Below are 56125 nucleotides of genomic sequence, written 5' to 3'. Positions count from 1 at the left end.
ATGCGGTTAACGCCGTTCAGCTTAAGAGCGGATGCCGGGAATTGTTGAGGATTGATGCTGCCTTTGTCGCTGGTGACCAGCGCCTGCGGCATCAGGCCCAGGATGTTGCCCTCAAGCTCTCGCTCGAAACCATTCATCACAGACAGCACAGTAATCATTGCCAGCACGCCAAGCGTGATACCAATGGTGGAGAGCCAGGAGACAAAGCGACCGAAACGGTCTGCGGCTCTTCCGCGCATGTAGCGCAGACCGATAAATAGCGCGACAGGTTGATACATGGAATCCAATGTGCAGTTGCTGGAAAATAAGTAGAGAGGATGATAAAGGAGCGGCCCACTTTATGAAACCACTAACCCTCTGAGTCTGCTGCAAAGTTGTATCAGAATAGGTTAGGAAAGTGTTCGATGCACAGGATTAGGCTACAAAGAGGGGGTTAATCGTACGATTATTCAGCGCGCAAGCCGATATACTCCGTATCCTAAAGTGATGACGGCAATGAACGTCGCGCTGATGTACCCGTTTGACTTTCCTGCGGACCTTGTTCGCAAAAAAGATTTACACACAGCAACCCTTCAGCCACGCCTGCCTAAAGGCGAAGCGGTAGAAAAATTTACCGCAGAGGTGATCCCCATGGCGTATTATGGAATGATTACGCCCTGGTAAAAATGGAGCAACCTCGAGATCACATGTCCGAACCGACTCGCTATACCCTGCCCGTGAAATCTGGCGATCAACGCCAGCTCGGCCAGCTGACTGGCGCTGCGCACGCGGTTGAGTGTGCCAGCATTACCGAGCGTCATGCTGGTCCGGTGTTAATGATTACACCCGATACGCAAACCGCCCTGCGACTGCTGGACGAGATTCGTCAGTTTACCGATTTGCCTGTCACGCATCTCGCAGACTGGGAGACGCTGCCTTATGACAGTTTCTCACCGCATCAGGACATTATTTCGGCCCGTCTTTCCACCCTGTATCAACTGCCTACCTTGCAGCGCGGCATGCTGATTATGCCGGTCAACACGCTGATGCAGCGCGTTTGCCCGCACAGCTTCCTGCACGGCCATGCGCTGGTGATGCAGCAGGGTCAGAAACTGTCACGCGATCGCCTGCGCGATCAGCTTGAACAGGCGGGCTACCGCCATGTGGACCAGGTGATGGAGCACGGGGAATACGCGACCCGCGGCGCCCTGCTCGACCTGTTCCCGATGGGCAGCGAGCAACCTTACCGTATTGATTTTTTTGATGACGAGATCGACAGCCTGCGCCTGTTTGACGTCGACAGCCAGCGCACGCTGGAAGCCGTTCCCGCCATCAATCTGCTGCCGGCACACGAGTTTCCCAGCGATAAAGCCGCTATAGAGCTCTTCCGCAGCCGCTGGCGTGAAATTTTTGATGTTCGCCGTGAAGCCGAGCATGTTTATCAGCAGGTGAGCAAAGGCACCCTGCCCGCCGGTATTGAATACTGGCAACCCTTGTTCTTTGAACAGCCGTTACCCTCGCTGTTCAGCTATCTGCCTGATAATACGCTGATTGTTAACTGCGGCGATCTGGAAGGCGGCGCAGACCGATTCTGGAATGATGCCAACGCGCGTTACGAAAATCGCCGTGTTGACCCGATGCGTCCGCTGCTTGAGCCCGCCACGCTGTGGCTGAGGCCGGATGCGTTGATGAGCGAGCTGAAAGCCTGGCCGCGCATCCGTATGACCCATGACGTTTTGCCTGCCAAAGCGGCCAACACCAACCTGGGTTATGAATCTCTGCCGGACTTATCGGTTCAGGCCCAGGCGAAAGCCCCGCTGGATAACCTGCGTCAGTTTCTGGAGCAGTTCAGCGGCGGCGTCGTGTTCTCCGTGGAGAGCGAAGGCCGCCGTGAAAGCCTGCAAGAGCTGCTGGCGCGCATCAAAATTCGCCCTAAGGCCATTCATCATCTGCGCGAAGTCAGCGCCGGAGAGCATGCGCTGATGATCGGCGCCAGCGAGCGTGGCTTTGTGGATACGCAAGGCCATCGTGCGCTGATCTGTGAAAGCGATCTGCTGGGCGAGCGCATCAGCCGTCGCCGCCAGGATACGCGCCGTACCATTAATCCGGACATTCTCATCCGCAACCTGGCGGAATTGCATCCGGGGCAGCCGGTCGTGCATCTTGAACATGGTGTGGGCCGCTATATCGGCCTGACCACGCTTGAAGCCGGCGGCATCCAGGCCGAGTATCTGATGCTCTCTTATGCCAACGATGCCAAGCTGTACGTGCCGGTTTCCTCGCTTCATCTGATCAGCCGCTATGCGGGTGGCGCCGATGAAAACGCGCCGCTGCATAAGCTGGGCAGCGATGCCTGGTCACGCGCCCGTCAGAAAGCGGCCGAGAAAGTGCGCGACGTCGCCGCCGAGCTGCTGGATATCTATGCGCAGCGCGCGGCAAAAAGCGGCTATGCCTTTAAACACGACCGCGAGCAGTATCAGCTCTTCTGCGAAAGCTTCCCGTTTGAAACCACGCCCGATCAGGCTCAGGCTATCAATGCCGTGTTAAGCGATATGTGTCAGCCGCTGGCGATGGATCGTCTGGTCTGTGGCGATGTGGGCTTCGGTAAAACAGAAGTGGCGATGCGTGCCGCCTTCCTGGCGGTGGAAAACAATAAGCAGGTGGCGGTGCTGGTGCCGACCACGCTGCTGGCACAGCAGCACTATGATAACTTCCGCGATCGTTTCGCTAACTGGCCCGTGCGCATCGAAATGCTGTCCCGCTTCCGCAGCGCCAGGGAGCAAAACCAGATACTGCAGGAAGCCAGCGAAGGCAAAATCGACATTCTGATTGGTACGCATAAGCTGTTGATGAGCGATATCAAATGGCACGATCTGGGCTTGCTGATTGTGGATGAAGAGCACCGGTTTGGCGTGCGTCATAAAGAGCGCATCAAAGCGATGCGTGCCGATGTCGATATCCTGACGCTGACCGCTACGCCGATCCCCCGCACCCTGAATATGGCCATGAGCGGAATGCGCGATCTCTCCATCATCGCCACGCCACCAGCGCGTCGACTCGCGGTAAAAACCTTTGTTCGGGAATTTGACGATCTGGTGATCCGCGAAGCGATTCTGCGCGAAATCCTGCGTGGGGGTCAGGTTTATTACCTGTACAACGATGTTGAGAACATTGAGAAAGCCGCTCAGCGCCTGACGGAACTGGTGCCAGAGGCACGTGTCGCCATCGGCCACGGGCAAATGCGCGAGCGCGACCTTGAGCGGGTGATGAATGACTTCCATCATCAGCGTTTCAACGTTCTGGTCTGCACCACCATTATTGAAACCGGCATTGATATCCCAACGGCCAATACCATTATTATTGAGCGCGCCGACCACTTCGGGCTGGCGCAGCTGCACCAGCTGCGCGGACGCGTAGGCCGATCGCACCACCAGGCTTATGCCTGGCTGCTGACGCCACACCCGAAAGCCATGACGACCGACGCGCAAAAACGCCTGGAAGCGATCGCCTCGCTGGAAGATCTGGGCGCAGGCTTTGCCCTGGCGACGCACGATCTGGAGATTCGTGGCGCGGGCGAACTGCTGGGTGAAGAACAAAGTGGTCAGATGGAAACGCTGGGCTTTTCACTCTACATGGAACTGCTGGAAAATGCGGTCGATGCCCTGAAAGCCGGTCGGGAACCTTCCCTCGAAGATCTCACCAGCAATCAAACTGAAGTCGAGTTACGTATGCCCGCCCTGCTGCCTGAGGCGTTTATTCCGGACGTGAATACGCGCCTGTCGCTGTATAAACGCATCGCCAGTGCCGAAGCAGAAGACGAGTTGCAGGAGCTGAAGGTAGAAATGATCGACCGCTTCGGTCTGCTACCCGATCCGGCCCGTAACCTGCTGGACATTGCCCTGTTGCGGATGAAGGCCAGAGCACTTGGCGTGCGTAAAATCGAAGCCAGCGATAAAGGTGGCTATTTTGATTTCGCGCCGCAAAACAGTGTGGATCCTGCCTGGCTAATCGGCCTGCTGCAAAAAGATGCGAAGCAGTGGAAGCTTGAAGGCCCGACGCGCCTGCGCTTTACCCGTGAACTGGCGGAAAGGAAGGTGCGTATGGAATGGGTGCAGTCGTTTATGGCGCAGCTCATGGAAAACCGGGTCGCCTCTTAACCCGCTCACCACCAGCATCAAGCGAAGCCGCCCCGCTCAGGGCGGCTTTTTTTATGCCTGCCTTCCGACGGCCTCGTGAGCAAACAGGCTTATCCGGAACGGCGTGCCCTGTACTTATCTGGGTAGCGGCGGAGCAAACTGCAGCGCACCTGCAATTCGGTTCCAGGCGTTGATCGCCCCAATTGCCGAGGTCAGGAAAATCATCTCCTGCGACGTAAACAGGGTACTGACCTCATCATATAGCGCATCCGGAATCGGCTGCTGTGCCATCAGCGTAAGCGCCTCCGTCCATGCCAGAGCGGCCGCTTCACGCCCGGAATAAATGCCCGCGTCGCGCCAGGTCGCGACTAAATCGATTTTCGCTGAAGCCAGCCCGGCTTTACGCGCCACATTAAGATGAAACTGAAGGCAAAATGCGCAGCCATTCAACTGCGATGCCCGGAGTTTGATCAGTTCGGTCAATGTTTTATCCAGGCCTGCGTGGTCAACCGCCTTGCCCAGCATGCCCAGCGCTGCAACGACCTCGGGCGCAGCCTGTTCAAATGTAGACCAGTCGCTTCGGTGGTGAGAATACGATGCCATAATCAATCCTGCCTGTTAATATAAGAACACGAACAACAATATAAGAGTTCTTACATTATGCGCAAGTCAGGATCGCACAATCTGTCGCTGCCCGGCCCTGGAGAAGGCATGCGCGGCACAAAAGGCCACATTGGCTATCTGCTTCGTCAGGCGCATGCCGTTCATAAGATGCGGATGGAACATGCCCTGAAAGCCACGGGCCTGACTCTGCCCCAGTTTTCCGTGCTGACGATGCTGGCAGCCTACCCTGGTGCATCGGGTGCCGAACTGGCCCGGCTCTCCTTGCTGACGCCACAAACCATGAGCGTGATTGTCAGCAACCTTGAGCGGGCAAGCCTGATCCACCGTCGCCCTCACGAGGAGCATGGTCGAATTCAGATTATTGGCCTGACGGATGAAGGACAGCAGGTTCTGACCCTGAGCAAAGCGGCCGTTAAGGCGGCCGAAGCGGGTCTGCTTGCCGATCTGTCTTCTGAGGACGAAGGCGCTGTGCGGCGATGGCTGGTGAAGGTGGCGACCTTACCGACTGACCCGGTCTGAGGGCGATGTTGTCTGGCGCGCACCGCTTTACCGCTCAGCAGAATAAGGTTTATCGCTGTGTTCGGCTCGCCCGGCGGCTTCATCGGGTCACGCAGGTTGGTAAAGCCTTCATGGTGACCCATAAAAAAAGCGCATCCGGAGATGCGCTTTCGTGTTTCATGGTGTGCTGTGTGACCGCAATGCGGCAAGCTTTGCCCTGGATCTTATGCTTTATCGCCGTTCAGGATTAACTGTCCGTTACGGTCAACCGGGATACGGGTACCGGGATCGTTTTCCATGCGGATTTTACCCTGCTGGTCGCCGATCTTATAGGTGACGTCATAACCCAGCATTTTTTCCTGCTTGTCGTACACGGTTTTACAACGCTGTTCAGAGGTGGTGTAGGTATCGCGATCCTGCATACCGCCCTGAACCTGGTTGCCCGCATAACCGCCCGCCAGCGCACCGGCTACCGTTGCGACGTCGCGTCCACGACCGCCGCCAAACTGGTGGCCGAGAACACCACCGGCTACCGCACCCAGTACTGAACCGGCGATACGGTTTTCATCCTGAACCGGACGACGGTGCGTCAGCGTCACGTTACGACACTCCTGACGCGGTTGTTTAATCGATTCTTTAATTGGGGTTGCTGACAGCACCTGTGCATATTGTGGACCGCGATCAAACACGTTAATGCTTGCTACGGCGGCTACACCCAGTGCCGCTGCCACGCCAATACCGATACCCGCTAACATTGATTTATTCACAGGAAGTTCCTCCTGAAAGTGTTACCGCGCATTCCTGCCGCTGGGAAATCCCTTACAGCTCTGGCAGAACCGACGTGCGCGACTCGCCGTTTGGTTGAGATAAGTTTTACAGATGTAAAGCTTTTGCAATATCAGACAATGGGAAGAAAAGCGTGCCTGAAGCGTTAGTGCCACGTTTTCGGAGAGTTCTGAGCGACGATGAGGGGGCCGGATACCGCGCTGACTTCAAGGCATAACAGACAAGTTAGCAATGAAATCAGCGGGTTAAAACAAAATCAGATGATGCGATTAGTGAAGCTTCAGACGGGGGCGGATGACCCGGTTGAGACTGCCCACGATCATCATTAGCCCGGTCTTAACATAACCGTGCAACGCGACCTGATGCATACGATACAGTGATATATAGACAAATCGGGCAATGCGCCCTTCTATCATCATCGATCCGCGCATCAGATTGCCCATCAGGCTTCCTACGGTGCTGAAGCGTGACAGAGAAACCAGTGAACCGTGGTCTTTATAAACATAGGCTTTGAGCGGCTTGCCCTGGTAATGCAACAGGATGTTATCCAGCGCACAGGATGCCATCTGGTGTGCGGACTGCGCGCGCGGGGGCACAAATCCACCGCCGGGTAAGGCGCAGGACGCGCAATCACCGATGGCATAGATGTCGTCATCCAGCGTGGTCTGGAGTGTCTCTTTCACCACCAGTTGGTTGATGCGATTGGTTTCCAGCCCGCCGATCGCTTTCATAAAGTCAGGCGCTTTAATCCCTGCCGCCCAGACCATTAAGTCGGCTTCAATAAACTCGCCACTTTTGGTATGCAGGCCCAGCTTGTCTGCGCTGGTCACCATCGTTTGTGTCAGAACGCGTACGCCAAGCTTGCTAAGCTCCTGATGGGCCGCAGAGGAGATACGTGGTGGTAGCGCAGGCAGAATACGTTCGCCCGCCTCCACCAGCGTGACGTTGAGTGCCTCGCTGCCCAGTGCTTTATACCCGTAGCTGTGTAGCTGCTTAACTGCATTGTGCAGTTCTGCCGACAGCTCAACACCCGTTGCACCGCCGCCGACGATAGCAATGTTCACCTTCTCCACCGCCCCTTCGCTGGCAGAGAATTTCAGGAACAGATTCAGCATTTCATTATGGAAACGACGCGCCTGCTGCGGATTGTCGAGGAAAATACAGTGATCTTTAACGCCTGGCGTGCCGAAATCGTTTGAGGTACTGCCCAGCGCCATGACCAGCGTGTCATAAGCCAGCTCGCGCTCGGGAACCAATACCTCCCCCTGCGAATTCACGACTTCAGCCAGTTGGATGACTTTTTTCTCACGGTTGATGTTCGTCAACGAGCCCAGCTGGAACTGAAAACCGTGGTTGCGGGCATGCGCCAGATAGCTGAGAGCGTCAATGCCTTCATCCATGGAGCCGGTGGCCACTTCATGCAGCAACGGCTTCCACAGATGGCTGTGGTTGCGGTCAACCAGGATAATCTCGGCTTTCTTCTTGCGACCCAGCTTATGGCCTAACTGCGTTGCCATCTCCAGCCCACCGGCGCCACCGCCGACGATGACAATTTTCTTAACAGATGTAGTCAACAAAAACCCCCTCAAATTGTGAACCAAAAGTTAATCAATGGTTAAATTAAACCTTAATAAACATAGGGTTGGCGACATAATTTCGCTATCTGGGGGCAGAATAGCATGGCGGGAAGCGATGGGCCTCAGAAAATTGATGTACATCAAATTTAGCAGACAGTTCCTGGCAACGCCGACAACACAATCGGGCACCGCATGGGCGCCCGGTTGCGTCAATCTGCCGTTTTAAAGGCGTTCAGTCGGTGAAGATGGGGGGAAAGATTGCGGAACTTGTGGCTTTCGCTTTCGTCCCAGACGATCGGGTAGTAGGGATCCAGCAGTGCGGCGCTGCGCTGGCTGTCGAGAATCTCATCGTGGCGGGATAAAAGGGTCAGGCAGCGGCCGCGGTTACGTTCGCGAAAATCGCTGACGCACTTGGTGGCAATGTCCAGGTACTCTTCAGGTCGATCTATCTTGCCTTCCATATTTTCGTACGGAAACAGGTTGGGATTGAAAATCGCCTGGCGGATCGCGCACAAGAAACCAATACGTTCTGACCAGTACCCGCCCAGCCCTACGCCGCAGATCAGCGGATGCGGATCGTCGCTCAGACTGAGCATTTTATCGGTTTCTTTGAGCAGAAACTGCATGTCATGTTTGGGATGGCGCGTGCTATAGCTGATGAGCCTGACGTCAGGATCGATAAACTGCAGTTGCAGCACTTTTTCGTGGTTGCCCGGACTGGATGAATCGAAACCGTGAAGATAAATAATCATGTTTATCCTTGAAGATCATCACACCGGGCAACCCGTGATTACCACGTCGCTTTATGCGCCAGCCAGCGTTCCTGCAGCGCGCTTAACTGCTGCGCATTCTGTTTCCAGCGGCGACTGGCCTTCAGGCTGTCCCGGCTAAAGGTTCCCCGATGGTACAACTGCACCACCGGCTCTGCCTCGATCACGGTCAAATTATCGATCACGCTTACCGCGCCCTGACGGTCGTTACAGACCAGAATCATGTCGCATCCGGCAGACAGAGACTGTTGCGCACGCTCGGCATAGCTGCCCATCACCGCCGCGCCTTCCATTGAAAGATCGTCCGAGAAAATCACGCCCTTGAAACCCAGCTCCTGGCGTAACACCGTTTTCAGCCAGTAAGGCGAACCGCTGGCGGGGAGCGGATCGGCCTCCGTATAGATCACGTGTGCGGGCATAATAGCGTCGAGCGCCTGCTCGCCGATCAGCGTGCGAAATATCGCCATATCATGCTCGCGCAGTTCGGCTTCGCTGCGGCCATCACGCGGTGTCTCTTTGTGGGAATCAGCACTAACCGCGCCGTGACCGGGGAAATGCTTACCGGTGGTTTTCATTCCGGCCTCATGCATGCCGGCAATAAAACGCCGCGCCATCGCCAGGGCAATCGCAGGGTCCTCATGGAACGCGCGATCGCCAATGGCCGCACTGATATGGCCGATATCCAGCACCGGCGCAAAGCTGATATCGATATCCAGCGCGATCATTTCGGCCGCCATCTGCCAGCCAGCCTGCTGCGCCAGCTCGCCTGCCGTTGTCATATCGTTGAGCGCGGCAAAAGACTGCATAGCGGGCAAATTCGTAAAGCCATCACGAAAACGCTGTACTCGCCCGCCCTCCTGATCCACCGCCACCACCAGGCGCGTAGGCGAGGCGGCACGAATCTGACGCACCAGCTCGGCCAGTTGAGCGGGGTCATGATAGTTGCGGGCGAAAAGGATTAATCCACCCACCAGCGGATGGCGCAGTATCTCACGCTCTTCCGCATCCAGTTCGAAACCTTCGACGTCCAGCATCAAGGGGCCGGGAAAACCTGTTGTCATAGCCTGAATCCTGTTTCTCGGCACAAAGCCGTTAAATCTGCTGCCAGCTCTGTTGAGCCAGCTGTTGTAAATGCGCATCGCCGCTCTGTTCGGCGCGCAGTTGATACCAACTGGCGACTAACAGATGCAGCCAGGGCTGCCAGCGCGAAACCTGGTGTTGCAATGATGTCAGCGGGAGCTGCATGAGCGCGGCATAGTCACGTAGCCACTGCTCTTGCTGAGTGGGATCGGATAAACAGACGGCCGCCAGCTCAAGCGCCACGTCGCCGTCTGCGGCATATTCCCAGTCAATAAGGTGCAGCCCCTGTTCAGACTGAATCAGATTAGCGGGATGCACGTCCATATGCAGCGGCGCAAGGCGTAACGGCCGCGGCTCGCCCTGTCTGGTTAGTCGTTGTAGCTGCTGCAACCAGCGGTGCTGTCGCTGCTGGCAACGCTGCCAGTACTGCCACAGCAGGGGCAAAAGGGATAAACGGTAACCGGTGAGCGGCTGCTGGTGTAGCCGTTGCAATAGCGCAAGTACCTGAGGCCGTGCAGCACGGAATCCGGCATCGCTCATCACCTCACCGTCCTGCCAGGGCAGGATAATGCCGTGCCGGTTACCCGCCAGCGGGCGCTGCACCAGGCCGCTCAGCCGCAATTTACGCAGCACGCGCCCTTCGCGCTGGCGATTAACGAAAGGTATCGCTGACTGTGGCGCCGGGCGGAGGAGAAGCCGTTCGTTTTGTGTGACGATATGACAGCTCTGCCCGGTTAATCCTGCCAGCGGTGTTACCGTTACCCGATGCCCGCCCGTTGTTGCCGTGATCAGTTGCAGAAGCGCCGCATTAATTTTGGGCGACACCGTTTCCAGACCAGATAATTTCACCCGTCTGCACCAGCATCAGCTGCATTTGTAAGGTCGGTGATTTTACATCGCCTTTGGCCGTGCTGTAGAGCACGTACTGCGCGTTGAGATTACGCGCCAGGCCAATCGCCTTGCTGCGCGAGTTCAGGCTGTCGTCTGGCGAAAGGCCAAGTGTTTGTTTCGCCTGCGCCAGCTGTTCTGACGACACCAGAGTGAACTTACCGTTGTTATTCAACGCGTTCTGAATAGCACTGGTCGCCTTTTCACCCTGTAGTGCGCCGTTAGTGCTGTTTTTAATGCGATCGACCAGCAACACGCTTCCCGGCGTCACCGTGGCGGCACGCACCATTTGTGCGACCAAAGGTTCCACGCTGGCATCCCAGTTAATCGTCACCAGCTTAGGCGGTTGCGGAACAGGTTGAGGCTGGGGGATCGGTTGCTCTGGCTGAGGAACAGGCTGAACCGGCTCCACAGGCTGAGTCGGTTCGACCGGTGCTGGCTGCTGCTGTTTCATCACGCAGCCAGAAAGAATAAGCGCCATCATTAGCGCGCCAGTACGGTTAACACTGCGAATCACGTAACAGTCCTCAGAGATAGATATAGAGACGAACCTTGCTGGCCGTCAGATTACCCAGTTGCGACACCGCAGCGACGCTTCCGTTGGGGGGAACCGTGACAACCTGAGCCGGTTCACGCGGCGTTATTTCAAGCCCTTTGTCGTCGTACCAGTAGTAACGATAGTGCACAACCACCGGCGTTTCACGCTGATTGTAAAGTATGCTGCTGGCACGTTTCTGGCCGTCATGGTCATCCAGCGTTGGCTCGTCGGTAATAATACCCGCCGAGAGGACAGACGACTCCATGACCAGTGACTGCGATGTATTAATCATCGGTTTGTCGCTGCTGCAACCAGTAAGGCTCAGCAACGCCACGGGCAGACATATCAACCATGAACGCATAGCAAGGTTCCCTTCAGGGATCAGTGTGACAGCATCGGGCCAAGCGGCTTGCCGCCCACCAGATGCATATGGATATGATAAACTTCCTGACCGCCATGTTTATTGCAGTTAACAATCAGGCGATAGCCGTCTTCGTCAATGCCTTCTTCCCGCGCAATCTTTGCGGCGGCGGTGAACATCCGACCCAGCGCCTGCTCGTGCGCCGCCTCGACGTCATTGGCGGTTGGGATCAGGATATTGGGGATAATCAAAATATGCGTTGGCGCCTGGGGTGAAATATCGCGAAAAGCCGTTACCAGTTCGTCCTGATACACCACGTCGGCGGGGATCTCCCGACGGAGAATTTTACTGAAAATAGTTTCTTCAGCCATAAAGCAATTCCTTGAGCCTGAGGTAATACCTCAGTATGCGGGAGAAATTCGTTTTCTTTCAACCTCAGGCGACTTTTTCTTGTTATGACCGGCGGCGTTTAACGCATTTAACAGCGCCCGTATGCGAAAAACCGTCTCTCCTGTCTCTGCCCCCTTTGCACTCGTCGCCCCCTTTATGTTGCCTGCGGCCAGACCTGACACGCGCGCTTGCAGGGCTGTCCGACGGGAACCCCCGCTCCATTTGTTTCTACAGGAGACACCTGGACAAAAGTTGCAACAATTGATCAATAAACCACCAATGCTACCTGCCGAAACTATCAACAGCGTGTCGGGTTAACCTGCTTTCTGTGATGCGCGACGCCTGACAGTCAAGAAAACGATTACATCAACGATTAAACAGGATGTTGAATATGAGCATTTTACAACGTGTCAAATTGTCACATCGCCTGATTTTTCTCATCGCTTTTTTCCTTCTCGCCATGGTTGTTATCGCTGTGATCTCTCTTCACTCACTTCGGTCGCTGGCTGCGTCAGAACAGCAGCTCTACGCTTCCCGGCTGGAGCCTGTGCAGATAATGAACGTTGCCGCCCGGGAGATGGCCACGCATTTTCGCCGTTCCTATGCTTACGTCTTTCCGGTTAGCTCCGCCACGCCCGTTGAATCACGCCAAACCACCTCTAAATTTAACCAGAAGTCTCAGCAAGCTGTGCAAAATGCGATTGATTTTCTTAAGCAATCTCAGGATCCGGCGCTGGTTGCTATCACGCAGAAAGTGTTGCAGGCCTGGCCTGACTACCTGGCGTCCATGCAACGCGTCTACGCCCTTGCCAACGAAAACAATGTGGCAGGAGCGCTAAAGGAAATCGCAACGACGACAGATCGTTTACATGTCGCGGTCCGGGATCCCCTGTTAGAAGCCGTAAAGATCTACAATGCGTCCGTCAGCCAGATCATTGACGACAACGTTTCCCATATTGACCGAACCTCCTTGATGTTGATTCTGTTAATTAGCCTGACCTTTATCGCCGGCGGCGCACTGGGCACGCTGATATTTTTTTCCGTTATGAAGCAGCTGGGTGCCGAGCCTGACGTTGCCGTCAGAGTGGCGGGCCTGATCGCCGACGGTCATCTTTATGAGCACAACGCCATTAAAGCCGGGGATACCTCCAGCCTGATTTACCAGTTATCCGTGATGCGCCAGCACATCCGCGACCTGATCAGTGAGGTTCAGGAAGCGGCGGAACAGGTAGCCAAATCCTCGACGGAAATCGCCCAGGGTACCCGCGATCTGTCACAACGAACGGAATCACAGGCTTCAGCGCTGGAAGAAACCAGTGCTTCGATGGAGCAGCTGTCCTCAGCCGTACAAAGCAATGCAGACAACGCCAGGATCGCGAACGACGTGGTCAGCAACGCCTTTCAGAAGGTGGCCAGCGGCGGTCAGTCAGTGTCTGACGTTGAGCAGACGATGCGCGCCATTCAGGACAGCAGTAGCAAAATCGGCGAAATCATCAGCGTCATTGACAGCATTGCTTTTCAAACCAATATTCTGGCGCTTAACGCGGCGGTGGAAGCGGCACGTGCCGGGGATGAAGGTCGGGGGTTTGCTGTGGTCGCGGGCGAAGTCAGAAACCTGGCGCAGCGCAGCGCCGTGGCAGCCCAGGAAATTAAAACGCTGATTACAGAAAGTCATTCACGTGTCGAAACCGGCGTGACCAATGTCAGCGTGGCAGGCGAAACCATGAAGGCGGTCATTAAAGAGATTCATCGCGTCAACGACCTGGTGGCTGAGATCAGCACGGGAAGTCATGAGCAAAGCACCGGTGTGAAACAGATCGGTATTGCCGTGGCGCAAATGGATACCGACACGCAGCAGAATGCGGCGCTGGTAGAAGAAACGGCGACCGCAACGGCACAGTTGCAACGGTTATCCGATCGACTGTTGCAGACTACCTCAAAATTTTTGACTCGCGAAGCAAACTGACAGGCTAAAGCGCGATGCCCTGTCAGACTTAACTTCGGGCAAAAAAAACAGCGTTGAGCCGAGACTCAACGCTGTTTTCGCCGTGCCAGAACGGCATCAGACCTTATGACTTGTTACGGATGTAGTCATCCATATCTGTTTTCAGGTTATCGGATTTGGTGCCGAAAATCGCCTGAACGCCTGAACCGGCCACCACGACGCCACGTGCGCCCAGGTTTTTCAGTTCAGTTTGATCCACTTTGCTTACATCGGCCACGCTGACGCGCAGACGCGTGATACAGGCATCCAGGTTAGTGATGTTTTCTTTGCCACCAAATGCAGACACCAGTTTGCCCGCCATTTCACCGCCGGTCGCGGAAGAAGACTGTTCGCTTGTGCTGTCTTCACGCCCAGGGGTTTTCAGATCCAGCTTCACGATCAGGACGCGGAAAACAGTGTAGTAAACCGCGGCGTAGATCATACCGATAATCGGGAACAACCAGATTTTGCTGCTGTTACCACTCAGGACGATAAAGTCGATCAGGCCATGGGAGAAACTGGTACCGTCACGCATGCCCAGCAGGATACAGATTGGGAAAGCCAGACCGGCCAGAATGGCATGGATGACATACAGGATTGGCGCAACAAACATGAACGAGAACTCGATCGGCTCGGTAATACCGGTCAGGAACGAGGTCAACGCCGCAGAGATCATGATACCGCCCACTTTGGCACGGTTTTCAGGTTTTGCCGAATGCCAGATGGCAATCGCCGCGGCAGGCAGGCCATACATTTTGAACAGGAAGCCGCCAGAAAGTTTACCTGCGGTTGGGTCACCCGCCATGTAGCGAGGGATATCGCCGTGGAATACCTGACCTGCGGCATTGGTGTACTCACCAATCTGCATCTGGAAAGGAACGTTCCAGATGTGGTGCAGACCAAATGGCACCAGCGCACGTTCAACGACGCCGTAGATACCAAACGCCACCACCGGGTTTTGGTAGGCCGCCCACTGAGAGAAGTCCTGAATCGCTGAACCGACCGGTGGCCAGATAAACGACAGCACCAGCCCCATCGCGATAGCCGCCAGGCCCGAGATAATCGGCACAAAGCGTTTACCGGCAAAGAAGCCCAGATATTCGGGCAGCTTAATGCGATAGAAGCGGTTAAACATATACGCGGCGATGGAGCCGGCAATAATACCGCCCAGCACCCCGGTATCGGCAAGGTGTTTTGCCTCAATTTCCGCTGCTGGCAGATGCAGGACTAAAGGAGCGACCACCGCCATGGTTTTCACCATGATGCCGTAAGCCACGACCGCTGCCAGTGCGGAAACACCGTCGTTATTGGTAAAGCCGAGTGCCACGCCAATGGCAAAAATCAGCGGCATATTGGCAAAGACCGATCCACCCGCTTCCGCCATTACATGCGATACCACCGCAGGTAACCAGCTAAAGTTCGCTGAACCAACACCTAATAAAATACCGGCAATCGGAAGAACCGATACCGGCAGCATGAGCGATTTACCAACCTTTTGTAAGTTGGCAAAAGCATTTTTGAACATAGCGTGAAACTCCTGAGTATGAGTGCGTTTTTCGCGCAGTGCGCGTGGTAAAGAGGGAGGTTCTTTACCGGTTGGCGTTATCCGCCTTTTTGATTTATTACGAAGGGTAAAATAAATTACCCTTCGTTACTTTGACGGCTATCACGTTTCGTCAATCACACGCCAGCAGCCGGCCACAACGGCGGTTTTTTTGCTGATTTTTCAGCCAATAAAAGTTGACCCTGTCGAATCACAACAGGGTCAACGAACATAATCTCGTATTTATTACAACGTCTGAAATAACTCTGAATCAGGCACCAAGACGGCTCATCGGCACATGAAACAGCGTAGAAAAGTTTTTTGTGGTGGCGGCGGCCAGCGTCTCAATATCTACGCCTTTCAGCACCGCAAGATAATCGGCAACGTCACGCGTGTAAGCAGGCTGGTTCTCTTTGCCCCGGTAAGGAACAGGCGCCAGATAAGGGGAGTCGGTTTCGACCAGAATGCGATCCAGCGGGACGTAGCGCGCCGCGTCACGAATCTGTTCTGCATTGCGGAAGGTGACGATGCCCGAGAATGAGATATAGAACCCCATATCCAGCAGTTTTGCTGCCGTCGCCTGATCTTCTGTAAAGCAGTGCAGTACGCCGCCACAGCGTTCAACCTGCTCTTCCTTGAGAATGGCCAGCGTGTTTTCACGTGCATCACGCGTATGCACGATAATCGGCTTATTCAGCGCAATTCCGCTACGGATATGTTCACGAAAAGAGTCCTGCTGCTGAGCTTTGGTTTCCTGCTGATAGTAGTAATCCAGCCCGGTCTCGCCCAGCGCGATCACCTGAGGATCGGCGGCCAGGCGGCGGAATAACTCAACATCATACGGCGCCTCCTGATTCAGCGGATGCACGCCACAGGAGAGCGCAATATTTTCACGATCGCCCACCAGCGCTTTCAGCGTACTAAAGCCGGGTAAGGTCGTGGCGATAGCCAGCATGAACCGGACGTCGCGCGCCGCCGCTTTGGCAATCACATCATCAAGATCGTGATGATTTTTCTCATAATCCAGGCCATCAAGATGGCAATGGGAATCAACAATAAACATATTTTTCTCAGTCATTTAGCCGGGTAACCTGGGCTTCAGGTTATCTGCCCAACTCAGTAATCTGTCAGTCAGGAGGAGTTCACGATTCACTGCCGCAACCTGTAATAACGATTCACGGCAGCGCATCCAGTCTTGAGCGCTGTTATTGAGCGCCGTTTGCGAGAAGTGCTGCGCCAGCATGGCGACCACGTCCTGACGATCGACGTTAGTCAGCCACTGGGTTGCGCCCTGCTGCCATTTCATCGCATCCAGTATGAATGATAATAGCCAGCCAATCCGTGCCGCGCTGTTATCTGCGTTCAGCACGGGCAGGAGTTGTAGGATGTCCTGTTGCAACGCACCCGGCAGGGAATCGCACAGTTTTTGCCGGGCCTGCCACAGGCCATCATCCAACAGCGTCAGCGCCGCACCGGGCGCACCTGCACTGAGCCGCAGCGCGGCCAGTAGCGGGGCCTCATCATGTTGCCCCTGCTTTCTCAGCCAGGCCAGACTGTGATTTTCATCTGGTGGAGGTAACGTCAGCACCATGCAGCGACTGCGCAGCGTTGCCAGCAGGCGGGAGGGCTCGCGACAGCTTAAAAAGAACCAACTGTTGGCTGGCGGCTCTTCCAGCGTTTTCAGTAAGGCGTTAGCCGCCGCCTCGCTGAGCTGAGCCGCATCTGGCAGCCAGACCACCTTGGCACCGCCCTGCTGCGCATAGTGATACATTTTTTCCGTGACCTGACGCACGGCATCAATACCCAGCGTCGTTTTGCCTTTTTCAGCTTCAAGCCGGTACCAGTCAGGGTGCGTATTTGCCTGCATCAGCTGGCAGCCATGGCAGTGACCACAGCTTTTTAATCCGTCGCGTTGCAGGCACATCAGCCAGCGGCTGATCCCCCACACCAGCGCATCATCGCCCATGCCGTCAAGAGAGGTGATCAACAACGCATGATGGGCACGGCCATCCTGATGCTGACCAATCACCTGGCGGTAAGGTTGATTGAGCCAGGGATACCAGTTCATGCGCGCTGTTCCGCCAGCCAGGCCGTCAGGGTGGCGTGCAGCGCGCTTGTAACCTGCTCAAGCGGCTGAGTGGCATCTATCGTCAGGATACTGTCATCGGCGGCAGCCAGCGCCAGATAGCGCTCACGCGTGCGTTCAAAAAAGCGCAGCGACTCCTGCTCAATGCGGTCTAATTCTCCGCGGGCGCGGGCACGCTGTAACCCGGTTTCAGGCGTAACATCGAGGTACAGCGTCAGGTCAGGACGAAAGTCGCCCAGTACCGTATCCCGTAAGGTGCGCATCAGTTCGGCGTCCAGCCCGCGACCGCCGCCCTGATATGCCTGGGAGGAGAGATCGTGACGATCGCCTATCACCCAGGCCCCCCGCGCCAGCGCAGGCTTGATCACTGTTTCCACCAGTTGGACGCGCGCGGCATACAGCATTAACAGTTCCGCTTTATCGGTTACCTGCTCGCCCTCAATGCCCTGCTTGACCAGCACGCGGAGCTGCTCAGCCAGCGGTGTGCCGCCGGGTTCGCGGGTAAAGACAATATCGTCGATTCCACTGGCCCGCAGTGTTGCAACGACCGCATCGCGCGCCGTGGTTTTTCCTGCGCCTTCCAGGCCTTCAATAACAATAAACTTACTGTCCATTTTTTTCCTTTAACACCAGCCGGTAAGCCTGCACGGCCTTGTTGTGGCTCGCTAGATTGGTGGTGAAGGTATGTCCACCTTTGCCATCCGCCACGAAGTAGAGATAGTTGGTTTTTTCCGGATGCGCGGCCGCAATCAGTGAGGCTTTGCTCGGCATCGCAATTGGCCCCGGCGGCAGGCCGCTAATGATATAGGTATTATACGGCGACGGCGTTTCCAGATCTTTACGCGTCAGCGTGCCAGTATAGGCGTTACCCATGCCGTAGATCACGGTAGGATCGGTTTGCAGACGCATCCCCACGCGCAGGCGATTAATAAACACGGAAGCCACCTTAGCCCGCTCTTCACTCACACCGGTTTCTTTTTCGATGATCGACGCCATCGTGACCATTTCCTGCGCATCTTTATAGGGCAGGTTATCCATCCTGCCCTGCCAGACTTCATCGATAGTCTTTTTCATCCGCTGATGCGCGCGTTCCAGCAAGGCGACATCGGTGGTGTTTGCGGTATACAGATAAGTATCCGGAAAGAAACTGCCTTCCAGCGCCTTTTCGTCCAGCTTCAGCGTGCTGGCGACGGTCGCATAGCTGTCATCCGGCAGCGTATGTTTCACGTAGGGCGCTTTACGTAATTCGCTAAGCCACTCTTGCAGGCGTTGTCCTTCCACAAACCGCAGCGGGAATTGCGCCTCTTTGCCGCTGGCGAGCAATTCCAGCAAACTGCGGACCGTCATTGTCGGTTCAAGGCGATAGGTTCCGGCTTTGAATTTGGCCAGCTCAGGCTCCAGTTTAAGCAATGCGCCAAACCAGATGCTGTGAGGGATAATCTTTTGACTTTCCAACTGCGCTTCCAGTGCAACGCGACCGGTTCCTGCTGGCAGCGTGTAGATCGTTTCCTGGGAAAGGGTCAACCGGGTTGCTGCAAGTTGTTTAACCTGCCAGTAACTCACGGCTGCCGCGATGAGCAGGATGACCACAACGCTCACCCCTATTTTTTTGATTCGGCTCATGATGCTTCCATTATCTTTCTACAGCTCACCTGTAGCTGGTTAAACAGGGTGCGCTGTTCAAACGCCAGCGCATCAAGTTGTCGAACGGGTAATACGGGCATCAGCGCGTTGCATACCACAATCTCATCGGCTGCCTGGAGTTGCGCCAGTCCCGCCTGAACCACCTGACAAATCTGACCTGCGGCGCGCATTTCCGCTATCAGACTGCGCCGCATAATGCCGTCAACGCCCGCCTGATCCAGCGCCGGGGTAAAAACCGTGCCGCCGCTTCGCCAGAATAAATTGGCCGCACAGCATTCCACCACCCAACCGTCAGTGTCAAGCACCAGCGCCTCATCGGCGTCGGTCTGCTCAAGGTGGGCACGAATCATCACCTGTTCCAGCCGGTTCAGGTGCTTAAGGCCGGCAAACTGAGGCTGGCGCGCCAGGCGGACCGGGCTCACGGCCAGCCTGACGCCGGTTTGCTGTAGCGCCGCATAATGCGCAGGCCAGGGGGATACCGAAACGATTCGTGTGGGGCCGCTACAACCGCTGCGGCTGTAGCCCCGCCCGCCGCTGCCCGCGCTGATGATGACTTTAAGCACTGCCCTGTTATGTCCGCTGGCCGCGTGTTGCATCTCCTGCGCCAGCGCGGGCCAGTCAACGCCATTCAGCCACAGCCGTTCACAGCTTTGCTGCAATCGCTGCATGTGCCTGTCTAACAGCAGGATTTTGCCGTTGCCGATCGCGGCGGTCGTAAAGCAGCCATCGCCAAACTCTACGGCACGATCGGTGGCCGCCAGCTGGGATTGCTCAGTGCCGTTTATCCACATTGCCGTTTCTCCGGTATCAGAACGTTGCTCGACGATGGCCATGATTTTATCGGTTTCTTCGCGCCGCTGGATAGAAAAAAGGCCCGCATTGCGGGCCTTTACAGCAATCATAAACGGAATGTTTAGATTTTACGGAAAATCAGCGAGCCGTTGGTACCGCCGAAGCCGAAGGAGTTACACAGCGTGTATTCCAGCCCCGAAACCTGACGAGCGGTGTGCGGAACGAAATCAAGATCGCAACCTTCATCAGGATTATCCAGGTTCAGCGTCGGTGGAATCGCCTGGTCGCGCAGGGCCAGAATCGAATAGATCGATTCAACCGCGCCCGCCGCACCCAACAGATGGCCGGTCATGGATTTGGTGGAGCTGACCATTACCGTACTGGCTGCTGCACCAAAAACGGATTTCACCGCTTGGGCTTCCGCTTTATCGCCGGCTGGGGTTGAGGTACCGTGTGCATTGACGTAACCAATCTTATCTGGCGTCATCTGCGCATCACGCAGCGCGTTGATCATCGCAGCGGCTGCACCTGAACCGTCTTCCGGCGGTGAGGTCATGTGATAAGCATCGCTGCTCATCCCAAAGCCCACAATTTCCGCATAGATTTTTGCGCCACGTTTCTTAGCATGCTCATACTCTTCCAGTACGATAATGCCAGCGCCGTCGCCCAGTACAAATCCATCTCGGTCTTTATCCCATGGACGGCTTGCCGCCTGGGGGTTTTCGTTACGCGTCGACAGCGCACGTGCCGCGCCGAATCCGCCAACGCCAAGTGGCGTACTGGCTTTTTCCGCACCGCCCGCCAGCATCACGTCGGCATCGTTATAGGCGATGATACGTGCAGCATGACCGATATTGTGCACGCCAGACGTACAGGCGGTCGCAATGGAGATGCTGGGGCCTTTCAGGCCATACATGATGGTGAGATGCCCCGCCACCATATTGACGATTGTGGAAGGCACAAAGAATGGGCTAATTTTACGCGGGCCACCGTTCACCAGAGAGGTATGGTTGTCTTCAATAAGACCCAAGCCCCCGATGCCCGAACCAATTGCTGCGCCAACCCGGCCTGCATTTTCGTCGGTCACAACCAGACCGCTGTCCTGCATGGCCTGAATGCCTGCCACGATGCCGTACTGAATGAAGTCATCCATCTTGCGTTGATCTTTACGAGAGATAAAGTCATCGCAATTAAAATCTCTTACCAGACCTGCAAAACGTGTTGCATAGGCGCTGGTATCAAAATGGTCGATCAGGTTAATGCCGCTCTGACCGGCAAGGAGAGCACTCCAGGTAGACTCTACGGTATTGCCGACAGGAGACAACATGCCAAGACCAGTCACAACTACACGACGCTTAGACACGTTCGTCCTCCAGGGAGGGATAAAAATGACTATTGTGGGGCAAACATAAAACTCAGGCGGTCATATGACCGCCTGAAGATATTCATTAGCCTTTATGGCTATTGATATAGTCGATCGCTGCCTGAACGGTAGTGATTTTCTCAGCTTCTTCGTCTGGAATTTCAGTATCAAACTCTTCTTCCAGAGCCATTACCAGCTCAACGGTATCAAGAGAATCGGCACCCAGGTCTTCTACGAAAGATGCAGAGTTGGTCACTTCTTCCTCTTTCACACCCAGCTGCTCACTGATGATTTTCTTAACGCGTTGTTCGATATCGCTCATACTATTTAATTTCCTATCAAAACTCGCTTTCGCGATGGTTTTCGTAGTGTATAAAATGTTGAAAAAGATGCAACAAAATCCCGGCTGGTCGAACCACGATTTTACGCTATTGTGCGGTTTTATCCGCAAATAATGCAAATGATTTCGTGATTATCAGACCATATACATGCCGCCATTGACGTGCAGCGTCTCACCCGTGATGTAGGCTGCTTCGTCAGAGGCTAAGAATGCAACGGCATTAGCAATTTCCTGCGCTTCGCCTAAACGACCCGCTGGGACCTCCGCCAGAATACCGGAACGTTGATCTTCGTTCAGTGCCCGCGTCATGTCAGTCTCTATGAAGCCCGGAGCCACGACGTTGACGGTAATGCCACGTGACGCGATTTCGCGCGCCAGTGATTTGCTAAAGCCAATCAAACCTGCTTTTGCTGCAGCGTAGTTTGCCTGACCCGCATTGCCCATGGTTCCAACAACAGAACCGATGGTGATGATACGACCCATGCGCTTTTTCATCATGGCACGCATCACCGCCTTCGAAAGACGGAAAACCGATGTGAGGTTGGTATCCAGGATATCCTGCCACTCATCGTCCTTCATACGCATCAGTAGATTATCACGCGTAATGCCTGCATTATTGACTAAAATGTCCACTTCGCCAAATTCAGCGCGAATTTTCTCTAAAACGCTGTTTACAGAAGCGGCATCCGTCACGTTTAACAGCAGACCTTGTCCTTTATCGCCAAGGTAATCACTGATAGCATCGGCGCCACTTTGGCTGGTTGCAGTACCTACCACTTTCGCACCGCGTGCGGCCAGGGTTTCTGCAATCGCACGGCCGATGCCGCGGCTTGCGCCAGTTACCAGCGCTACTTTACCTTCAAAGCTCATGATTTTCCTCTTATTCCTGTGCAAGCGCCGCAGTCAATGACGCAGTATCGTTCATCGCTGCTGCGGACAGGCCGTCTACAATGCGTTTTGTCAGACCGGTAAGGACTTTACCCGGTCCCATTTCAATAAGTTGCGTGACGCCCTGCGCGGCCATAGCCTCAACGCTCTCGGTCCAGCGGACCGGGCTGTAAAGCTGACGAATCAGCGCATGTCGAATCGCGTCGGCGTCCGTTTCGGCTTTGACATCCACGTTGTTAATGACCGGCACAGCTGGCGCATTGAACGTGATGTTTTCCAGTGTTAATGCCAGCTTATCGGCAGCCGGTTTCATCAGCGCGCAGTGTGAAGGGACGCTTACCGGCAGCGGTAGCGCACGTTTTGCGCCTGCCGCTTTGCAGGCTGCACCTGCACGTTCAACCGCCTCTTTATTGCCAGCGATAACCACCTGGCCTGGCGAGTTGAAGTTAACCGGTGAAACCACTTGGCCCTGCGCACTTTCTTCACAGGCTTTAGCAATCGCAGCGTCATCAAGGCCGATAATTGCCTGCATCGCACCCGTGCCCTCAGGCACGGCTTCCTGCATCAGCTTACCGCGCAGTTCAACCAGCTTGATCGCGTCCGCAAAATTCAGCACACCTGCGCAGACCAGCGCGGAGTATTCTCCCAGGCTGTGACCTGCCATCAGGGCGGGTAGTTGACCGCCCTGCTGCTGCCAGACACGATAGATGGCTACCGAGGCAGCCAGCAAAGCAGGCTGCGTCTGCCAGGTTTTATTCAGCTCTTCAGCCGGCCCCTGGCTGACTAACTGCCACAGATCGTAACCGAGAACATCAGAAGCTTCACGAAACGTCGCTTCAACCGCCGGATAAGCAGCGGCCAGATCCGCTAACATGCCCACAGTCTGTGAACCCTGACCTGGGAAAACAAAAGCAAATTGCGTCATTTTCAATTCCTGTCAATCAAAAGCGAACCAGCGCAGAACCCCAGGTGAATCCACCACCAAAGGCTTCCAGCAAAATAAGTTGTCCGGGTTTGATGCGGCCATCGCGCACCGCCTCATCCAGCGCACTTGGCACGGATGCGGCAGAGGTATTTCCATGGCGATCCAGCGTCACGACCACTTTCTCCATGGTCATACCCAGTTTTTTCGCCGTGGCGCTGATAATACGCAGGTTAGCCTGATGCGGCACCAGCCAGTCCAGCTCTTCACGCGCAATGTTATTTGCCTGCAAGGTTTCGTCCACAATGTGGGCTAACTCGGTGACCGCCACTTTGAAGACTTCATTGCCTGCCATTGTCAAATAAGCGGGCTGATCCTGATTTTCGCGATCCTGATACGGCAGCGTCAACAGTTTCGCATAGCGACCGTCAGCGTGCAGGTGGGTTGAAATGATCCCCTGCTCTTCGCTCTGGCCCAGCACAACAGCGCCGGCACCATCACCAAACAGGATGATCGTCCCACGATCGTCTGGATTGAGCGTACGCGCGAGGACATCGGCACCGATGACTAACGCATGTTTAACGGCACCGTTTTTAATATATTGATCGGCCACGCTTAACGCATAGGTAAAGCCGGCACAGGCTGCTGCGAGGTCAAACGCCGCACAGTCTTTGATGTCAAGCATCTGCTGAATCAGGCAGGCAGAGCTTGGAAAGGCGTGACTGGACGAGGTGGTCGCAACGATGATCAGACCGATATCATTGGCGTCAACGCCTGCCATTTCCAGTGCACGTTGTGCAGCCTGATGTCCCATACTTGCGACAGTCTCATCCGGCGCAGCAATACGGCGCTCACGAATGCCGGTACGGGTAACAATCCACTCGTCCGAAGTCTCCACCATTTTTTCCAGATCGGCATTGGTGCGGATCTGGCTGGGCAAATAACTGCCCGTACCGATAATTTTGGTAAACATCTAGGCTTTGTCACTCCTGGCTAATACAGCGTCCAGACGGGCGGCAATGCGTTCAGGCACCTGCCGCCTCACCGTCTGCTCGGCCTGATTGATCGCCACGGCAAAAGCATGTTGATTTGCTGCACCATGGCTCTTTATCACTGTCCCGCGTAATCCTAACAGACAAGCGCCATTATACTGGTCGGGGTTGAGATGCCCGAAGCGCCTGACCAAACGCTTTTTCATCCAGCGCCCCAGCAACGTCAGCCACCACGACCGCTTCTTACCTTCCTCTGATGACTTGAACAGAGAAAGAAACATTCTTACTACGCCTTCCATTGTCTTCAGAGTGATGTTTCCTGCGAAACCATCACAGACCAGCACATCCGTTTTGCCAGTCAGTAAATCATTACCTTCAAGGTAACCAATGTAGTTAATCTGCGGCAATGCCTTGAGACTTAACGCCGCATCGCGGATGCTTTCAAGCCCTTTATGCTCTTCATGACCAATATTGAGAAGTGCCACACGGGGATTCGCAATCCCCAACACTTCTTCCGCCATCACTGAGCCCATTACCGCAAACTGCACCAGCATCGCACTGTCTGAGTCGACATTGGCACCTAAATCTAAAATGACCGTTTTTCCCTTCTGCTGATGGGGTAAAACGGTCATAAGCGCCGGACGTTTAATCCCGTCCAGCGGCTTCAGTAATAATGTCGCCAGCCCCATCAGCGCGCCCGTGTTGCCGCTGCTGACGCAGGCCTGAGCCCGCCCTTCTTTAACCAACTCTAACGCCACTCGCATAGAACTGCCGCGGCTGTTACGGATGGCTTGTGCGGGTCGCGCATCACTTGCAATAACTGATTCGGCAGGCACAACCTGCAGTCGCTCCAGCAAGGAGGAATCCGCTTTGGCAAGCAATGGCGTGAGAATGTCGGGATCTCCGACAAGAAGAAGGATAATTTCCGTATGAGAGGCCAGTGCCTGCAATGCTGCAGGCACCGTCACGCAGGGACCGAAGTCCCCGCCCATGGCATCGATAGCCAGGGTCAAACGTGCCAAGGTATCGCCTTGCTAAGCAAAGAACTTACTTAACGATAACCTTGCGACCGCGGTAGTAACCGTCCGCAGTGATGTGGTGACGCAGATGAGTTTCACCAGAAACTTTATCTACTGACAGAGTGGCAGTGGTCAGCGCATCGTGCGAACGACGCATACCACGCTTAGAACGGGTGGGTTTATTCTGTTGTACGGCCATGGACCTTACTCCTATTACTTACGCTTTAAACTGGCTAATACGGCAAATGGGTTTGGTTTTTCTGCCTCTGCAGGCAACTGACCAAAGACCATGTCCGCCTCGGACACTTCACAGTGTTCAGAATCGTGCACCGGAACCACAGGCAGCGCGAGAATAACTTCATCCTCGATAACTGCCAGCAGGTCGATCTCACCAAACTCGTTGACATCAACCGGCTCGTACGCTTCCGGCAACGCTTCGGCCTGCTCGTCAGACGACACAGGACTGAAGCAATAGCTTACGTGTACATGATGTGGAAAAACCTGGTTGCAGCGCTGACAACGTAGCGTAACCTGTACATCAGCAGTACCCGTCAGTACTGCCAGACGCTGGTTGTCAACCGCAAACGACATGACACAATCTACATCACTGTCCACACTGACGACCGACTCAGCAACACGCTCAACCTGTTGAGAGGTATAAACACCTTGATAATCCAGGCGTTTTTGAGCGGTGCGGACTGGGTCCAGCGTCAGGGGTAATTTTACCTTTTGCATAGGGCGCGCATATTAACTTTGTAATCACATAGAGTCAAAGAAAAAGGCCGTTTACCAGCATCTTTCAACCACTATTCGCATCCAGTGCGGCGCACAGTTTAAAATGACTGCCACCAATTCGCTATCAATATTGAAAAAAAATGACAGCATCGATTCTTTTAGCATCAACGTCACCCTTTCGTCAGGCACTGTTAGCGCGGCTGGGCCTGCCTTTCACGGTCGATTCGCCGCAGACAGATGAAACGCCGTTAGCGCATGAAAGCGCGGAAGCGCTGGTCACCCGATTAGCCATTGCCAAGGCGCAGGCGCTGGCCCAACGTTATCCTGACCACTGGATTATTGGTTCTGACCAGGTCTGCGTGCTGAATGGCGTGATAACAGGAAAACCCCATACGGTTGAAAACGCGGAAGCACAGTTGCGGGCCGCCAGCGGCCAGCGCGTAACGTTTTATACCGGGCTGGCGCTATACCACCCTGCCAGCCAGCGCTTAATGCAATGCTGTGAGCCGTTTAGCGTCCATTTCCGCACGCTAACCGACGCCGAGATCCGTGCCTATATAAAGAAAGAGCAACCGCTGCAGTGCGCAGGGAGCTTTAAAAGCGAAGGGTTGGGGATTTGTTTATTCGATCGTCTTGAGGGACGCGATCCGAATACGCTGGTCGGTTTACCGCTTATCGCGCTCAGCAATATGCTGCGAGAAGCAGGCATCAACCCCCTGTCGGATTGATGCCCGGCGCGTCAGCTTTTCTGCTGGCGCAGCATCGTCAGGCAATGCTGCAACTTGTCATCCAGTGGCGCTTCCATGCGGAGCGTCTCACCCGTGTTGGGATGCGTAAAGGTCAGCGCGGCCGCATGCAGGAACAAGCGGTTAAGCCCCGTAGAGGACAGCTGGCTGTCAAACGCGCGATCGCCGTAGCGGTCGTCGAATGCAATAGGATGACCGGCATGCAGCGTATGCACACGAATCTGGTGGGTACGTCCGGTAACCGGGCTGGCTTTTACAAGGGTGGCGAAGTCGAAGCGCTCTTCCACTTTAAACCGGGTTTCTGAAGGCTTGCCGTCGCTGCTCACGCGTACCATGCGCTCACCGCTTTGCAGAATGTTTTTCAGCAACGGCGCCTGAACCACTTTCAGATGCGATGGCCAGTTACCCTGAACCAGCGCCAGATAGTCTTTCTGCATGCCTTTCTCACGCAGTTGTTCGTGCAGCGAGCGCAAGGCTGAACGCTTTTTGGCCACCAGCAGGACGCCAGAGGTGTCACGATCCAGACGGTGCACCAGCTCCAGGAAGCGAGACTCAGGACGCAGGGCGCGCAAGCCTTCTATCACGCCAAAGCTCAGGCCGCTGCCACCGTGTACCGCTGTACCGGACGGCTTATTCAGCACCAGCAGATGATCGTCTTCAAAGAGAATGGCATTGGCTAAAGAAGCCACTTTGGCCAGCTTGGGCGAAACGGCCTCTTCGTCCCGTTCGGCCACCCGGACGGGCGGGATACGCACCTCATCGCCCTCTTCCAGCTTATATTCTGGCTTGATGCGTTTCTTGTTAACCCGCACCTCGCCTTTACGCACGATGCGATAAATCATGCTTTTCGGCACGCCCTTTAACTGGGTGCGCAAAAAGTTGTCAATGCGTTGTCCGGCATTTTCAGCCGTGATGGCGACAAAGTGTACGCCTGGATTCTCTGTTTTCATGGCGGCGATTCTAAATAGTGTCCCCTGATAGCGCCACCCCTTTTTCTGTGCTTAACTCTTTGCGTCTCGTCAGGAAGCGTAATGTGATTGCTGTGATTTTCAGCAGCGCGGGTGCACTTCTTGTCGTAGGGTTCTTAAAATGTAAAGAAAATTGATCAGTGAGTTAAAGTCACCTTGCTATATGAAGGTTAGCAGTGGAATAATGCTTGGGTTTCTTAGCTGAAGATTCAGATAAGAAAAAAAACGAAATTAGTTATTTTGTCGGATTGAGCAGACACGCAGCAATGGCGTAAGACGTAATGCGAAATCAGACACTTAGCGGGCTGCGGGTTGCGGCCTGGACATGAGATGGAGTGCACGGGTTTACTGAATTATCTCTCGCATTTCCACTATCTGGTGCTGTTGTTCCTTATGAAAAACAGGCCACCGACGTTATTTGCGCCCCTCGCGCGGTCGATAACCGTGAGGTTGACGACATTGCACTAAGTCACGGGGCCATCGGTTGATACTCGTCCAGGGTAACTATGCCCGCAGCTTTAATCACTCATGAAAGAATAACGAGTACGTTACGATGAAAAGAATGTTAATCAACGCAACTCAGCAGGAGGAGTTGCGCGTTGCCCTGGTTGATGGTCAACGTCTGTACGATCTGGATATCGAAAGCCCAGGACACGAACAGAAAAAAGCCAATATCTACAAAGGTAAAATCACCCGTATCGAACCCAGCCTTGAAGCGGCCTTCGTCGATTACGGTGCAGAACGTCACGGTTTCCTCCCTCTGAAAGAAATTTCCCGCGAATACTTCCCTGCTAATTACAACTCACACGGTCGTCCGAACATTAAAGACGTGCTGCGTGAAGGTCAGGAAGTCATTGTTCAGATTGATAAAGAAGAACGCGGCAACAAAGGCGCTGCGCTCACTACCTTTATCTCTCTGGCCGGTAGCTATCTGGTATTAATGCCAAATAACCCGCGCGCGGGTGGGATTTCTCGTCGGATTGAAGGTGATGACCGTACCGAACTGAAAGAGGCGCTATCGGCGCTGGAACTCCCTGATGGCATGGGGCTGATTGTTCGCACGGCGGGCGTCGGTAAATCAGCCGAATCGCTGCAGTGGGACCTTAGCTTCCGTCTGAAGCATTGGGAAGCCATCAAAAAAGCGGCTGACAGCCGCGCGGCCCCGTTCCTGATCCATCAGGAAAGCAACGTGATCGTGCGCGCCTTCCGCGACTATCTGCGTCAGGATATCGGTGAGATTCTTATCGATAACCCGAAAGTGCTTGAGCTGGCACGTCAGCATATCGCCGCGCTGGGCCGTCCGGACTTTAGCAGCAAAATTAAGCTCTACACCGGTGAGATTCCGCTGTTCAGCCATTACCAAATCGAATCGCAAATCGAATCCGCTTTCCAGCGTGAAGTTCGCTTGCCGTCAGGCGGCTCAATCGTTATCGACAGTACCGAAGCGCTTACCGCCATCGATATCAACTCCGCCCGTGCCACGCGCGGTGGCGATATTGAAGAAACCGCCTTTAATACCAACCTGGAAGCGGCAGACGAAATTGCTCGCCAGCTGCGTCTGCGCGACCTGGGCGGCCTGATCGTTATCGACTTCATCGATATGACACCGGTTCGTCACCAGCGCGCGGTTGAAAACCGTCTGCGTGAAGCCGTCCGTCAGGATCGCGCCCGTATTCAAATCAGCCATATTTCACGTTTTGGCCTGCTGGAGATGTCCCGCCAGCGCCTCAGCCCGTCCCTGGGCGAGTCCAGCCACCACGTCTGTCCACGTTGTAGCGGCACCGGCACTATTCGTGATAACGAATCTCTGTCGCTGTCCATTCTGCGCCTGATTGAAGAAGAAGCGCTGAAAGACAACACCAAAGAAGTGCATGCTATCGTGCCGGTCCCGGTTGCCTCTTACCTGCTGAATGAAAAACGTGAAGCGGTAAATGCTATCGAGAAACGTCAGGGCGGCGTACGTGCGGTCATCGTGCCGGACGACCGGATGGAAACCCCGCACTACTCCGTTCTGCGCGTGCGCAAAGGCGAAGAAACGCAAACGCTGAGCTACCACCTGCCGAAACTGCATGAAGCCGAGATGGCGATGCCATCTGAAGAGGAGCATGCTGAGCGCCGCCGTCCAGAGCAGCCTGCTCTCGCAGCCTTTGTGATGCCCGATGCGCCGCCAGCACCGGCCGAAGCCTCACCGGAAGTGGCCACACCTTCAGCGACTGTGACGCAACCCGCACCAGCGGCCGCGCCGGCCAGTGAAGGTTTTGTCAGCCGTCTGCTGAGTGGATTGAAAAAACTGTTTGCTGGCGAACCTGCTCCGGCGGCTGTCGAGCCGGTTGCCGAGGTGACGGCCCCGCAGAAAACCAGCGAGGACGAGAACGGCAACCCGCGTGGCGATCGTCGTAATAATCGTCGCAACAATAACCGTCGCGAACGTACCCCGCGCAACGGTGATAACGCACAACAGCGTGAATCTCGTGATAACCGTGACTCTCGTGATAACCGTGATAACCGTGATAACCGTGGTGAGTCTCGAGATAATCGCGAGCCGCGTGAAGACAATCGTCGTAACAAGCGTCAGGCCCAGCCTAATGAGGTGCGTGACGATCGTCCGGTACTGAGCGATGAAGCGCGCCAGCAGCGTGATGAGCAGCAGCAACAGCGCCGCGAACAACGTGCTGAACGTCAGCGTCGTCGTCAGGAAGAGAAACGTGCTCAGCAGGACGCTAACAGCGCGGTGGAACAAACCGCCGAAGCGGTCGCGCCTGCTGCTGTGGATGCGCAGGAAGACGAGCGCGTTCAGGTGATGCCACGCCGTAAACCGCGTCAGCTGACGCAGAAAGTCCGCGTTGGTGATAACAATGACCAGCCGCAGGCCGCCGCCGTTGAATCAGCCGAATCGGCTGACGTTCAAAAGGTGCAGCCTGTTGTCGAAACGTCACAGGTTGAAGAGACGGAGGAGAACGAAGGTCGCGATAATGCCAATATGCCACGTCGTTCACGCCGTTCACCTCGCCATCTGCGCGTAAGTGGTCAGCGTCGCCGTCGTTACCGTGATGAACGTTATCCGACCCAGTCCGCGATGCCTTTAGACGCCGCTGCGGCTTCGCCTGAGATGGCGTCCGGCAAAGTCTGGATTCGCTACCCGGTCGCGCAAGCGAATGAAGAGCAAATCGTTCAGGATGCGCCTCAATCGACACCGGACTACAGCCGTGAAGAGACTGCACCTGCTGTTGCCCTGCCTGTCGCTACCGAGGAAGCGCCGGCTTCACAGGCTGCGCCAGTACAAATCGCAGAGCCGCAGGCTGACGCCCCGGTTACCGTGGTGAATACTGACGATACGCAGGCCATTGAAGCCCCGGTTCATCATGAACCTTCGGTGATTCCAGCCGCCGCTGAAGCCGGTGCTGAAGCGATCGCGCAACAGGCTCAGCCTGCTGACGCTGTCGAAGCGCCGGAAGTGAGCGTGCCGGAGGTGAAGGTGCCGGTTGTCGCAGAATCCGCGCCTGAAGAAACGGCGGATGAGCATGCGGGCACTGAAGTCAGCACTGCGACCGAAGCGCAGGTGGAAGAGGTTTTACACGCGCCTGTTGCCGCTGAGGAAGCCATTACGCCGGTTAGTGAACCTCATGCACCTGTTGCCGCACGCGACATCCCTGTTGAGGCATTAAAAGCCAACGCCGAAACGCGCTGGAAGCACTTTGCTTCTGCACCGATGACCAAGGCGCCTGCGCCAGTGTGGCAACCCGAGCCTGCCCGTCAAAGTGACTGGCAACGTCCGGCCTTTAAATTTGAGGGCAGAGGTTCTGCTGGCGGCCACAGCGCCACCCATCAGGCTACTGCACCTGCCACCAAGCCGTAAGGCGCGCTAGCAGCACACATGAACCCGGCTCCGGCCGGGTTTTTTATTGCATGCTCGGCGTAACAGGCGATGGTTCGGGGATACGCAGCCCTTAACTGAATGCGGCTCTCAGACAGGGCAGCGTTACAGGGATAAAACCGCGCGCGCGAGTCACGCGTTAACGCATGCTTCTCAGAGTGGCCTTGTGGCAACGCACAGGCTGCAGGCAAAAAAAATCCCACCGTCCCTTATCAGGACGGTGGGAAAAACTAAGCGCACCCGGTTAAAGTACGCCCAAATTTTTTATGAATTTAACTGAAACAGCGACATCTGAGACATATCGGTAAAGGTCTTGTATGAAGCCTGCAGCGCCTGCTGTTGCATGGTGTAGCTGGAGATCGCCTGGGTGTAATCAACGTCCACCAGGCTGCTCATCTGGGAATCATAAATGACCTTGCGATCGTCCCCCTGCGCATTCAACGTATCTAACTCTTTCAACTGAGTACCGATCTCGGAACGGACGCTGAGCACGTTGTTCAACGAGTTGCTCAAACCACGGCTGGTTTTATCCATTGCCGCAGAAAACGTGGCTTTCGTCGCATCGTCCGCGCCGTTTTGCGGCACTTTCAGCGCACTGATGGCGCTGTCCAGCATGTTAAACAAGTTCGTTTCACTGGTACCGCCGTTAGGCTCTTTCACCGCATTGCTGGTGATAGACATCACGATGCTGTTACCAGTATGACCGATGGTCATGGTACGGTCAGTGTCCACTTTTTGCGTAATGGCGTCGGTTCCGCCCTGATAGGTCACACCGCCCGCACCGTCCACAAACGGCGGGCTATCGGTTTTGTAACCCGCGAAAATATAGCGACCGTTGGCGTCTTTGCTGTTGACCTGGTTTAGTAACTGCGCACGCACGCCTTCCAGCTGAGTCGCATAGGAGGCGCGGTCATCATCGCTTAAGGAACCGTTTGCCGCGGCCACGATCATCGACTGCGCGCTCATGATGCTGTTCGTGACGCCGTTAAGGGTGTTTTCTTCCAGCGATAATCCCTGGTCGGCAAAGGTACGCGCAACAGAATACTGGCTTGCCTGCGCCTGCGTTTGCGACAGCACGACCGCACGCGATGCGGCAATCGGGTCGTCTGAAGGATTAGACACTCTGAGTCCGGTGGAAAGCTGTTTTCCCGCGTTTAACCAGGAGGATTGCGCATCGCTAACGCCGCGAACCTGCTGGTCAAAAATCATATTTGTACTGAGTCGCATGATGTCCTCTGCTTTTAGTTGATGCTAAGCAGGGCGTCAAAAACGGTGCTAGCCGTTTTTAAAACCTGCGCATTCGCCATGTAATATTGTTGGTATTTCGTCAGGTTCGCGTACTCTTCATCCAGGTTCACGCCAGAAACAGACTGCTGGCGGTTGGTTAGCTGCGTCACCACGTTCTGCTGTGTCGTGCTGGCGGTTTTGAGTGCCTGAGTTTTGTTGCCAACGGTACTCACCATCGCGCCGTAAGCCTGGGAAATCGTCGCGTTGCCGTTAACAATTTTGGCATCCTGCAACGCCAGCAGCTTTTGCGCATTGCGGTTATCACTTTCACCGCCGGTCGCGGCCGCAGCGGCGATTTGCGATCCGCTGGTAATAGCAACCGACATGCCGTTAACCACGTTCTGAACCGGCTTCACCAGGAAACTGTCTTTGGCGTTTGGCGTGCCGTTGACCGTCAGGCTCATTCCATCCAGATTAAGCGTCGTAACGCCGCCCGAGGTCGTGGGTGTAAGCGTGGTTTTGCTGTTATCTGACAAACGTGTCGCTGACCAGTTTGTCCCGTCATAGCTGACGGTATAGTTTGATGCCTGCAGGGCACTGGTGTTAGTCCACGCGGCCGTCAGGGTGGCAGAAGAGGTATTTTTGCTGTCCCCCTGCGCCGTAGGAGTGCCGATATTAAAGAAGTCGACGCCCTGATTACCGTTGCTGTCGAAGCCTTGCTTATGCACGGCGTTAAAACTGGTTGTAAAGGCCGCCGCTAACTGGCCCAGTTGGTTTTGTGCCAGGTCCAGATCCTGCGAACGAAAGCTCAGCATACCGCCCAGCGAACCCGTAGTTATGGATGATTCGGGAAGCTGCACGTTGCCAGCTTGTGGATCAACATAACCCACTGTGGTGCGAGTCAGGTCACTGCTGGAGGGCATAGCCACCAGTTTGGTGGACTGAAAACCATTCACCAGCGAAAGACCGTTAGCCATGGAAACGGTATAGCTTCCATCTTGTTGTGACACTGTCACACCAACGATATTATTCAGACCGTTGACTAACTGATCGCGCTGATCCAGCAAATCATTCGGTGTTGCACCGTTAGCCGTGCTGAGTTTGGCAATTTGCTGGTTAAGATTCGAGATCTGCGTGGTGAAGGTATTAATCTGATCAACATCAGAGGCAATGTTGGTGTTCACGCTGTTTTGCATGTTGGTCAGGTACTGCGCCTGGGTCTGGAACTGGTTAACCAACCCCTGCGAGTTGCTGAGCATCGACTGACGCGCCGCCGGATCGTTGGCGTTACTGACCACGTTCTGCATGTTGCTGAAGAAGCCCTGAATCGCCGTCGACAGGTTAGTGGTCGAGGTCGACATCAGATCGTCAATGTTCGATACCTGCGAATACTGTGTATTCGCTGCGTTATAGGTGGCTGACGAACCGCGCAGCTGAGCCGCGATAAAACTATCATATTCACGCTGAACGCCAGTGACGTTAACGCCATTGCCGTAATAGCTTTTCCCCTGCAGGGTACTGTTTGCTTCGGCCAGAATGGTAGTCTGACGTGAGTAACCCGCGACAGTGTAGTTACTGATATTGTTACTGGTCGTGCTTAAGGCGGCCTGTGCGGCACTGAGCCCGCTCATTGCGGAGTTAATTATGCTGGACATCTCGGTTCCTTACATTCCCCCGTTAACCGGGTTGCTGTCATCAGTGTGGTCGCCAACATGCGCTGGCGCGCCTGGCTCTTGCTGTTATTATCGGCATGCTTAAGTGAAACTTGAGGCGGAATAATCAGAACAGCGTACTTAAATCCTGGCTATAGGCTTTAACGACTTTTTCGCCCATGCTCTTGAATTGCTGGATCATTCCTACCAGTTTTTGTGCGTATTTCGGATCGGTCGCATAACCCGCGGCCTGTAATGCCTGCGCGCCCTGCTCGGCACTTTGCGCATTGGCCACGGCCGCATAACGCGGATTATTCGAAATCAGTTTGACGTAGTCGTTTAACGCTTCGAAATAGGAGCCATAGACCCGGAATGTCGCGCGCACTTTTTTCGCTTCGCCATGCTCGTATTCGGTGGTCATGATATCGGTTGTTTCGCCCTTCCAGTTGCCGCTGGCTTTAATGCCGAAGACGTTGTAGCTCGGCTTGCCGTCACGGGTCAGGATTTGACGCTGCCCCCAGCCGGACTCCAGCGCGGCCTGCGCCAGAATCAGGTGGTGAGGAATACCGCTTTGCTGGCTGGCAGCCTGAGCAGGCTGCGTCAGTTGCGCAATAAAATCGCGGCTGTCGCTGGGCAGACCGGTCGGAGATGGCGCGGGCAGGCGCGGCATCGCTTTACGCACCATCTGCTCCAGCGGCGTTGCCCCTATGCTGCTCATGATAAAGCTGTTATCCAGCTTCATCGGAACGGTTCCGGCGGTTTCGTCCGGTGCTTTGGCGGGTTCCATCTGTTTAACGATAATATCCGCCAGGCCCAGGCCACGTTTACCAATATCCTGCGCAATCTGCTGATCGTACATTGACGTGAAAAGTTTGGTCTGTTCATTGCTGAGTATGCCGTCCTGCGGTAGCGCCTCGCGCATACTCTTCAGCATCATCTGAACAAACATCCCTTCGACCTGCTGTGCCACCTGTAGCGCTTTTCCTTTCGGATCAACAGTCACCTGGCGTTTAAGGTCATTCAGTGAGCGGCTGTCGAAAGCCGCATTCATCAGCGATTGCGCATCGTTCATCAGATAATTTCCAGTTTAGCGCGCAGGCAACCCGCGCTTTGCATTGACTGCAAAATAGACATCAGTTCGATAGGCGATGCACCCAGGGCATTGAGCGCGCGCACGACACTGTTCAGGTTGGCGCTGGAGTTAACCCGTTGGAGAGCGCCGCCGCTCTGACGCAGATCGATCTGCGTATTGGTGGTGGCCACGGTTTGTCCACCCGCCAGTGGCGTATTAGGCTGGCTCACGTTTTGCTGCTGATTGACCGTGACTGACAGGTTGCCCTGCGCGACGGCACAGGTATTCAGTTTCACTTCACGGTTCATGACGACAGAGCCGGTACGTGAGTTGATGATCACCTTGGCATCTTCTACAGGGACAGACACATCGATATTCTGTATCTCAGCCAGTAAGCGAACCTGTGCACCGTTATTCGGCGATACGCGGACCTGCACAGTGCGCGCATCCAGCGGCTGAGCAGAACCGTATCCGCCACGGGCGTTGATGGCATCCGCAATACGCTGCGCCATAGAGAAATCTTCGGTGTTGAGCTGCAGGTTGATGGTGTTCTGCGAGCCAAAGTTGCTCTGCAGCTCACGTTCAACCGTGGCACCATCGGTAATACGTCCCCCGTTAAGCTGGTTGACCTGCACGCTGCTGCCGCCTGCTGCGGCACCCGCGCCACCGACCAGGATGTTGCCCTGAGCCAGCGCATAGACCTGGTTATCGACACCTTTCATCGGCGTCATTAACAGCGTACCGCCGCGCAGACTTTTCGCATTACCCATGGACGAGACAACCACGTCCAGCGTCTGTCCCTGGCGGGCAAACGAAGGCAGTTTTGCCGTCACCATAACCGCCGCCACGTTTTTGAGCTGCATGTTGGTGCCAGGCGGGACGGTAATGCCCAGCTGAGACAGCATGTTACTCACGGTCTGCGTGGTAAAAGGCGTCTGGGTGGTCTGGTCACCGGTACCGTCAAGGCCAACCACCAGTCCGTAGCCCAGCAGTTGGTTATCACGCACGCCCTGGACGGTGGTTAAATCGCGAATCAGATCGGCACGGGCCATCAGGCTTACGCCTAACAGTAACCCCAGACCGACACGCCATAATGCTAACTTTTTCATTGCAACCTCTTAGAACGGCGAGATATTCAGGAAGAAGCGCTGCAACCAGCCCATATTCTGCGCTTCATTGATATAACCATTTCCGACGTACTCAATACGTGCATCGGCGACGGCCGTTGATAACACCGCGTTGCTGGCGCTGATGGTGCGTGGGTTAACCACGCCCGAGAAGCGAATAAACTCGGTGCCCTGGTTGATCTCAATCTGTTTTTCCCCGACCACGTGCAGGTTGCCATTCGACAGAACCTGATCCACCGTGACGGTGATGGTGCCGGTAAAGGTGTTATTGGCAGAAGCCCCGCCTTTACCTGCGAAATCATTTTTGCCACCCGCCGCAAAGTTGGCTTTCTCGCCCGATGCGCCGGCTAAACCGGCTAAACCGGTAGGAACGGCCGTGATGCCCAGACTGCCGCTGCCGTTACGGCTGGCATTCGAGGTTGAACTTTTGCTGGCGCTGACGTTTTCCTGCAAGGTGATGGTCAGCGTATCGCCGATATTACGTGGACGACGATCCTCAAACAGCGGCTGATAACCGTAGTTAAGCGGCGCGACGCCCTGAAAAATTGAACCGTTCACCACCGGTGGTGCAGATGGCAACGGCTGAGCCGTGGTCGCCCCTTGCACCAACGGCGTGCGCGGTACCAGTGCACAACCGTTAAGAGTGAGTAGCAAGCTTGCTACTAACCAATGTCCAGGCTTGAGAATATGTTGCATCGCCACGGAGTCACGACCTTATAAATGACTGTTCTTCAGGCCAGCCTGCGCCGGCCCTGTTCGTATTACAGCTGAGTTAACTTCGCCAGCATTTGATCGGAGGTGCTGATCGCTTTGCTGTTAATTTCATACGCGCGCTGCGTCTGGATCATGGTGACCAGCTCTTCCGCAACGTTAACGTTGGAGGTTTCGGCATAGCCCTGATACAGCAAACCTGCACCGTTCTGGCCCGGCGTACTGTCAGTCGGGGCACCGGATGCCTGGGTTTCTTTGTAGAGGTTTTCACCCACGCTATCGAGACCGGCATTGTTCATAAAGGTGCTCAGCGTTAACTGACCAACCTGGGCGGCCTGTGTCTGCCCCTGCTGGGTAACGCTCACCACACCATCGCGCGACACGGTAATGCTGGTGGCGTTAGCGGGAATCGTGATGCCAGGCTGAACCGGGAAACCGGAGTTGGTCACTAACTGACCATTCTGATCGACCTGAAACGAACCATCACGGGTGTAAGCAGACGTACCATCTGGCATCTGGATTTGGAAAAAACCCTGTCCGTTAATGGCGATATCTTTTGAGTTATTGGTCTGCGACAGGTTGCCCTGGGTATGCAGACGTTCGGTCGTCACCGGACGTACACCGGTACCAATTTGCAAACCTGACGGCAGCGTGGTTTGCTCAGATGACTGGGTACCCGGCTGACGCATCGTCTGGTACATCAGGTCTTCAAATACCGCACGTGAACGTTTAAAGCCATTGGTACTGACGTTTGCCAGGTTGTTGGCGATAACGTCCATGTTCATCTGCTGGGCATCAAGACCGGTTTTCGCGATCCATAAAGAACGAATCATGTATTTATCCTCGTGCCTTAGCTGCCGATGCTCAGCAACTGATTGGCTTTCTGTTCGTTTTCGTTGACGTTTGAAATGACTTTCATCTGCATCTCAAAACGTCGGGCATTGGCGATCATATCGACCATGGTCTCAACCGGTTTGACGTTACTGCCTTCCAGAACGCCGGGCATCACCTGCATGTTCGGATCGGCCTGCAGTGCGGCACCGCGAGTCGCCTGCGTTGCGGCGGTCGGACGGAACATGCCATCATCACCGCGCTGTAACTCTTTACCTGTTGCCTGAACCAGCTTCAGACGACCCAGTTGCACGGTGGCATTGGGTGAGTCGCCAGCGTTCAGTCCGGTAATCGAACCGTCAGCCGCAATCGTGATCTCTGAACCTTGTGGGATCACAATCGGGCCGCCCTCGCCCATGACGGGATTGCCCTGCACCGTCAGCGTGCCGTCCGAACGGATTTGCATGTTGCCGTTGCGGGTATAGGCTTCGCTGCCGTCTGCAGTACGCACTGCAAGCCAGCCATCCTGCTGCATCGCCACGTCCAGCGGACGTTCGGTGTAATCCATTGCACCCTGACTCATATCGGCACCCGGCGTGGATGCCGTTACCAGCGTACGCGTGGGCAGTGACCAGCCGTTAACCGGTACAGCACGCAACGCGTTCAACTGCGCCCGGAAACCGGGCGTTGAGGCGTTGGCGAGGTTGCTGGCGGTAACCGCCTGCTGATCCAGTGTCTGACTGGCCGCGCCCATCGCGGTATATATCGCGTGATCCATAGAGCAATCCCGTTAGCGAATTAACGTAAGTTGACCAGGGTGTTAAGGATCTGGTCCTGCGTTTTGATGGTCTGCGCGTTCGCCTGATAGTTGCGTTGCGCGACGATCATGTTGACCAGCTCTTTACTCATATCGACGTTCGAAGACTCCAGCGCACCTGCGGTCAGTGAACCAAATGTTCCGGTGTTCGCCAGGCCAACAGCGGCCTGTCCAGACGCATTCGTTTCTGCCCAGACGTTGTCGCCCTGAGATTTCAGACCTTCCGGGTTAGAGAAGCTGGCCAGTACGATCTGTCCCAGCAGCTGAGTGCGTTGGTTGGAGTAACTGCCGGTGATGGTACCGTCATTGTTGATGGCGTAGCTGGTCAGGTCGCCAGGCGCGTAGCCGTTTTGTGTGGCGTTACCAAACGTGGTGGCACCGGTGTTTTGCTGCAGGCTGCCCACAAAGTTCAAGGCGACGGTGGTACCGTTTGCGCCATTCACACCAGGAATGGTCACGGTAGCGGTGCTGGCCGTGGTTGAGCCCGCGACGACGTTGCCGGTCGCATCCAGTGAAGAAACGCCCGTCAGCTGACCGTTGGCATTGTAGCTCATCTGGTAATTACCCACGTTTGAGCCCGCAGTGGAGTCAATGCCGTGAATTTTCCAGGTGTTGTCTGCGGTTTTAACGAAGTACAGATCAAGCGAGTGCGAGTTACCCTGAGTGTCGTACATGGTGATGGTGTTTTTGGCACTGTACGTCGTTGGGTCAGTCGCCGAGAACTTGGTGTCATCCAGTGCTGCAGACGTGGAGTTCAGCTTCGCAACCTGATTCGCCGTGGTGGTGGCATTCGCCGGCATTTGCGTGGTAGGGATTTTAATCGCAACCGGGTTCGCACCGCTCTGGATTGTGGGTGGCACGCCTGACGCCGGATAGCCGGTCACATTCAGACCCTGGGTATTCACCAGGTTACGGTTCTGGTCCAGCGTAAACTGGCCGTTGCGGGAATAGGAAACCGCACCCGCCGAGTTGGTCAGACGGAAAAAACCGTTGCCGCTCAGCGCAACATCCAGCCCACGGCTGGTGGTGGTGGTAGAGCCATCGTTGAAGTTCTGGATAACGGCCGCAACTTTTGTACCCAAACCCACGTTAGAGCCGGCAAACATATCGGCAAACGCGATGGTACTGGATTTGAAGCCCGCTGTGGCGGAGTTAGCGATGTTGTTACCGATAACGTCCAGGTTACTTGAGGCAGCGCCGAGACCGCTGACCGCTTGTGAAAATGACATTTAAACCTCTCCTGTCTACAGGTGAATCAGAGAATCTGACGTACGTCGTCAAGGGTGGCGGAGCCCATGGTGCCGAGATCCAGTTTTGCGGTATTACCCGCCGTGCTTACGCCATTGACGTAGGCATAATTAAGTGGCTGAGCCACCTGTTGACCGCTGCTGTTACTGGCAGCAATCGCAACCTTGTATTTCCCGTCTGGCGCCACGCTGCCATCCGGTAATTTGCCGTCCCATGAGAACGTATGGACGCCGGCGCTCAGTGCGCCCAGATCCTGAGTGCTCACCACGTTGCCTTGCGCGTCGCTAATCGTCGCCGTGGCGGTAGTGGCCGCGTTGGTCAGCTCAACGCCGAATGGCGTCGTGGTGCCTTTACCGACCAGAATCTGAGAGCCATTCACCATCACGCCATGCCCAATCAGCGTGGAGCTCTGCAGAGACTGGCTGGTGCTGATCTGGCCGGAAATGGATCCCAGCGTGGTATTGAGTTTTTCAATGCCGCTCAGGGTGTTGATCTGTGCCAGCTGCGTTGTCAGCTGGCTGTTATCCATCGGATTGGTCGGATCCTGGTTTTGCAGCTGCGTGACCAGCATGGTCAGGAACTGGTTTTGCAGGTCCTGAGAGCTGTTCCCCGTTCCGGTACTGGATGAACTCAGTACCGTGGGGTCCAGCTTCTCGTTAACGCCTACCGAAATAGCCATTATTTTTCTCCGTTACTGACCCATCGTCAGCGTTTTCATCATCATCGACTTCACGGTATTCAGCACCTCGACGTTAGCCTGGTAGCTGCGTGACGCCGACATGGTGTTAACCGTTTCGGCTACCACGTCCACGTTAGGCATCTTCACGTACCCTTTGGCATCGGCCATGGGATTACCTGGGTCATACACCAGTTTTGCCGGGGTCGGATCGTCCACCACCTGCGCCACTTTCACGCCCCCCGTTGCGGCGCCAGCGGCGGCATCGGTCTGAAAAACGACCTGTTTTGCCACGTAAGGCTGTCCGTCCGGACCGGTTACGCTGTCGGCGTTTGCCAGGTTACTGGCGCTGACGTTTAATCGCTGTGATTGCGCGGTCATCGCTGAACCGGCAATGTCAAAAATATTAAGCAAGGCCATAATTATTGCCCTTGTAACACGCTCATCATGCCCTTGATCTGGCTACTGATAAGCGTGAGGTCGGTTTGATATTTCAGGCTGTTATCCGCGAACTGCGTACGTTCACGGTCCATATCCACGGTGTTACCGTCGGCTGATGGCTGATCCGGAATGCGATACAGCAAGTCCATTGACGGTGCCGAATTCGTCTGCGCTTCAATGTGGCGCGCCGACGTGACTTTAAGCGCCAGGCTACTGCCTTCAGCACGTCCATTCGCCATTGCCCGATTCAGCTCGCTGGCAAAGTCGATATCCCTGGCCTGATAGCCCGGGGTGTCGGCGTTGGCAATGTTTGATGCCAGAATCTCCTGACGTTGAGCTCGCAGGTTAAGGGCTTCGGTACCGAAATGTAGCGCCGCATCGAGTTTGTCGAGCATGCTTCCTCCGCAAATGAGAATTTCGAGCTGGCAGCTTAATCGGGAAAAAGCAAGAGTCATCGTCTGAATAACGCCTCAAATCGTCGCTATTTTTGCTCTTGAGTTTTTTTTTATGCGCGTACACTCGTTGGCATCATCAGTGAGGAAAAGCACATGCGTGGATATTCAGCCCTGTTAGCAAGCCTGCTGGCCCTGATTGCCCTACCCGTAATGGCAGGCGATTTCAGCGCCCAACTGAGCCAGTTTTTTAAGGCACGCGATCCCCAGCACGCGGCCGGAATGAATGTGGTGATTCGTACGCCGCAGGCCCAGTGGCCAGAATGTGAGGCCCCGCAGTTTACCCTGCCGGGCAACAGCCGGGCCTGGGGCAACATGAGCGTGGCGGCTAACTGTGGTGAGAACCGTCGTTATATTCAGGTCCAGGTTCAGGTAACCGGTGACTATCTGGTCGCAACAAAATTAATTGCCCGTGGCAGCACCGTCACCAAAGAGGATTTCCGTATTGAAAACGGACGTCTTGATAACCTGCCCCCGCGCACACTGTTCACCGATGAGTCCGTAGCGGATTCGGTGGTCCTGCGCGACATCCAGCCGGGACAACCCGTGAGTCAGTCCATGCTGCGCCAGCCGTGGCGCGTCAAAGCGGGTCAGGACGTGATGGTGGTGGCCAGCGGAGACGGATTTGACGCCAGCGGCGAAGGCAAAGCGTTAAACAACGGTACGATTTCACAGTGGGTTCGGGTGCGTATGGGAAATGGCCAGGTTGTGAGTGGCCGGGTGAGCGATGATGGGAAAATTCTTATAACACTATAAAACATTAAAGAAGCCTGTTTATCTGCCGATAGAAGAATCAGCTAAGCGATTACGCTATTATGATTCAGGTGGCAGACTCCCCTGACTTTACAGGAGCCCGAATATGAGCATCGACAGAACACAACCGACAAAGCCCGCGAGCACTGTGCAAACACGTGACAGCAGCGAGCAACAAACTACCCGCGTGCGTCAGAGCAGCACCACGACTGCTACAACGCCTGCGGCCGCTCAGGTCAGCCTGAGCAGCGCACAAGCACAGCTGATGCAGCCCGGCAGCCAGGACATTAACGTCCAGCGCGTAGAACAATTAAAAACCGCCATTCGCAATGGCGAGTTGAAGATGGATACCGGCAAAATCGCTGATGCGCTGATTGCCGACACTAAGGCGTATTTAGAGGGTAAATAATCCCCATGAGTAATTTGCTGACCACGTTAGATAAGATGCAGGAAGTGCTGGTGTCTCTGGCCATCGTTCTGGATGAAGAGCAACAGCAGCTGTCGTCTGGAATGATCAACAGCAACAACCTGCAGCGTATTACGGAAGACAAGAGCGCGCTGCTGAGTACGTTGAATTATTTAGACGAGATGCGTCGCAGCAACGAGAAAAGTCTGGGTACATCTGCACCTTATCGTGGTCAAAGTGACATGGCGCGCCGCTGGGAAGGTATTCAGCAGCATACGCGTCGGTTGCATAACGCAAATACGCACAATGGTATTCTGTTGCAGCATCAAATTACCTTTACCCATGACGCGTTAGACATTTTGAAGCCGCATCAGACGCAGGCGTTTTATGGTCCGGATGGTAAAGGACAGGGCCAGGCAACGTTAAGTCGTAAAGTCTGACCTGTTTTCCTCCCTCCCGGTATCGCGGGCTGCCTCAGCGAATCTGATGCAGCCGTGACCCGGGCAGGCGTAAAAAAGCCGTCATCTCGCTGAGAAGATGGCTTTTTTTGTGTCCGCTTGCTGGAATCTCTCCTCCTCTGCGCCCTGCCTAACCCTTCTTCTCTCTGCTTCGCGCCTGACGGAATGACGCAATGCACTCACGGGTACGCCAGGCGCATCCCGCGATATTCTCCGCAAGGCAGGCGATTCAGCCTGTTCGCCCAAAGGCCTAGGGTTGAACGTCTCAGTTATTGCTGTACGACGTTGTGCAGAGTGCCGACAGACGCGCGTTCACCAGACAGGTAAACCGCGCGCCTTAATCCTTTCCCGGCTTAAAATGCCTCCCAGTTTTCATGTCCACGTTCAGGCGGAATGATTGGCGCCACAGCCGCTTTCAGGGTCGCAGGGAGAGTGGCGTTCGCATGTTTCAAAGGCGGGCTTTCAAGTTTGAAAACCGAAACGGCCTGGGTCAGTTTGTCAGCCTGCTCTTCAAGCGAGGCGGCTGCAGCCGAGGCCTGCTCAACCAACGACGCGTTCTGCTGTGTCACATCATCCATCTCGGTAACGGCCAGGCTGACCTGCTGAATGCCCCGGCTCTGCTCATCGGAGGCCGCCGCGATCTCCGAAATGATGTCATTTACCCGACGGAAAGCTTCTACCGTTTCCATCATGGTGCTACCCGCATTGCTGACAAGCGTGGTGCCGCCGTTGATGAGCCCGACCGAAGCAGAAATGAGCCCTTCGATCTCTTTGGCCGCCTGCGCGCTTCGCTGCGCCAGACTGCGCACTTCGCTGGCAACCACGGCGAACCCGCGGCCCTGTTCTCCTGCCCGCGCGGCTTCCACCGCCGCATTTAGCGCAAGAATGTTAGTCTGGAAGGCAATGCTGTTGATGACGCTGGTGATCTCGGCAATCTTTTTCGAACTGCCGGAGATATCGTCCATGGTTTTCACCACGCGATTAACGATGTTCCCGCCCGTATGGGCTTTGTCAGAAGCGTCAGAGGCCAGCTGACAGGCATGGTGAGCATTGTCAGCGTTCTGTTTCACTGTTGCGGTCAGTTGCTCCATGCTTGCCGCTGTCTGTTCCAGTGACGCCGCCTGTTGTTCTGTTCTTGACGAGAGATCGGTATTTCCGGAAGAAATTTCTCCCGCGCTCTGAAGAATGGCAATGGCACCATCGCGCACGGTTCCAACCGTACTCGACAGCGAGGACTGCATCAGTTGAAGACGCGAGAGCAGCAGGCCTGGCTCGTTTCGGCCACAAACGTCAGGCGGTAGCGTCAAGTCACCATGTGCAATCAGGTCGATACGCGAGAGGGATTGCCTTAACGGAGTAATAATCACCTTTCTCAACAGAACAAAAGCCAGGAGTACGATCGTCACCGATGCCACAAAAGCCGCCAGCATCGTGATATAGCCCGTATTCACCTGATCCACCGCATCCTGTTTTATCGCCTGCGACCGCTGATTGCGCATATCAATCGCTTTCATCAACACATCTTTATAGGCTTTATCGAGTCTGTCGGCTTCCGTTTCATCGGCGATGATTTCTTCAAAGCTCCCCTGTTTCGCCGCGTCAATCATCGGCAGCAAACCTTTACGAAGATAATCACTGAAACGTGCCTGAAGCTGTGTATCAATATCCGCGCCTTCGGGCGATTTGACGGCGCGATGCAGATAAATGTTAAGCCCTTTCTCTGCCTTCTTCAGGCTGACATCTGTTGCAAGTAAATGCGCTTTATAGTTATCCGTGTCCGCAATGCGCGCGGCGGCACCCGCCTGAATAATTTGCAGCCGCGCCGAACGCATATGTGTCGAACTGTCGAGCAGCCCCTGGCGAACCGCAATCTCGTCAGTCGAATCATCCAGCGAGTGTTTGCCCTGAGCAAGAAACCAGGCCGAAAGGCCTATGCCAGAGACGAATAACAGTAAGATGCAGCCAAATACCAGGCTGAATAAAGGAACAAGCTTAAGGTTATGCCAGAGACTCAGCTTGACGTTGTCATTGGCTGTGATGTGCATTTTCGTCCTCTCCTTATGTGATGAACTGTTTATAGTCATCGGCAGGAAAAGGGCAGTTTTTACGATGAAATTGACCTCAGAATCAATTCCTTACAACATGTCATCATTCTCACGTGATGTTTTTAATAAAGCTAAATATCACGTCAACAGACCTGTTTTTTTAACAATTTTTTAGGAAAAAACATCTTACTGTCACAAAGACGTTCAACGTGAATATCAGGCTGAGCGCGATATTCACGCGGCAGCTTATGACGTTCACTGTCGCCTTGGGTTAAACAACAAAAAGGCCGCAACGTGCGCCGTTGCGGCCTTGCTTACAGGTGACGCGCCGAATGAGGTTCAGCGCAGGTTTATATTCAGACGGTTGTGCGCCGTGCGTAATCCCGCAGGCGAAAACCCATCAGCCCCAGAGCCAGGAAGTAGGCTCCCCCGCCTACCGCACAGACTAATGCGAGTCGCAGCAGGCGCCAGAGCATATTCCCTTGTTCCCAGACGGGCATCCAGTACAGCATGCCAAACAGCGCGGCTGCCATTATCGCGACGGCCACCAGTAAGCGCAGCAGAAAACCCAGCCAGCCCGGCTGCGGCTGGAAGATCTTCTTTTTGCGCAACTGCCAGTAAAGCAGTGCAGCATTGAGGCAGGCCCCCAGACCAATCGAGAGCGCGAGGCCAGCATGCTTAAGGGGGCCGATAAAGGCCAGGTTCATGAGCTGAGTCACGATCAGCGTGATAATGGCAATTTTGACCGGGGTTTTAATGTCCTGGCGCGAATAAAATCCCGGTGCCAGGACTTTCACGACAATCAGCCCCATCAGCCCGACCGAATAGGCAACAAGCGCGCGCTGGGTCATGGCGGCATCGAACGCGGTGAATTTGCCATACTGGAACAGCGCGACAGTCAGGGGACCGGATAACATTCCCAAGGCTACCGCGCTGGGTAACGCCAGCAAAAAGCACAAACGCAGGCCCCAGTCCATTAAGCGTGAATACTCATCGTGATTGCCGCTGGAGAAACTTTTCGCCAGCGACGGTAACAAGATGGTGCCCAGCGCCACGCCCAACACGCCGGAAGGAAACTCCATCAGACGATCGGCATAGTACATCCAGGAGACAGAGCCCGATACCAGGAAAGAGGCAAAAATGGTGTTGATAATCAGCGAGATTTGACTGACGGAGACGCCCAGGATGGCGGGCCCCATCTGACGCATGACGCGCCACACACCTGCATCACGCAGGTTAAGACGCGGCAGTACCAGCATGCCGAGTTTCTTGAGGTGCGGTAACTGATAGCCTAACTGCAGCAGTCCACCCACGACGACGGCCCACGCCAGCGCCATCACTGGCGGATGGAAATGCGGCGCCGCAAACAGGGCAAAACCAATCATGCTGACGTTCAGCAGCGTGGGCGCAAAAGCCGGTACGGAAAAGCGGTTCCAGGTGTTAAGTATTGCTCCGGCCAGGGAGGCAAGGGAGATCAACAGAATATAGGGAAAGGTGACGCGCAGCAGCGCGCTGGTCAGGGCGAATTTATCCGCCGTATCCGCGAATCCCGGCGCAGTGACCAGAATGACCCAGGGCGCGGCAACCATTCCCGCAACCGTCACAACAGCCAATGCCAGCGTCAGCAGCCCCGATACGTAGGCAACAAACAACCGCGTCGCCTCTTCTCCCTGCTTGCTCTTGTACTCGGCTAAAATAGGCACAAAAGCCTGCGAGAATGCGCCTTCCGCAAAAATGCGTCGCAGCAGATTCGGCAGTTTAAAGGCAACAAAGAAGGCATCGGTAGCCATACCGGCCCCGAATACGCGCGCCACAATGGCATCACGGGCGAAGCCCAGCACGCGGGAAAACAGCGTCATGGAACTGACCGCTGCCAGCGATTTCAACAAATTCATAATTGACGGGGCATCCTGAAAAAAATCGGCAAAATGCGTGGCTTAGCACGGGTTATGTCACATCTCGGCCGATAGTCTACTGCCATCGCGCGAAATGACCAGTGCTGAGTGTTACAAGGCGTTATTCCCGTTCGGCATCGCGCCACATTGATTCGACCACGCGTTGCGCCAGCAGGGCCTGCTCGCCACTGGTCTCCGGCTTTGTCTGATTTTCGACACACTGGATAAAATGCTCTGCGGCCCCGACGAATCCGCGCTGGGCCAGATGGCTCTGCCAGGAGGGAGAAGGCGTGATCACCACCCCCGCCCCTCGCTCCACTTGCCCGTCGCGCATGTCATGAATATCAATGCATTGGCCATCGCCTATGGCGCTGACGCGTTCGCGCTGGCTTCCTGCCCGACGATGCATGCTGGTCGTGACCTGCAACTGTCCGGCATTGAAATGGTGCTCCGCATACAGCATCTGTCCCTGCTCATTGGTCGAGATGTGCCCCTGACGCGGAAGCGAACGTCCCCCGGCCAGCCACAAGGCGGTGTCGACAACATGGAGATAATCATCCAGTAACGTGAAGCGCAGATCCTGTGGACCCACGCTGTCGCTGCGGTGTTTCTCAACACGCAGCGAAGCAACCGATGCCATCTCGTCCTTGAGCTGCTGATAGGCGGGCGCAAAACGGCGATTAAAGGCCACCATCAGTCGGCGCTGTTTCTTTTCGGCCAGCGTAACAAGCGCCTCGGCCTGACTCAGGGTTTCTGCCAGCGGCTTATCGACACAGACGTCTTTTCCCGCCTGCAGCAGTGCATGCACGACCTCGTAATGACTGGCCGTACTGGTATGAACAAACACGGCATCACAAGCGGCCGCCAGGGCATTCAGCGTGCTGAAACAGGGGATCCGGTAACGTTCGCACACGACCTGCGCGTTCGCCTGGTTCGGCGAAAATGCCCCCACTAACTGCCAGGCACGCGCCTGCGATAATACGGGCAGCCAGGCCTTTTGCGCGATGCCGCCTAAGCCGACCACACCAATACGAATCGTCATTTAGTGTTCTCTTTCCTGTAGCAGCGCCAGCTGCGCCTGTAAGTCTGCCACCTGCTGCTCCAGCGCGACGACGCGTTCCAGCAGGGCGACATCATGTGTGACTGCGTCAACCTGCGTCGGTGCGGGCGCTACCTCGCCGGCCAACAAGTGCATAAAACGGCTTTCACGCTTGCCGGGCTCACGGGCCAGCCGTACAACCATCGGGCCGTCATCGCGTGACGCCAGCCCTTCCAGGGTCTGTTCGACTTCAGCCACGTCGGCAAACTCGTGCAGGCGTCCGCTTCGCGTGCGCAGTTCACCCGGCGTCTGCGCGCCGCGCAGGAACAGAAGCGTCAGAACGGCCACTTCTGCACTGCTGAGCTGCAGATGTCCAAATGCCGAATTGCAGAAGCGCTGCTCATATTTAACGACCCGCTGGCCGAAGCCACTGTTCGCCGTCACCAGGTGTTTTTTAACCAGCTGGTCGAGCTCATTCTGGACATCGCTTTCGCTCAGTTCCATCACCGGCTCGCGGTTTGACTTCTGATTGCAGGCGTTAACCACCGCGTTCAACGAAAGCGGGTACTGTTCCGGCGTGGTCACCTGTTTTTCCAGCAGGCAACCTAACACGCGCAGAGCCTGTACCGACAAGGCTATCTTCATTTACCCCTCCTCGGGTTATCCACGACGGTTGGGCGTCCATTCTTTGCAGGTCAACGCCGTCAGGACATGATCCTGCCACTCGCCATTAATCATTAAATAATTTTTAGCATATCCCTCTTTTTCAAACCCGAGGCGCGCCAGCAGATCGCCACTACGCTGGTTGTGCGGCATATAGTTAGCCATGATGCGATGAATATACTGTTGCCGCTGCATATAACGAATCGCAGACTGCAGCGCCTCAAACATCATGCCCTGCCCCTGCCATTTTTCGCCGAGGGAATACCCAAGGTAACAGGCATGAAAGGCCCCGCGCAGGACATTGCTGAAGTTAGCCACGCCGCGTACCTCGGTTTCGTTGCTGTCCATCAACACAAAGTAGAAAGCCGATCCCTGTTTATGCATATCCGCAATCAGGCCGAGCCGCGCCTGCCAGCCAGAGGGATAACAATGGCTGTCATCGCGAACCGGTTCCCACGGCCTGAGAAAATCGCGATTTTCCGCATAGTAATCCGCTAACCGCCACGCATCGCGTTCGTGAACCAGTCTTACCACCAGCCGCTCGGTCGTGAGTCTCACCCTCAGCGCGGCAGAACGATAGCCAAACATCATCTCTCCTGAAATCCATGGCGGGAAGGAAATGCCAGTCTTTGATAACGTTCACTATAACCGTCGCCAGGTCTGCGGTAAAACGTTACGCGCGCATCACAGACGGGCTGACCGTTTATGCTCCTGTGCGCTGACAGTGAAACCGCTCTTAACTGTTTCACTGCAGTCTGCGCGACACAAAAGATGCGTCGCGTCCCCTGTCCTGCACGTGAACAATTGCCCTTGCTGGCATGGGCGGGTTAGCCGTCACTGATCACGATGTCTGACCTGCTGGACGGGGCCTGGCTGACCCGGTGATCGCCGGCGAAGGGCGGCCAGCCTGCAGCGAAAGGCACGTTCGGTTACCCTAACTCAGCCCATTCCTGATGACAGACTGCACGCATTAGGGCAGGCTATGCCCTGATCTACTTTTTCATTTAAACGAGGGAATTATGAAGAAGGCTTTTCACGGGCTGATTGCCCTGTTTTTCGCGGTATTGCTGAGCGGCTGTAATCAGTTAACCCAGTACACCATCAGCGAGCAGGAGGTCAATCAGGCGCTGCAAAAACACAATAATTTCGAAAAAGACGTTGGCGTCTCAGGGCTGGTGAATGCCCATATTGTCCTGAATAACCTGACCAGTCAGATTGGTCGCGAAGAGCCGGGTAAAGTAACGTTATCAGGTAATGCGAAAATCAACGTGTCTTCGCTGTTTGGTCCACAACAGGCCGATATGCAGCTGAAGATGCGTGCGCAACCGGTGTTCGACAAACAGCAGGGTGCGATTTATCTGCGCGATATGGAAATTGTGGATGCACAGGTTCAGCCAGACAAGATGGCGTCCATCATGAAAACGCTGACGCCCTACCTGAATCAATCGCTGAAAAGCTATTTTGACCAGCAGCCTGCCTATGTGCTGAGTGCCGATCGCAGTAAAGCCGAATCGCTGGCGAAGAAATTTGCTAAAGGGTTGGAAGTGAAGCCAGGCGAGCTGGTGATCCCGTTCACCGATTAGCGCGTTCCGACAAATTTATCGCCTGCCTGATCCGCGCCTTTCGGCGCGGATTGCTTATCAGATGCAAAAACAGGTGCAAACGGTTGCCTGAGTCCTTATGCTTATAACCCGGCCTAAACACGCCATTCGTTTATCCTTCATGCCGGAGCCGTATTAATGACCGCACAACCTCAGCAACTTACTATCCGCCGCCCAGATGACTGGCATATCCATCTTCGTGATGACGAGATGCTTAAAACGGTGCTGCCCTACACCAGCGCGGTGAACGGTCGGGCTATCGTGATGCCCAACCTGGTTCCGCCGGTGGTCAGCGTCGCGGCGGGCGAAGCCTATCGCGACCGCATTCTGGCCGCGTTGCCTGACGGTCATGACTTTACCCCGCTGATGACCTGCTACCTGACCGACTCGTTAGACGCCGAAGAACTGGCGCGCGGTTACCACTCCGGCTTGTTCACTGCGGCCAAGCTCTATCCTGCCCATGCGACAACCAACTCCAGCCACGGCGTGACCAACATTGCGTCAATCGCGTCGGTGCTGGAGCGGATGCAAACGCTGGGCATGCCGCTGTTAGTGCATGGCGAGGTGACTGATTCACATATTGATATCTTTGACCGTGAAGCCCGCTTTATTGAAACGGTGATGGAACCGCTGCGTAAGCAATTCCCTGCGCTGAAAGTCGTGATGGAGCATATTACGACCAAAGATGCCGCAGACTATGTGGAAAGCGCCAATGAAAACCTGGCCGCTACCCTTACCCCCCAGCACCTGATGTTTAACCGTAACCATATGCTGGTGGGCGGAATTCGTCCGCACCTTTACTGTCTGCCCATTCTGAAGCGCAATACGCATCAGCAGGCGTTGCGCAAGGTGGTGGCCAGCGGTCATCCACGTTTCTTCCTGGGTACCGACACCGCCCCTCACCTGAGCCATCTGAAAGAGAGCAGCTGCGGCTGTGCCGGCGTATTTAATGCTCCTACCTCCCTGCCCGCTTATGCCACGGTGTTTGAGGAGATCGGTGCGCTGGCGCATTTTGAAGCGTTCTGTTCCGAGAACGGTCCCCGCTTCTATGGTCTGCCGCTGAACGAAGGCACCATCACGCTGGTGCGTGAGCCCTGGACAGTCGCAGAAACAATTGAAATGGGCTCACATCAGCTGGTGCCTTTCCTGGCCGGTGAAACGCTGAACTGGCGTGTAAAATAATTTCACTTGCCTCCGGCATATTTATACTGTAGTTATATACAGTATCTTATACGGAGGCTTTTATGCGTGTTGAAATTACCGTTGCCAAGACCCAACCTCTACCCGCTGGTGCGATAGAAGCCCTGAGCCAGGAACTGTCGCGCCGTATCGATGAACAATTCCCGCAATTCACCAATCACGTCAAAGTGCGTTACGCCACGGCTAACCAGCTAAGCGTGATGGGCGGAGATAAAGAGACGCGTGAACAAATCAGCGAAATCCTGCAACAAACGTGGGAAAGCGCTGACGACTGGTTCATTACCGATTAACCGCCACTGTGCTGTTTTTTGCCGGGTTTCGCCACCCGGTTTTTTTATCTTCATTTAAAGTCTGCCTAACCCCTCTCCCCATCTGGACTCTGAATGATCAATGTCCTATGCTGGCGCTGATCATGCATAAAAGGAGTTGCATCCCATGACTACAGATAAACCCGAAGAAGCGATGACCTTTGGCGAGTTGTTAACGCTGATTGGTGAACAGCAGCGTCGTTTAACGGTGCTGGAAAATGCGTTCTCCAGCCTGATTTTCTGTCTTGATGACCGGGCAAGTCAGTTACTGGTGCATAATCTTTCTCTTGAAGCCCAGAATCAAAACCATGATGAGCAACTGCAGCAGCAGTTTGCGCGCCTGGCCGAAACGTTACAGAAGCGCAGTGGGACAACCGGCGCGGAGACCGCCCTAATCTGACGTGCGGTTAACGCCAGTGATGAACAACTTTTACTGTTTAAATAGGACGATTACCTACCTGTCATTCTGGTATTATATCTTCTCAGCTTTACCGTTTTAGAGACAAACATTCTGCTTTCAGGCGTTCCGTGATACGTTTTAATCAGTAAATCGCTATATTGCTGTTATAATTGTTTCGCAGTGGAAATAAAAAAGCCGCATTGAACCTCATCATGCACTTCGTTTAACGAGTAATAAGGAGGTTATAATGGACAGTCGCAAAGATGTAATTCAGACCCATCCACTGGTGGGCTGGGATATCAGTACTGTTGACAGCTATGATGCGATGATGATCCGCCTGCACTCCCTTTCGTCGCAAGATCAAACAGAAGAAGACGCAGACGTTGGCCCGACTTACTGGCTGACGACTGATGTAGCAAAGCAGTTCATCTCCATTCTTGAAGCCGGTATCGCCAAGATTGAATCTGCCGAGCAAGTAGAACGACTACTAAAGAAGCATTAATACTGCTGCATCAGCAAGGCACCCTTCAGGGTGCCTTTTTTATTGGGCTTTCTGGTATGCTGTTGATTATGTAACCCTTTCAGGAGTTCCATTTTCATGATTTACGATCTTATTGTGGTCGGGAGCGGCTCAGTCGGCGCAGCAGCAGGCTATTACGCCACGCAGGCCGGCCTCTCCGTACTGATGATTGACAGCGCCCATCCGCCTCATACTCAGGGCACCCACCACGGCGAAAGCCGCCTGATTCGTCATGCTTACGGAGAAGGCGAGCGCTATGTGCCGCTGGTATTGCGTGCGCAGACGTTATGGGATGCGCTTGAGCAGCAGGCTGGCGAGCGCATTATGCACCGGTGCGGCGTCCTGAATATCGCCCCTGCTCACTCCGTGTTTATTCAAAACGTCATCAACAGCGCAAAAGCCTGGCAGCTTCCCGTCGAGATATTACAGGCCGCGGAGGTCAGAAAACGCTGGCCGCAGTTTAACGTCCCCGATGAGTACCTGGGCGTATTTGAGCCACAGTCCGGTTTTTTAAAAAGTGAACAGGCGGTGCGGAGCTGGATTCAGCTGGCGGAAAAACAGGGCTGCGCGCAGCTGTTTAACTGCCCCGTCACGCAAATCAGTCGTGAAGGCGATTTACAGCAGGTCACCACGATTGACGGCATTTACCGTGGGCGAAAAATGCTGGTGAGCGCCGGGACATGGGTCAGCAAACTGGTGCCGAATTTGCCAGTGGCACCAACGCGTAAGGTCTTTGCCTGGTATCAGGCTGATGGTCGTTACAGTGAAAACAATGCCTTTCCCGGATTCACCTGCGAAATGGCCGATGGCAGCCAGTATTATGGTTTCCCTGCCGATAACAACGCCCTGAAGTTAGGCCGCCATGATGGGGGCCAGTTGATGACCCAACCCGAAGATCGTAAACCCTTCGGTAGCCTGGCCGCCGATGGCAGCGAAACATTCCGCTTTTTGCGCCAGTTTTTACCCGGCGTTGGCGTGTGTTTGCACGGGGAAGCCTGTAGTTATGATGTCAGCCCCGATGAAGACTTTATTATCGATACCGTGCCGGGCGATCCTGACCGTCTGGTGATAACGGGCTTAAGCGGACACGGTTTCAAATTTGCCAGCGTTTTAGGCGAGCTTGCCAGTCAGTTTGCTCAGAATCAGCCTTTCAGTTTTGATCTCACACCGTTCAGGCTGTCACGCTTTCAGTAAATAGGGTGCGGCGGCCCGGTTTTACGCGGCGCCGCACTGACATATATTTACACTCCGGTTTTATCTGACGCCCTTCCTGCTGTTATATCCACGCAAACAGGCCCGTTTATCCACTTTTCCACGTCTCAGCGCCCGCGTAAAAAAGCCTTGTTCAATAATATTGTGCTTACGCGCACCGCTACGCGAGCCGATTTCATTAGTACAGGAGATATTTATAGAAAAGTAAGCATTATTGCTTTTGTGTTTCATTCTGTAGATTCTTATTTCTACATATTCTTAAGATACCGCTGCAAAAATGTTGCTAAGAAATTCACCCGGTCGTTATGGATGGCTCTCCATTTTCCTACACTGGTCAATGGCATTGGTTATCTATGCCATGTTCGCCCTGGGATTATGGATGGTTGGGCTGAGCTATTACGATACCTGGTATCACAATGCGCCAGAGATTCATAAGAGCATCGGGGTCATTCTGATGCTGGCCCTGATTATTCGCCTGATATGGCGCGTGGTTTCGCCGCCGCCTAAACCCCTGAGCAGTTATTCCCCTCTTGTGCGCATCACGGCTGTCGTGGCGCACGGATTACTCTATGGCCTGCTGATCGCCATCCTCTTCAGTGGCTATTTAATCTCTACCGCCGACGGCAAACCGGTTTCGGTGTTTGGCTGGTTCTCTCTGCCTGCTGTACTGACCGGCGCGGGCGAACAGGCAGATTTAGCGGGAGATATTCATTTATGGCTGGCCTGGAGCATCGTGATCCTGTCGGTGTTACATGGCCTGGCCGCACTAAAGCACCACTTTATCGATCGCGATATCACCCTGAAAAGGATGCTGGGTCTGGGCATCCGTTCACCCTCTGAAAAGGAAAAATAATATGTTCAAAAAAACGCTTCTGGCCATCACAGGTGCCGGCCTGCTGCTGGGTTCCCTGACCGCCAGTGCCGCTGATTACAAAATTGATAAAGAGGGCCAGCACGCCTTTGTACAGTTTCGTATCAAGCACTTAGGCTACAGCTGGCTGTACGGCACCTTTAAAGATTTCGACGGTTCGTTCAGCTTCGATGCCAGTAATCCTTCAGCCGATAAAGTGGATGTGACCATCAACACCAACAGCGTGGACACCAACCATGCCGAGCGTGACAAGCATATTCGCGGTCCTGAATTCCTGAATGTGGCCAAACATCCCACTGCGACCTTTAAATCAACCTCGGTGAAGAAAGACGGCGATAAACTGGCCGTTACAGGAGATTTAACGCTGAATGGCGTGACCAAACCTGTGACGCTGGAAGCCAAAATGATGGGTGAAGGTAAGGATCCGTGGGGCGGCTATCGTGCCGGTTTTGAAGCGGAAGGCGAGATTGCGCTGAAAGACTTTAATATTACTCAGGATCTTGGGCCAGCCTCTCAGAACGTTGAGTTAATCATCTCAGTAGAAGGCGTACGTCAGTAATCTTAAGCCGCCTGAAGCCAGGCTTCAGGCGGCTCCGGCTATTTGCGGGTTGGCGCAGGAATGGTCATATTCAGCAAGCCACGCGACTTGTTGAAAATTTTATTGCCATTCTCACGTCCTGCCCGGCGAGCGCGTTGCTCTTCGGGTGACAGGCGGGCTTCCTCCTGACAGAGCGGGCTACAGCAGTGCTCGTACTTTTCGGCACAACGTTCACACTGGATAAACAGCAGGTGACAGCCGTCATTAACGCAGTTTACGTGGGTATCACACGGCGTCCCGCACTGGTGGCAGTGGGATAACACATCATCCGAAATACGCTCGCCCATGCGTTCATCAAAAACAAAGTTCTTGCCTTTGAAACGCACCGGAAGATTTTGTTCCCGTGCGCGGCGTGCATACTCAATAATGCCGCCTTCGA

At 54.8% G+C, this 56125-nt stretch carries 58 protein-coding genes (2 of these 58 cut by a window edge); 16 read left to right on the top strand and 42 right to left on the bottom strand.

Features of this window, described 5'->3' with window-relative positions:
* Positions 1-278: the 5' portion of a lipoprotein-releasing ABC transporter permease subunit LolC gene (lolC, locus tag ACPXSQ_RS03835; protein WP_072136636.1), read on the bottom strand. The gene continues 922 nt to the left of window position 1, outside the view; only the first 278 of its 1200 coding nucleotides appear in the window; its start codon is at positions 276-278; its stop codon lies off the left edge, out of view.
* Positions 279-686: 408 nt separating this feature from the next.
* Between lolC and mfd the strand changes: the two genes are divergently transcribed.
* Positions 687-4136: a transcription-repair coupling factor gene (gene mfd / locus ACPXSQ_RS03830; RefSeq protein WP_019105701.1), complete on the top strand. Its 3450-nt coding sequence runs from the start codon at positions 687-689 to the stop codon at positions 4134-4136.
* A 114-nt stretch (positions 4137-4250) separates the two neighbouring features.
* On the opposite strand, the gene ACPXSQ_RS03825 is transcribed toward mfd, so the two are convergent.
* Positions 4251-4718, bottom strand: a complete 468-nt coding sequence (locus ACPXSQ_RS03825; RefSeq protein ID WP_029568640.1) for a carboxymuconolactone decarboxylase family protein — start codon at positions 4716-4718, stop codon at positions 4251-4253.
* 108 nt (positions 4719-4826) lie between these two features.
* On the opposite strand from ACPXSQ_RS03825, the gene ACPXSQ_RS03820 reads away from it, so the two are divergent.
* Positions 4827-5258 (top strand): MarR family winged helix-turn-helix transcriptional regulator, encoded by a 432-nt coding sequence (locus tag ACPXSQ_RS03820; RefSeq protein ID WP_426142836.1) that lies wholly within the window; start codon positions 4827-4829, stop codon positions 5256-5258.
* Positions 5259-5461: 203 nt separating this feature from the next.
* On the opposite strand, the gene ACPXSQ_RS03815 is transcribed toward ACPXSQ_RS03820, so the two are convergent.
* The 8 genes from ACPXSQ_RS03815 to hinT all read right to left on the bottom strand — a co-directional run bounded on the left by ACPXSQ_RS03815 (position 5462) and on the right by hinT (position 11608).
* Entirely contained in the window at positions 5462-6004 is a 543-nt protein-coding gene (locus tag ACPXSQ_RS03815) for a glycine zipper 2TM domain-containing protein (RefSeq protein ID WP_013025383.1), read from the bottom strand.
* A gap of 288 nt (positions 6005-6292) precedes the next feature.
* Complete coding sequence (locus tag ACPXSQ_RS03810; RefSeq protein WP_210458880.1) at positions 6293-7597, bottom strand: NAD(P)/FAD-dependent oxidoreductase; 1305 nt, start codon at positions 7595-7597, stop codon at positions 6293-6295.
* 212 nt (positions 7598-7809) lie between these two features.
* On the bottom strand, positions 7810-8352 hold the full coding sequence (ycfP, locus tag ACPXSQ_RS03805; protein ID WP_014606124.1) for an alpha/beta hydrolase YcfP: 543 nt from the start codon (positions 8350-8352) through the stop codon (positions 7810-7812).
* Between the two features lie 38 nt (positions 8353-8390).
* A complete protein-coding gene (nagZ, locus tag ACPXSQ_RS03800; RefSeq protein WP_014593437.1) occupies positions 8391-9431 on the bottom strand; it encodes a beta-N-acetylhexosaminidase in 1041 nt (346 codons plus the stop codon).
* Between the two features lie 31 nt (positions 9432-9462).
* The gene (gene thiK / locus ACPXSQ_RS03795; protein ID WP_275233607.1) at positions 9463-10299 is read right to left on the bottom strand and encodes a thiamine kinase; all 837 of its coding nucleotides are present in this window, start codon (positions 10297-10299) and stop codon (positions 9463-9465) included.
* On the bottom strand, positions 10259-10855 hold the full coding sequence (lpoB, locus tag ACPXSQ_RS03790; RefSeq protein ID WP_013025378.1) for a penicillin-binding protein activator LpoB: 597 nt from the start codon (positions 10853-10855) through the stop codon (positions 10259-10261). The genes thiK and lpoB overlap by 41 nt, the downstream gene beginning before the upstream one ends.
* A 10-nt stretch (positions 10856-10865) precedes the next feature.
* The gene (locus ACPXSQ_RS03785; RefSeq protein ID WP_013025377.1) at positions 10866-11237 is read right to left on the bottom strand and encodes a YcfL family protein; all 372 of its coding nucleotides are present in this window, start codon (positions 11235-11237) and stop codon (positions 10866-10868) included.
* Between the two features lie 20 nt (positions 11238-11257).
* Positions 11258-11608: a purine nucleoside phosphoramidase gene (gene hinT / locus ACPXSQ_RS03780; protein ID WP_013025376.1), complete on the bottom strand. Its 351-nt coding sequence runs from the start codon at positions 11606-11608 to the stop codon at positions 11258-11260.
* Positions 11609-12018: 410 nt separating this feature from the next.
* Here hinT and ACPXSQ_RS03775 point away from each other — a divergent pair, with 410 nt between their 5' ends.
* Positions 12019-13593 (top strand): methyl-accepting chemotaxis protein, encoded by a 1575-nt coding sequence (locus ACPXSQ_RS03775; RefSeq protein WP_019105705.1) that lies wholly within the window; start codon positions 12019-12021, stop codon positions 13591-13593.
* A 103-nt stretch (positions 13594-13696) separates the two neighbouring features.
* Here ACPXSQ_RS03775 and ptsG read toward each other — a convergent pair whose 3' ends face one another.
* The 14 genes from ptsG to yceD form a co-directional block, all read right to left on the bottom strand.
* Complete coding sequence (gene ptsG / locus ACPXSQ_RS03770) at positions 13697-15136, bottom strand: PTS glucose transporter subunit IIBC (protein WP_015700554.1); 1440 nt, start codon at positions 15134-15136, stop codon at positions 13697-13699.
* A 289-nt stretch (positions 15137-15425) separates the two neighbouring features.
* Positions 15426-16217, bottom strand: a complete 792-nt coding sequence (locus tag ACPXSQ_RS03765) for a metal-dependent hydrolase (protein ID WP_426143767.1) — start codon at positions 16215-16217, stop codon at positions 15426-15428.
* 15 nt (positions 16218-16232) lie between these two features.
* On the bottom strand, positions 16233-17222 hold the full coding sequence (gene holB / locus ACPXSQ_RS03760) for a DNA polymerase III subunit delta' (protein WP_013025372.1): 990 nt from the start codon (positions 17220-17222) through the stop codon (positions 16233-16235).
* Positions 17219-17854, bottom strand: a complete 636-nt coding sequence (gene tmk / locus ACPXSQ_RS03755; protein ID WP_014593431.1) for a dTMP kinase — start codon at positions 17852-17854, stop codon at positions 17219-17221. Before tmk ends, holB begins: the two co-directional genes overlap by 4 nt.
* Complete coding sequence (gene yceG / locus ACPXSQ_RS03750) at positions 17844-18863, bottom strand: cell division protein YceG (RefSeq protein ID WP_014593430.1); 1020 nt, start codon at positions 18861-18863, stop codon at positions 17844-17846. Before yceG ends, tmk begins: the two co-directional genes overlap by 11 nt.
* Positions 18860-19675 (bottom strand): aminodeoxychorismate lyase, encoded by an 816-nt coding sequence (pabC, locus tag ACPXSQ_RS03745; RefSeq protein WP_199226568.1) that lies wholly within the window; start codon positions 19673-19675, stop codon positions 18860-18862. Before pabC ends, yceG begins: the two co-directional genes overlap by 4 nt.
* A 122-nt stretch (positions 19676-19797) precedes the next feature.
* Entirely contained in the window at positions 19798-21039 is a 1242-nt protein-coding gene (fabF, locus tag ACPXSQ_RS03740) for a beta-ketoacyl-ACP synthase II (protein ID WP_013025368.1), read from the bottom strand.
* Between the two features lie 85 nt (positions 21040-21124).
* Positions 21125-21361, bottom strand: a complete 237-nt coding sequence (gene acpP / locus ACPXSQ_RS03735; protein ID WP_003849865.1) for an acyl carrier protein — start codon at positions 21359-21361, stop codon at positions 21125-21127.
* A 153-nt stretch (positions 21362-21514) separates the two neighbouring features.
* The gene (fabG, locus tag ACPXSQ_RS03730; RefSeq protein WP_014593428.1) at positions 21515-22249 is read right to left on the bottom strand and encodes a 3-oxoacyl-ACP reductase FabG; all 735 of its coding nucleotides are present in this window, start codon (positions 22247-22249) and stop codon (positions 21515-21517) included.
* Positions 22250-22259: 10 nt separating this feature from the next.
* Entirely contained in the window at positions 22260-23192 is a 933-nt protein-coding gene (gene fabD, locus ACPXSQ_RS03725; RefSeq protein ID WP_426142827.1) for an ACP S-malonyltransferase, read from the bottom strand.
* A 16-nt stretch (positions 23193-23208) separates the two neighbouring features.
* Positions 23209-24162 carry a beta-ketoacyl-ACP synthase III gene (locus ACPXSQ_RS03720; RefSeq protein WP_013025364.1) on the bottom strand — a complete coding sequence of 318 codons (954 nt, stop codon included), beginning with the start codon at positions 24160-24162 and terminating at the stop codon, positions 23209-23211.
* Positions 24163-25203, bottom strand: a complete 1041-nt coding sequence (plsX, locus tag ACPXSQ_RS03715) for a phosphate acyltransferase PlsX (RefSeq protein ID WP_089517448.1) — start codon at positions 25201-25203, stop codon at positions 24163-24165. It lies immediately after the preceding gene.
* A gap of 25 nt (positions 25204-25228) precedes the next feature.
* Positions 25229-25399, bottom strand: coding sequence for a 50S ribosomal protein L32 (rpmF, locus tag ACPXSQ_RS03710; protein WP_013025362.1), 171 nt, complete (start codon positions 25397-25399; stop codon positions 25229-25231).
* A 14-nt stretch (positions 25400-25413) separates the two neighbouring features.
* Positions 25414-25935 (bottom strand): 23S rRNA accumulation protein YceD, encoded by a 522-nt coding sequence (gene yceD, locus ACPXSQ_RS03705; protein ID WP_014593425.1) that lies wholly within the window; start codon positions 25933-25935, stop codon positions 25414-25416.
* Between the two features lie 140 nt (positions 25936-26075).
* On the opposite strand from yceD, the gene ACPXSQ_RS03700 reads away from it, so the two are divergent.
* A complete protein-coding gene (locus ACPXSQ_RS03700; RefSeq protein WP_013025360.1) occupies positions 26076-26663 on the top strand; it encodes a Maf family protein in 588 nt (195 codons plus the stop codon).
* Positions 26664-26674: 11 nt separating this feature from the next.
* Here the strand turns inward: ACPXSQ_RS03700 and rluC are convergent, their stop codons facing one another.
* Complete coding sequence (rluC, locus tag ACPXSQ_RS03695) at positions 26675-27631, bottom strand: 23S rRNA pseudouridine(955/2504/2580) synthase RluC (RefSeq protein WP_014593424.1); 957 nt, start codon at positions 27629-27631, stop codon at positions 26675-26677.
* Between the two features lie 571 nt (positions 27632-28202).
* Here rluC and rne point away from each other — a divergent pair.
* A complete protein-coding gene (rne, locus tag ACPXSQ_RS03690) occupies positions 28203-31505 on the top strand; it encodes a ribonuclease E (protein WP_426142823.1) in 3303 nt (1100 codons plus the stop codon).
* A 282-nt stretch (positions 31506-31787) separates the two neighbouring features.
* Here rne and flgL read toward each other — a convergent pair whose 3' ends face one another.
* The 11 genes from flgL to flgB all read right to left on the bottom strand — a co-directional run bounded on the left by flgL (position 31788) and on the right by flgB (position 41720).
* Complete coding sequence (flgL, locus tag ACPXSQ_RS03685; RefSeq protein ID WP_013025357.1) at positions 31788-32750, bottom strand: flagellar hook-associated protein FlgL; 963 nt, start codon at positions 32748-32750, stop codon at positions 31788-31790.
* Positions 32751-32764: 14 nt separating this feature from the next.
* Entirely contained in the window at positions 32765-34405 is a 1641-nt protein-coding gene (flgK, locus tag ACPXSQ_RS03680) for a flagellar hook-associated protein FlgK (protein WP_014593422.1), read from the bottom strand.
* A 124-nt stretch (positions 34406-34529) separates the two neighbouring features.
* Positions 34530-35474, bottom strand: a complete 945-nt coding sequence (gene flgJ, locus ACPXSQ_RS03675; protein ID WP_013025355.1) for a flagellar assembly peptidoglycan hydrolase FlgJ — start codon at positions 35472-35474, stop codon at positions 34530-34532.
* Complete coding sequence (locus tag ACPXSQ_RS03670) at positions 35474-36583, bottom strand: flagellar basal body P-ring protein FlgI (RefSeq protein WP_014593421.1); 1110 nt, start codon at positions 36581-36583, stop codon at positions 35474-35476. Before ACPXSQ_RS03670 ends, flgJ begins: the two co-directional genes overlap by 1 nt.
* Before the next feature lie 9 nt (positions 36584-36592).
* A complete protein-coding gene (locus ACPXSQ_RS03665) occupies positions 36593-37297 on the bottom strand; it encodes a flagellar basal body L-ring protein FlgH (protein ID WP_014593420.1) in 705 nt (234 codons plus the stop codon).
* A gap of 65 nt (positions 37298-37362) precedes the next feature.
* Positions 37363-38145, bottom strand: coding sequence for a flagellar basal-body rod protein FlgG (gene flgG / locus ACPXSQ_RS03660; RefSeq protein ID WP_013025352.1), 783 nt, complete (start codon positions 38143-38145; stop codon positions 37363-37365).
* Positions 38146-38162: 17 nt separating this feature from the next.
* On the bottom strand, positions 38163-38921 hold the full coding sequence (locus ACPXSQ_RS03655) for a flagellar basal body rod protein FlgF (protein ID WP_014593419.1): 759 nt from the start codon (positions 38919-38921) through the stop codon (positions 38163-38165).
* A 20-nt stretch (positions 38922-38941) separates the two neighbouring features.
* Positions 38942-40189 (bottom strand): flagellar hook protein FlgE, encoded by a 1248-nt coding sequence (gene flgE / locus ACPXSQ_RS03650; RefSeq protein WP_013025350.1) that lies wholly within the window; start codon positions 40187-40189, stop codon positions 38942-38944.
* Positions 40190-40215: 26 nt separating this feature from the next.
* Complete coding sequence (gene flgD, locus ACPXSQ_RS03645; RefSeq protein WP_013025349.1) at positions 40216-40887, bottom strand: flagellar hook assembly protein FlgD; 672 nt, start codon at positions 40885-40887, stop codon at positions 40216-40218.
* Positions 40888-40899: 12 nt separating this feature from the next.
* Positions 40900-41304: a flagellar basal body rod protein FlgC gene (gene flgC, locus ACPXSQ_RS03640; protein WP_013025348.1), complete on the bottom strand. Its 405-nt coding sequence runs from the start codon at positions 41302-41304 to the stop codon at positions 40900-40902.
* Between the two features lie 2 nt (positions 41305-41306).
* Positions 41307-41720 carry a flagellar basal body rod protein FlgB gene (gene flgB / locus ACPXSQ_RS03635; RefSeq protein ID WP_015700561.1) on the bottom strand — a complete coding sequence of 138 codons (414 nt, stop codon included), beginning with the start codon at positions 41718-41720 and terminating at the stop codon, positions 41307-41309.
* A gap of 153 nt (positions 41721-41873) precedes the next feature.
* Between flgB and flgA the strand changes: the two genes are divergently transcribed.
* From flgA to ACPXSQ_RS03620, 3 genes are all read left to right on the top strand, one after another.
* Entirely contained in the window at positions 41874-42533 is a 660-nt protein-coding gene (gene flgA / locus ACPXSQ_RS03630) for a flagellar basal body P-ring formation chaperone FlgA (protein ID WP_014593417.1), read from the top strand.
* A 103-nt stretch (positions 42534-42636) separates the two neighbouring features.
* Entirely contained in the window at positions 42637-42939 is a 303-nt protein-coding gene (gene flgM / locus ACPXSQ_RS03625) for a flagellar biosynthesis anti-sigma factor FlgM (protein WP_013025345.1), read from the top strand.
* 5 nt (positions 42940-42944) lie between these two features.
* A complete protein-coding gene (locus ACPXSQ_RS03620) occupies positions 42945-43376 on the top strand; it encodes a flagella synthesis protein FlgN (protein WP_013025344.1) in 432 nt (143 codons plus the stop codon).
* 371 nt (positions 43377-43747) lie between these two features.
* Here the strand turns inward: ACPXSQ_RS03620 and ACPXSQ_RS03615 are convergent, their stop codons facing one another.
* The 5 genes from ACPXSQ_RS03615 to rimJ form a co-directional block, all read right to left on the bottom strand.
* On the bottom strand, positions 43748-45439 hold the full coding sequence (locus ACPXSQ_RS03615) for a methyl-accepting chemotaxis protein (RefSeq protein ID WP_300963919.1): 1692 nt from the start codon (positions 45437-45439) through the stop codon (positions 43748-43750).
* A gap of 356 nt (positions 45440-45795) precedes the next feature.
* Complete coding sequence (gene murJ, locus ACPXSQ_RS03610; protein ID WP_029568634.1) at positions 45796-47334, bottom strand: murein biosynthesis integral membrane protein MurJ; 1539 nt, start codon at positions 47332-47334, stop codon at positions 45796-45798.
* Between the two features lie 121 nt (positions 47335-47455).
* Positions 47456-48376 carry a Gfo/Idh/MocA family protein gene (locus tag ACPXSQ_RS03605; RefSeq protein ID WP_105079226.1) on the bottom strand — a complete coding sequence of 307 codons (921 nt, stop codon included), beginning with the start codon at positions 48374-48376 and terminating at the stop codon, positions 47456-47458.
* Positions 48377-49018, bottom strand: a complete 642-nt coding sequence (locus ACPXSQ_RS03600) for a DUF480 domain-containing protein (RefSeq protein ID WP_014593412.1) — start codon at positions 49016-49018, stop codon at positions 48377-48379.
* Positions 49019-49033: 15 nt separating this feature from the next.
* Complete coding sequence (rimJ, locus tag ACPXSQ_RS03595; RefSeq protein WP_014606141.1) at positions 49034-49624, bottom strand: ribosomal protein S5-alanine N-acetyltransferase; 591 nt, start codon at positions 49622-49624, stop codon at positions 49034-49036.
* Between the two features lie 431 nt (positions 49625-50055).
* Between rimJ and ACPXSQ_RS03590 the strand changes: the two genes are divergently transcribed.
* The 8 genes from ACPXSQ_RS03590 to ACPXSQ_RS03555 all read left to right on the top strand — a co-directional run bounded on the left by ACPXSQ_RS03590 (position 50056) and on the right by ACPXSQ_RS03555 (position 55707).
* Entirely contained in the window at positions 50056-50619 is a 564-nt protein-coding gene (locus ACPXSQ_RS03590; RefSeq protein WP_014593411.1) for a lipoprotein, read from the top strand.
* Between the two features lie 156 nt (positions 50620-50775).
* Complete coding sequence (gene pyrC / locus ACPXSQ_RS03585; protein ID WP_013025337.1) at positions 50776-51819, top strand: dihydroorotase; 1044 nt, start codon at positions 50776-50778, stop codon at positions 51817-51819.
* Between the two features lie 62 nt (positions 51820-51881).
* On the top strand, positions 51882-52127 hold the full coding sequence (gene dinI / locus ACPXSQ_RS03580; RefSeq protein ID WP_013025336.1) for a DNA damage-inducible protein I: 246 nt from the start codon (positions 51882-51884) through the stop codon (positions 52125-52127).
* Positions 52128-52272: 145 nt separating this feature from the next.
* Positions 52273-52545 carry a hypothetical protein gene (locus ACPXSQ_RS03575; protein ID WP_014606143.1) on the top strand — a complete coding sequence of 91 codons (273 nt, stop codon included), beginning with the start codon at positions 52273-52275 and terminating at the stop codon, positions 52543-52545.
* 247 nt (positions 52546-52792) lie between these two features.
* Positions 52793-53047, top strand: coding sequence for a biofilm formation regulator BssS (gene bssS, locus ACPXSQ_RS03570; RefSeq protein ID WP_013025334.1), 255 nt, complete (start codon positions 52793-52795; stop codon positions 53045-53047).
* 96 nt (positions 53048-53143) lie between these two features.
* Entirely contained in the window at positions 53144-54259 is a 1116-nt protein-coding gene (gene solA, locus ACPXSQ_RS03565; protein ID WP_014593410.1) for an N-methyl-L-tryptophan oxidase, read from the top strand.
* 295 nt (positions 54260-54554) lie between these two features.
* The gene (locus ACPXSQ_RS03560) at positions 54555-55130 is read left to right on the top strand and encodes a cytochrome b (protein WP_014593409.1); all 576 of its coding nucleotides are present in this window, start codon (positions 54555-54557) and stop codon (positions 55128-55130) included.
* A gap of 1 nt (position 55131) precedes the next feature.
* Positions 55132-55707, top strand: coding sequence for a YceI family protein (locus tag ACPXSQ_RS03555; protein WP_013025331.1), 576 nt, complete (start codon positions 55132-55134; stop codon positions 55705-55707).
* A 38-nt stretch (positions 55708-55745) separates the two neighbouring features.
* On the opposite strand, the gene ACPXSQ_RS03550 is transcribed toward ACPXSQ_RS03555, so the two are convergent.
* A protein-coding gene (locus ACPXSQ_RS03550; RefSeq protein WP_028715005.1) for a rhodanese-related sulfurtransferase crosses the window boundary here: on the bottom strand, positions 55746-56125 show its end. It continues 670 nt past the right edge of the window; 380 of the gene's 1050 nt are visible here — the last part of the coding sequence; its start codon lies off the right edge, out of view; the stop codon is at positions 55746-55748.

Origin of the sequence: Pantoea sp. EEL5 (genome assembly GCF_049892805.1) — a bacterium.
GTDB classification, from domain to species: Bacteria; Pseudomonadota; Gammaproteobacteria; order Enterobacterales; family Enterobacteriaceae; genus Pantoea; species Pantoea ananatis.
The sequence above is the reverse complement of the archived record's forward strand: the minus strand, read 5'-3'. Positions and strand labels throughout refer to the sequence as shown.

Bases quoted from the DNA above. Each gene is read 5' to 3' on its own strand.
- mfd (WP_019105701.1), top strand. From the start codon at position 687: ATGTCCGAACCGACTCGCTATACCCTGCCCGTGAAATCTGGCGATCAA.
- ACPXSQ_RS03825 (WP_029568640.1), bottom strand. From the start codon at position 4,718: ATGGCATCGTATTCTCACCACCGAAGCGACTGGTCTACATTTGAACAG.
- ACPXSQ_RS03820 (WP_426142836.1), top strand. From the start codon at position 4,827: ATGCGCGGCACAAAAGGCCACATTGGCTATCTGCTTCGTCAGGCGCAT.
- ycfP (WP_014606124.1), bottom strand. From the start codon at position 8,352: ATGATTATTTATCTTCACGGTTTCGATTCATCCAGTCCGGGCAACCAC.
- nagZ (WP_014593437.1), bottom strand. From the start codon at position 9,431: ATGACAACAGGTTTTCCCGGCCCCTTGATGCTGGACGTCGAAGGTTTC.
- ACPXSQ_RS03785 (WP_013025377.1), bottom strand. From the start codon at position 11,237: ATGCGTTCATGGTTGATATGTCTGCCCGTGGCGTTGCTGAGCCTTACT.
- hinT (WP_013025376.1), bottom strand. From the start codon at position 11,608: ATGGCTGAAGAAACTATTTTCAGTAAAATTCTCCGTCGGGAGATCCCC.
- ACPXSQ_RS03775 (WP_019105705.1), top strand. From the start codon at position 12,019: ATGAGCATTTTACAACGTGTCAAATTGTCACATCGCCTGATTTTTCTC.
- ptsG (WP_015700554.1), bottom strand. From the start codon at position 15,136: ATGTTCAAAAATGCTTTTGCCAACTTACAAAAGGTTGGTAAATCGCTC.
- ACPXSQ_RS03765 (WP_426143767.1), bottom strand. From the start codon at position 16,217: ATGTTTATTGTTGATTCCCATTGCCATCTTGATGGCCTGGATTATGAG.
- holB (WP_013025372.1), bottom strand. From the start codon at position 17,222: ATGAACTGGTATCCCTGGCTCAATCAACCTTACCGCCAGGTGATTGGT.
- tmk (WP_014593431.1), bottom strand. From the start codon at position 17,854: ATGGACAGTAAGTTTATTGTTATTGAAGGCCTGGAAGGCGCAGGAAAA.
- yceG (WP_014593430.1), bottom strand. From the start codon at position 18,863: ATGAGCCGAATCAAAAAAATAGGGGTGAGCGTTGTGGTCATCCTGCTC.
- pabC (WP_199226568.1), bottom strand. From the start codon at position 19,675: ATGTGGATAAACGGCACTGAGCAATCCCAGCTGGCGGCCACCGATCGT.
- acpP (WP_003849865.1), bottom strand. From the start codon at position 21,361: ATGAGCGATATCGAACAACGCGTTAAGAAAATCATCAGTGAGCAGCTG.
- fabG (WP_014593428.1), bottom strand. From the start codon at position 22,249: ATGAGCTTTGAAGGTAAAGTAGCGCTGGTAACTGGCGCAAGCCGCGGC.
- fabD (WP_426142827.1), bottom strand. From the start codon at position 23,192: ATGACGCAATTTGCTTTTGTTTTCCCAGGTCAGGGTTCACAGACTGTG.
- ACPXSQ_RS03720 (WP_013025364.1), bottom strand. From the start codon at position 24,162: ATGTTTACCAAAATTATCGGTACGGGCAGTTATTTGCCCAGCCAGATC.
- rpmF (WP_013025362.1), bottom strand. From the start codon at position 25,399: ATGGCCGTACAACAGAATAAACCCACCCGTTCTAAGCGTGGTATGCGT.
- yceD (WP_014593425.1), bottom strand. From the start codon at position 25,935: ATGCAAAAGGTAAAATTACCCCTGACGCTGGACCCAGTCCGCACCGCT.
- ACPXSQ_RS03700 (WP_013025360.1), top strand. From the start codon at position 26,076: ATGACAGCATCGATTCTTTTAGCATCAACGTCACCCTTTCGTCAGGCA.
- rluC (WP_014593424.1), bottom strand. From the start codon at position 27,631: ATGAAAACAGAGAATCCAGGCGTACACTTTGTCGCCATCACGGCTGAA.
- rne (WP_426142823.1), top strand. From the start codon at position 28,203: ATGAAAAGAATGTTAATCAACGCAACTCAGCAGGAGGAGTTGCGCGTT.
- flgL (WP_013025357.1), bottom strand. From the start codon at position 32,750: ATGCGACTCAGTACAAATATGATTTTTGACCAGCAGGTTCGCGGCGTT.
- flgK (WP_014593422.1), bottom strand. From the start codon at position 34,405: ATGTCCAGCATAATTAACTCCGCAATGAGCGGGCTCAGTGCCGCACAG.
- flgJ (WP_013025355.1), bottom strand. From the start codon at position 35,474: ATGAACGATGCGCAATCGCTGATGAATGCGGCTTTCGACAGCCGCTCA.
- ACPXSQ_RS03670 (WP_014593421.1), bottom strand. From the start codon at position 36,583: ATGAAAAAGTTAGCATTATGGCGTGTCGGTCTGGGGTTACTGTTAGGC.
- ACPXSQ_RS03665 (WP_014593420.1), bottom strand. From the start codon at position 37,297: ATGCAACATATTCTCAAGCCTGGACATTGGTTAGTAGCAAGCTTGCTA.
- flgG (WP_013025352.1), bottom strand. From the start codon at position 38,145: ATGATTCGTTCTTTATGGATCGCGAAAACCGGTCTTGATGCCCAGCAG.
- ACPXSQ_RS03655 (WP_014593419.1), bottom strand. From the start codon at position 38,921: ATGGATCACGCGATATATACCGCGATGGGCGCGGCCAGTCAGACACTG.
- flgE (WP_013025350.1), bottom strand. From the start codon at position 40,189: ATGTCATTTTCACAAGCGGTCAGCGGTCTCGGCGCTGCCTCAAGTAAC.
- flgD (WP_013025349.1), bottom strand. From the start codon at position 40,887: ATGGCTATTTCGGTAGGCGTTAACGAGAAGCTGGACCCCACGGTACTG.
- flgC (WP_013025348.1), bottom strand. From the start codon at position 41,304: ATGGCCTTGCTTAATATTTTTGACATTGCCGGTTCAGCGATGACCGCG.
- flgB (WP_015700561.1), bottom strand. From the start codon at position 41,720: ATGCTCGACAAACTCGATGCGGCGCTACATTTCGGTACCGAAGCCCTT.
- flgA (WP_014593417.1), top strand. From the start codon at position 41,874: ATGCGTGGATATTCAGCCCTGTTAGCAAGCCTGCTGGCCCTGATTGCC.
- flgM (WP_013025345.1), top strand. From the start codon at position 42,637: ATGAGCATCGACAGAACACAACCGACAAAGCCCGCGAGCACTGTGCAA.
- ACPXSQ_RS03620 (WP_013025344.1), top strand. From the start codon at position 42,945: ATGAGTAATTTGCTGACCACGTTAGATAAGATGCAGGAAGTGCTGGTG.
- ACPXSQ_RS03615 (WP_300963919.1), bottom strand. From the start codon at position 45,439: ATGCACATCACAGCCAATGACAACGTCAAGCTGAGTCTCTGGCATAAC.
- murJ (WP_029568634.1), bottom strand. From the start codon at position 47,334: ATGAATTTGTTGAAATCGCTGGCAGCGGTCAGTTCCATGACGCTGTTT.
- ACPXSQ_RS03605 (WP_105079226.1), bottom strand. From the start codon at position 48,376: ATGACGATTCGTATTGGTGTGGTCGGCTTAGGCGGCATCGCGCAAAAG.
- ACPXSQ_RS03600 (WP_014593412.1), bottom strand. From the start codon at position 49,018: ATGAAGATAGCCTTGTCGGTACAGGCTCTGCGCGTGTTAGGTTGCCTG.
- rimJ (WP_014606141.1), bottom strand. From the start codon at position 49,624: ATGTTTGGCTATCGTTCTGCCGCGCTGAGGGTGAGACTCACGACCGAG.
- ACPXSQ_RS03590 (WP_014593411.1), top strand. From the start codon at position 50,056: ATGAAGAAGGCTTTTCACGGGCTGATTGCCCTGTTTTTCGCGGTATTG.
- pyrC (WP_013025337.1), top strand. From the start codon at position 50,776: ATGACCGCACAACCTCAGCAACTTACTATCCGCCGCCCAGATGACTGG.
- dinI (WP_013025336.1), top strand. From the start codon at position 51,882: ATGCGTGTTGAAATTACCGTTGCCAAGACCCAACCTCTACCCGCTGGT.
- ACPXSQ_RS03575 (WP_014606143.1), top strand. From the start codon at position 52,273: ATGACTACAGATAAACCCGAAGAAGCGATGACCTTTGGCGAGTTGTTA.
- bssS (WP_013025334.1), top strand. From the start codon at position 52,793: ATGGACAGTCGCAAAGATGTAATTCAGACCCATCCACTGGTGGGCTGG.
- solA (WP_014593410.1), top strand. From the start codon at position 53,144: ATGATTTACGATCTTATTGTGGTCGGGAGCGGCTCAGTCGGCGCAGCA.
- ACPXSQ_RS03560 (WP_014593409.1), top strand. From the start codon at position 54,555: ATGTTGCTAAGAAATTCACCCGGTCGTTATGGATGGCTCTCCATTTTC.
- ACPXSQ_RS03555 (WP_013025331.1), top strand. From the start codon at position 55,132: ATGTTCAAAAAAACGCTTCTGGCCATCACAGGTGCCGGCCTGCTGCTG.